This is a genomic window from Saccharomonospora sp. NPDC046836 (assembly GCF_040645195.1).
Lineage (GTDB): Bacteria > Actinomycetota > Actinomycetes > Mycobacteriales > Pseudonocardiaceae > Prauserella_A.
This window is the reverse complement of record NZ_JBEYXW010000027.1, coordinates 1-54634: the sequence shown is the minus strand read 5'-3', so window position 1 is coordinate 54634 and position 54634 is coordinate 1. Positions and strand designations below refer to the sequence as shown.

60 protein-coding genes are annotated in these 54634 nt (G+C 69.2%); 42 read left to right on the top strand and 18 right to left on the bottom strand.

Annotated features, from left to right (window positions below):
• Positions 1-12: 12 nt before the first annotated feature.
• A complete protein-coding gene (locus ABZ863_RS25875) occupies positions 13-1176 on the bottom strand; it encodes a hypothetical protein (RefSeq protein ID WP_358540546.1) in 1164 nt (387 codons plus the stop codon).
• Between the two features lie 245 nt (positions 1177-1421).
• Between ABZ863_RS25875 and ABZ863_RS25870 the strand changes: the two genes are divergently transcribed.
• Positions 1422-1838, top strand: coding sequence for a DUF3151 domain-containing protein (locus tag ABZ863_RS25870; RefSeq protein WP_358540452.1), 417 nt, complete (start codon positions 1422-1424; stop codon positions 1836-1838).
• Here ABZ863_RS25870 and ABZ863_RS25865 read toward each other — a convergent pair.
• The gene (locus ABZ863_RS25865; protein ID WP_358540449.1) at positions 1828-2481 is read right to left on the bottom strand and encodes a hypothetical protein; all 654 of its coding nucleotides are present in this window, start codon (positions 2479-2481) and stop codon (positions 1828-1830) included. The two genes, ABZ863_RS25870 and ABZ863_RS25865, sit on opposite strands and share 11 nt — an antisense overlap.
• 79 nt (positions 2482-2560) lie before the next feature.
• On the opposite strand from ABZ863_RS25865, the gene ABZ863_RS25860 reads away from it, so the two are divergent.
• The 8 genes from ABZ863_RS25860 (at position 2561) to ABZ863_RS25825 (ending at position 8847) form a co-directional block, all read left to right on the top strand.
• Entirely contained in the window at positions 2561-3847 is a 1287-nt protein-coding gene (locus ABZ863_RS25860; RefSeq protein ID WP_358540446.1) for an adenylosuccinate synthase, read from the top strand.
• A gap of 68 nt (positions 3848-3915) precedes the next feature.
• Positions 3916-4395: a hypothetical protein gene (locus ABZ863_RS25855; RefSeq protein ID WP_358540443.1), complete on the top strand. Its 480-nt coding sequence runs from the start codon at positions 3916-3918 to the stop codon at positions 4393-4395.
• Positions 4392-4643 carry a hypothetical protein gene (locus ABZ863_RS25850; RefSeq protein ID WP_358540440.1) on the top strand — a complete coding sequence of 84 codons (252 nt, stop codon included), beginning with the start codon at positions 4392-4394 and terminating at the stop codon, positions 4641-4643. The genes ABZ863_RS25855 and ABZ863_RS25850 overlap by 4 nt, the downstream gene beginning before the upstream one ends.
• 183 nt (positions 4644-4826) lie before the next feature.
• The gene (locus ABZ863_RS25845; protein WP_358540437.1) at positions 4827-5456 is read left to right on the top strand and encodes a hypothetical protein; all 630 of its coding nucleotides are present in this window, start codon (positions 4827-4829) and stop codon (positions 5454-5456) included.
• A 137-nt stretch (positions 5457-5593) separates the two neighbouring features.
• A complete protein-coding gene (locus tag ABZ863_RS25840; protein WP_358540434.1) occupies positions 5594-6865 on the top strand; it encodes a hypothetical protein in 1272 nt (423 codons plus the stop codon).
• A 24-nt stretch (positions 6866-6889) separates the two neighbouring features.
• Positions 6890-7393 (top strand): hypothetical protein, encoded by a 504-nt coding sequence (locus ABZ863_RS25835; RefSeq protein ID WP_358540431.1) that lies wholly within the window; start codon positions 6890-6892, stop codon positions 7391-7393.
• Positions 7394-7480: 87 nt separating this feature from the next.
• A complete protein-coding gene (locus ABZ863_RS25830) occupies positions 7481-7855 on the top strand; it encodes a MerR family transcriptional regulator (protein ID WP_358540428.1) in 375 nt (124 codons plus the stop codon).
• Between the two features lie 26 nt (positions 7856-7881).
• The gene (locus ABZ863_RS25825; protein WP_358540425.1) at positions 7882-8847 is read left to right on the top strand and encodes an aldo/keto reductase; all 966 of its coding nucleotides are present in this window, start codon (positions 7882-7884) and stop codon (positions 8845-8847) included.
• A 55-nt stretch (positions 8848-8902) separates the two neighbouring features.
• Here ABZ863_RS25825 and ABZ863_RS25820 read toward each other — a convergent pair whose 3' ends face one another.
• Positions 8903-10039 carry a glycerophosphodiester phosphodiesterase gene (locus ABZ863_RS25820; RefSeq protein WP_358540422.1) on the bottom strand — a complete coding sequence of 379 codons (1137 nt, stop codon included), beginning with the start codon at positions 10037-10039 and terminating at the stop codon, positions 8903-8905.
• 144 nt (positions 10040-10183) lie between these two features.
• Here ABZ863_RS25820 and purD point away from each other — a divergent pair, with 144 nt between their 5' ends.
• From purD to ABZ863_RS25760, 12 genes are all read left to right on the top strand, one after another.
• A complete protein-coding gene (gene purD, locus ABZ863_RS25815; RefSeq protein WP_358540419.1) occupies positions 10184-11446 on the top strand; it encodes a phosphoribosylamine--glycine ligase in 1263 nt (420 codons plus the stop codon).
• A 129-nt stretch (positions 11447-11575) separates the two neighbouring features.
• Positions 11576-11995 (top strand): hypothetical protein, encoded by a 420-nt coding sequence (locus ABZ863_RS25810; RefSeq protein WP_358540416.1) that lies wholly within the window; start codon positions 11576-11578, stop codon positions 11993-11995.
• Complete coding sequence (locus tag ABZ863_RS25805) at positions 11979-12566, top strand: DUF3558 domain-containing protein (protein WP_358540414.1); 588 nt, start codon at positions 11979-11981, stop codon at positions 12564-12566. The genes ABZ863_RS25810 and ABZ863_RS25805 overlap by 17 nt, the downstream gene beginning before the upstream one ends.
• Positions 12567-12575: 9 nt before the next feature.
• Positions 12576-14285, top strand: a complete 1710-nt coding sequence (locus ABZ863_RS25800; protein ID WP_358540411.1) for a magnesium chelatase — start codon at positions 12576-12578, stop codon at positions 14283-14285.
• Complete coding sequence (locus tag ABZ863_RS25795) at positions 14282-15052, top strand: ESX secretion-associated protein EspG (RefSeq protein WP_358540408.1); 771 nt, start codon at positions 14282-14284, stop codon at positions 15050-15052. The genes ABZ863_RS25800 and ABZ863_RS25795 overlap by 4 nt, the downstream gene beginning before the upstream one ends.
• Before the next feature lie 119 nt (positions 15053-15171).
• Positions 15172-15483: a hypothetical protein gene (locus ABZ863_RS25790; RefSeq protein ID WP_358540406.1), complete on the top strand. Its 312-nt coding sequence runs from the start codon at positions 15172-15174 to the stop codon at positions 15481-15483.
• Positions 15483-16607, top strand: a complete 1125-nt coding sequence (locus ABZ863_RS25785; protein WP_358540404.1) for a transglycosylase SLT domain-containing protein — start codon at positions 15483-15485, stop codon at positions 16605-16607. The genes ABZ863_RS25790 and ABZ863_RS25785 overlap by 1 nt, the downstream gene beginning before the upstream one ends.
• Positions 16608-16675: 68 nt before the next feature.
• The gene (locus tag ABZ863_RS25780) at positions 16676-17839 is read left to right on the top strand and encodes a hypothetical protein (protein WP_358540402.1); all 1164 of its coding nucleotides are present in this window, start codon (positions 16676-16678) and stop codon (positions 17837-17839) included.
• 45 nt (positions 17840-17884) lie between these two features.
• On the top strand, positions 17885-18205 hold the full coding sequence (locus ABZ863_RS25775) for a hypothetical protein (protein ID WP_358540400.1): 321 nt from the start codon (positions 17885-17887) through the stop codon (positions 18203-18205).
• Between the two features lie 43 nt (positions 18206-18248).
• The gene (locus ABZ863_RS25770) at positions 18249-19412 is read left to right on the top strand and encodes an aminotransferase class I/II-fold pyridoxal phosphate-dependent enzyme (protein WP_358540398.1); all 1164 of its coding nucleotides are present in this window, start codon (positions 18249-18251) and stop codon (positions 19410-19412) included.
• A 135-nt stretch (positions 19413-19547) separates the two neighbouring features.
• Entirely contained in the window at positions 19548-19733 is a 186-nt protein-coding gene (locus tag ABZ863_RS25765; protein ID WP_358540396.1) for a hypothetical protein, read from the top strand.
• 12 nt (positions 19734-19745) lie between these two features.
• Entirely contained in the window at positions 19746-20105 is a 360-nt protein-coding gene (locus ABZ863_RS25760; RefSeq protein ID WP_358540394.1) for a DoxX family protein, read from the top strand.
• Positions 20106-20220: 115 nt separating this feature from the next.
• On the opposite strand, the gene ABZ863_RS25755 is transcribed toward ABZ863_RS25760, so the two are convergent.
• Both ABZ863_RS25755 and ABZ863_RS25750 read right to left on the bottom strand, forming a co-directional pair.
• Positions 20221-20802: an HAD family phosphatase gene (locus ABZ863_RS25755; protein ID WP_358540391.1), complete on the bottom strand. Its 582-nt coding sequence runs from the start codon at positions 20800-20802 to the stop codon at positions 20221-20223.
• Complete coding sequence (locus ABZ863_RS25750; protein ID WP_358540544.1) at positions 20799-21764, bottom strand: GntG family PLP-dependent aldolase; 966 nt, start codon at positions 21762-21764, stop codon at positions 20799-20801. Before ABZ863_RS25750 ends, ABZ863_RS25755 begins: the two co-directional genes overlap by 4 nt.
• A gap of 204 nt (positions 21765-21968) precedes the next feature.
• On the opposite strand from ABZ863_RS25750, the gene ABZ863_RS25745 reads away from it, so the two are divergent.
• The 5 genes from ABZ863_RS25745 (at position 21969) to ABZ863_RS25725 (ending at position 25988) form a co-directional block, all read left to right on the top strand.
• On the top strand, positions 21969-22478 hold the full coding sequence (locus tag ABZ863_RS25745) for a SigE family RNA polymerase sigma factor (RefSeq protein WP_358540389.1): 510 nt from the start codon (positions 21969-21971) through the stop codon (positions 22476-22478).
• Positions 22471-23148 (top strand): hypothetical protein, encoded by a 678-nt coding sequence (locus ABZ863_RS25740; protein ID WP_358540387.1) that lies wholly within the window; start codon positions 22471-22473, stop codon positions 23146-23148. The genes ABZ863_RS25745 and ABZ863_RS25740 overlap by 8 nt, the downstream gene beginning before the upstream one ends.
• A gap of 25 nt (positions 23149-23173) precedes the next feature.
• Entirely contained in the window at positions 23174-23752 is a 579-nt protein-coding gene (locus ABZ863_RS25735) for a TetR family transcriptional regulator (RefSeq protein ID WP_358540385.1), read from the top strand.
• A gap of 53 nt (positions 23753-23805) precedes the next feature.
• Positions 23806-25233: an adenylosuccinate lyase gene (gene purB / locus ABZ863_RS25730; protein ID WP_358540382.1), complete on the top strand. Its 1428-nt coding sequence runs from the start codon at positions 23806-23808 to the stop codon at positions 25231-25233.
• Positions 25234-25307: 74 nt separating this feature from the next.
• A complete protein-coding gene (locus tag ABZ863_RS25725; protein ID WP_358540380.1) occupies positions 25308-25988 on the top strand; it encodes a DUF2334 domain-containing protein in 681 nt (226 codons plus the stop codon).
• Here ABZ863_RS25725 and ABZ863_RS25720 read toward each other — a convergent pair.
• The gene (locus ABZ863_RS25720; RefSeq protein WP_358540378.1) at positions 25951-26586 is read right to left on the bottom strand and encodes an MBL fold metallo-hydrolase; all 636 of its coding nucleotides are present in this window, start codon (positions 26584-26586) and stop codon (positions 25951-25953) included. The two genes, ABZ863_RS25725 and ABZ863_RS25720, sit on opposite strands and share 38 nt — an antisense overlap.
• A 62-nt stretch (positions 26587-26648) precedes the next feature.
• On the opposite strand from ABZ863_RS25720, the gene ABZ863_RS25715 reads away from it, so the two are divergent.
• The 4 genes from ABZ863_RS25715 to purQ all read left to right on the top strand — a co-directional run bounded on the left by ABZ863_RS25715 (position 26649) and on the right by purQ (position 29886).
• Positions 26649-28118, top strand: a complete 1470-nt coding sequence (locus tag ABZ863_RS25715) for an aldehyde dehydrogenase family protein (RefSeq protein WP_358540376.1) — start codon at positions 26649-26651, stop codon at positions 28116-28118.
• Between the two features lie 88 nt (positions 28119-28206).
• Positions 28207-28788, top strand: coding sequence for a hypothetical protein (locus tag ABZ863_RS25710; RefSeq protein WP_358540374.1), 582 nt, complete (start codon positions 28207-28209; stop codon positions 28786-28788).
• A 181-nt stretch (positions 28789-28969) separates the two neighbouring features.
• Entirely contained in the window at positions 28970-29209 is a 240-nt protein-coding gene (gene purS / locus ABZ863_RS25705) for a phosphoribosylformylglycinamidine synthase subunit PurS (protein ID WP_358540372.1), read from the top strand.
• Positions 29206-29886 (top strand): phosphoribosylformylglycinamidine synthase subunit PurQ, encoded by a 681-nt coding sequence (purQ, locus tag ABZ863_RS25700; protein ID WP_358540370.1) that lies wholly within the window; start codon positions 29206-29208, stop codon positions 29884-29886. The genes purS and purQ overlap by 4 nt, the downstream gene beginning before the upstream one ends.
• Before the next feature lie 22 nt (positions 29887-29908).
• Here purQ and ABZ863_RS25695 read toward each other — a convergent pair whose 3' ends face one another.
• Together ABZ863_RS25695 and ABZ863_RS25690 are read right to left on the bottom strand one after the other, a co-directional pair.
• On the bottom strand, positions 29909-31645 hold the full coding sequence (locus ABZ863_RS25695) for an ABC transporter ATP-binding protein (RefSeq protein ID WP_358540368.1): 1737 nt from the start codon (positions 31643-31645) through the stop codon (positions 29909-29911).
• A complete protein-coding gene (locus ABZ863_RS25690) occupies positions 31636-33258 on the bottom strand; it encodes an ABC transporter ATP-binding protein (RefSeq protein ID WP_358540366.1) in 1623 nt (540 codons plus the stop codon). Before ABZ863_RS25690 ends, ABZ863_RS25695 begins: the two co-directional genes overlap by 10 nt.
• 65 nt (positions 33259-33323) lie before the next feature.
• Here ABZ863_RS25690 and purL point away from each other — a divergent pair, with 65 nt between their 5' ends.
• Positions 33324-35627, top strand: coding sequence for a phosphoribosylformylglycinamidine synthase subunit PurL (gene purL, locus ABZ863_RS25685; RefSeq protein ID WP_358540364.1), 2304 nt, complete (start codon positions 33324-33326; stop codon positions 35625-35627).
• 9 nt (positions 35628-35636) lie between these two features.
• On the opposite strand, the gene ABZ863_RS25680 is transcribed toward purL, so the two are convergent.
• Positions 35637-36710, bottom strand: a complete 1074-nt coding sequence (locus ABZ863_RS25680) for a pentapeptide repeat-containing protein (RefSeq protein WP_358540363.1) — start codon at positions 36708-36710, stop codon at positions 35637-35639.
• Positions 36711-36891: 181 nt separating this feature from the next.
• The gene (locus tag ABZ863_RS25675) at positions 36892-37440 is read right to left on the bottom strand and encodes an N-acetyltransferase family protein (RefSeq protein WP_358540361.1); all 549 of its coding nucleotides are present in this window, start codon (positions 37438-37440) and stop codon (positions 36892-36894) included.
• A 13-nt stretch (positions 37441-37453) separates the two neighbouring features.
• Here ABZ863_RS25675 and ABZ863_RS25670 point away from each other — a divergent pair, with 13 nt between their 5' ends.
• Complete coding sequence (locus tag ABZ863_RS25670; protein WP_358540359.1) at positions 37454-38050, top strand: XRE family transcriptional regulator; 597 nt, start codon at positions 37454-37456, stop codon at positions 38048-38050.
• A gap of 6 nt (positions 38051-38056) precedes the next feature.
• Here the strand turns inward: ABZ863_RS25670 and ABZ863_RS25665 are convergent, their stop codons facing one another.
• The 4 genes from ABZ863_RS25665 to ABZ863_RS25650 all read right to left on the bottom strand — a co-directional run bounded on the left by ABZ863_RS25665 (position 38057) and on the right by ABZ863_RS25650 (position 41938).
• Positions 38057-39127, bottom strand: a complete 1071-nt coding sequence (locus ABZ863_RS25665) for a hypothetical protein (protein WP_358540357.1) — start codon at positions 39125-39127, stop codon at positions 38057-38059.
• A gap of 192 nt (positions 39128-39319) precedes the next feature.
• Positions 39320-40225 carry a lysozyme gene (locus tag ABZ863_RS25660; RefSeq protein ID WP_358540355.1) on the bottom strand — a complete coding sequence of 302 codons (906 nt, stop codon included), beginning with the start codon at positions 40223-40225 and terminating at the stop codon, positions 39320-39322.
• Between the two features lie 185 nt (positions 40226-40410).
• On the bottom strand, positions 40411-41184 hold the full coding sequence (locus ABZ863_RS25655; RefSeq protein WP_358540542.1) for a lysozyme: 774 nt from the start codon (positions 41182-41184) through the stop codon (positions 40411-40413).
• Between the two features lie 142 nt (positions 41185-41326).
• A complete protein-coding gene (locus tag ABZ863_RS25650) occupies positions 41327-41938 on the bottom strand; it encodes a type VII secretion system-associated protein (protein WP_358540353.1) in 612 nt (203 codons plus the stop codon).
• A gap of 57 nt (positions 41939-41995) precedes the next feature.
• Between ABZ863_RS25650 and ABZ863_RS25645 the strand changes: the two genes are divergently transcribed.
• Complete coding sequence (locus ABZ863_RS25645) at positions 41996-42376, top strand: sterol carrier family protein (RefSeq protein ID WP_358540351.1); 381 nt, start codon at positions 41996-41998, stop codon at positions 42374-42376.
• A gap of 186 nt (positions 42377-42562) precedes the next feature.
• Here ABZ863_RS25645 and ABZ863_RS25640 read toward each other — a convergent pair whose 3' ends face one another.
• Positions 42563-43396: an SAM-dependent methyltransferase gene (locus tag ABZ863_RS25640; RefSeq protein WP_358540349.1), complete on the bottom strand. Its 834-nt coding sequence runs from the start codon at positions 43394-43396 to the stop codon at positions 42563-42565.
• Positions 43397-43578: 182 nt separating this feature from the next.
• Between ABZ863_RS25640 and ABZ863_RS25635 the strand changes: the two genes are divergently transcribed.
• The 6 genes from ABZ863_RS25635 to arfB all read left to right on the top strand — a co-directional run bounded on the left by ABZ863_RS25635 (position 43579) and on the right by arfB (position 48491).
• The gene (locus tag ABZ863_RS25635) at positions 43579-44457 is read left to right on the top strand and encodes a helix-turn-helix transcriptional regulator (protein ID WP_358540346.1); all 879 of its coding nucleotides are present in this window, start codon (positions 43579-43581) and stop codon (positions 44455-44457) included.
• A 268-nt stretch (positions 44458-44725) separates the two neighbouring features.
• Positions 44726-44965 carry a DUF397 domain-containing protein gene (locus tag ABZ863_RS25630; RefSeq protein WP_358540343.1) on the top strand — a complete coding sequence of 80 codons (240 nt, stop codon included), beginning with the start codon at positions 44726-44728 and terminating at the stop codon, positions 44963-44965.
• Complete coding sequence (locus ABZ863_RS25625) at positions 44949-45329, top strand: hypothetical protein (RefSeq protein ID WP_358540340.1); 381 nt, start codon at positions 44949-44951, stop codon at positions 45327-45329. Before ABZ863_RS25630 ends, ABZ863_RS25625 begins: the two co-directional genes overlap by 17 nt.
• A gap of 92 nt (positions 45330-45421) precedes the next feature.
• On the top strand, positions 45422-46960 hold the full coding sequence (gene purF, locus ABZ863_RS25620; RefSeq protein ID WP_358540337.1) for an amidophosphoribosyltransferase: 1539 nt from the start codon (positions 45422-45424) through the stop codon (positions 46958-46960).
• 42 nt (positions 46961-47002) lie between these two features.
• A complete protein-coding gene (gene purM / locus ABZ863_RS25615; protein ID WP_358540334.1) occupies positions 47003-48073 on the top strand; it encodes a phosphoribosylformylglycinamidine cyclo-ligase in 1071 nt (356 codons plus the stop codon).
• The gene (arfB, locus tag ABZ863_RS25610) at positions 48054-48491 is read left to right on the top strand and encodes an alternative ribosome rescue aminoacyl-tRNA hydrolase ArfB (protein WP_358540331.1); all 438 of its coding nucleotides are present in this window, start codon (positions 48054-48056) and stop codon (positions 48489-48491) included. Before purM ends, arfB begins: the two co-directional genes overlap by 20 nt.
• Here the strand turns inward: arfB and ABZ863_RS25605 are convergent.
• The 3 genes from ABZ863_RS25605 to ABZ863_RS25595 all read right to left on the bottom strand — a co-directional run bounded on the left by ABZ863_RS25605 (position 48457) and on the right by ABZ863_RS25595 (position 51487).
• Complete coding sequence (locus tag ABZ863_RS25605) at positions 48457-49119, bottom strand: VanZ family protein (protein WP_358540328.1); 663 nt, start codon at positions 49117-49119, stop codon at positions 48457-48459. The genes arfB and ABZ863_RS25605 overlap by 35 nt on opposite strands.
• Before the next feature lie 101 nt (positions 49120-49220).
• Positions 49221-49904: a response regulator gene (locus ABZ863_RS25600; RefSeq protein ID WP_358540325.1), complete on the bottom strand. Its 684-nt coding sequence runs from the start codon at positions 49902-49904 to the stop codon at positions 49221-49223.
• Positions 49901-51487, bottom strand: coding sequence for a sensor histidine kinase (locus ABZ863_RS25595; RefSeq protein WP_358540322.1), 1587 nt, complete (start codon positions 51485-51487; stop codon positions 49901-49903). Before ABZ863_RS25595 ends, ABZ863_RS25600 begins: the two co-directional genes overlap by 4 nt.
• A 173-nt stretch (positions 51488-51660) precedes the next feature.
• Here ABZ863_RS25595 and ABZ863_RS25590 point away from each other — a divergent pair, with 173 nt between their 5' ends.
• The 3 genes from ABZ863_RS25590 to ABZ863_RS25580 form a co-directional block, all read left to right on the top strand.
• Positions 51661-52647 carry a tripartite tricarboxylate transporter substrate binding protein gene (locus tag ABZ863_RS25590; RefSeq protein ID WP_358540319.1) on the top strand — a complete coding sequence of 329 codons (987 nt, stop codon included), beginning with the start codon at positions 51661-51663 and terminating at the stop codon, positions 52645-52647.
• A gap of 169 nt (positions 52648-52816) precedes the next feature.
• A complete protein-coding gene (locus ABZ863_RS25585; protein ID WP_358540316.1) occupies positions 52817-53356 on the top strand; it encodes a tripartite tricarboxylate transporter TctB family protein in 540 nt (179 codons plus the stop codon).
• 3 nt (positions 53357-53359) lie between these two features.
• Positions 53360-54634, top strand: a 1275-nt coding sequence (locus ABZ863_RS25580) for a tripartite tricarboxylate transporter permease (RefSeq protein WP_358540313.1), incomplete at its 3' end; no start/stop codon positions are given.

The following is a 54634-nucleotide window of genomic DNA, read 5'->3' as shown; positions in this document are numbered from 1 at the left end:
GTCGAGGTCCCTCTACCGGCCGATGGTGCCGGTAGAGGGGGTGCGGGCGCGGCGGGCGCCCGCGAACCAGAGCGCGGCGACGCAGGCCAGCACCACCGGTGCCGTCCAGTAGGCCACCGGTGGCGCCGACTCGGTCAGTGCGTCGCCGAGCAGCCAGGGCCGTAGCTGCGCCTGCAGCCACAACGCGCCGTAGCCGAATCCGGTGACCAGTGCGGCGCCCACCGCGAACCGCAGTGGGTGCCGTGCGAAGCGGAACGCCATATCGACCGCGAGCCCGACGAACACGAGGTAGAACGGCACGGTCGAGGTCGGGAAGTCGGCGGCGAGCAGCAGCGGCCAGATCACCGCGCGGTAGAGGACGTATGCGCCCGCGACCGTCGTCGCCGTCCACGCGCGCCCAACGGTGTGCCGCGCGGCGGTCAGGATGAGCGCCATCACGCCGATGCCCCACACCGGGTAGACCCAGTCGTCGATGGGCAGCGCGAAGTGGATCACGGCTTCCCTGTCGACGCTGCGGCCGATGTCCTGTGCGGCGAACTCCAGCAGCGCCGGCTCGGCGTAGGGTTCGCCGCGCTCCCAGGAGCGCAGTTCGAGGATGCCGTACTCCTGCTGCCCGTTCGGGAAGAACGTGTTCTCCAGGAACAGGGCCCACAGTGCGGTCAGCAGCACCGCCCGCACCGGTCCCGGCGGCGCGAACTTGAGCCAGCCGTCGATGACACCGAGCAGCATCACGCCGGTGCCCAGGTACAGCAGGCCGTGCGTGGCGCTCCACGCGGTCAGGTCGAGCCCGCTGACCCGGTGGTTGATCACGTCCAGCGGTGCGGCGATGAGGAACATCACCAGGCCGGCCTGCATGAGCCGCAACGAGCGCCGGTCGCAGCCCATGCCGGTGTAGGTGTGGATCATCACCAGGACGCAGATGATGACCGTGCCCACCGTGTTGATCAGATGCGGCGGTGCCAGGTCGTCGCGCAGCCATTTGAAGTGCCATGACATGTCCCAGGACGCGCCGATGACCTTGCAGGCGAAGGCGACGAGCCAGACGCCGTAGCAGTAGCGGACAACCCACTCGGGGGTCGGCGTGCCCGGCGCCCCGCGCTGCCAGTGGAGCCGGAAGAACAGTTTGGTCTTGGCGACCGGACCCCTCGGGATGCCGGAATCCGCCACTTCCGGCATGGACGCCGCATTCGTCACGCGTGCATCATGCCCGCTGCCCTCTGTGGCGGGTAGAGCAACGAGCGGAAATCCGGTTTCACCCTTAAGGGGCACATGGTTGCCGCAGCGTCGGCGTAGTGCAGAGTGTTGGCCATGATGCCGAAACGAGTCGTTGCCGCCGTGCTGGTGGCGGCGCTGGTGTTGGGTGGCAGCGGCATTCTGGTCGCCGTCTTCCTCTGACGCGCCCGTGTTGCAGAATGTGCGGTATGACGCACGGCAATCTCCTCGAACCGGACGCCACCAAGCTGCCCGAGCGGCCTGACGCGCAGGCCGCGTTGGATGCCGGCACTGACCCGGCCGAGGTCGCCGCTGAGCACCCCGATTTCAGCGAGGCCTGGGCCGCGCTCGCCGAGCAGGCACTGGCCGGCGGGCAGGTGGTCGCCGCGTACGCCTACGCGCGCACCGGCTACCACCGTGGCCTTGACCAGCTGCGCCGCGCCGGGTGGAAGGGTTTTGGGCCGGTGCCCTGGAGCCACCGGCCCAACCAGGGCTTCCTGCGTGCACTGGCGGCGCTCGCCACTGCCGCGGGCCGAATCGGTGAGACCGACGAGTACGAGCGGTGCAAGAAGTTCCTCACCGACTCCGACCCGGCTGCCGCCGAGGCCACCGGCCTCAAGGACTAGCAGGCAGGACCAGCCGGAGGTCGCTGGTGTGCCGGTACCACGTCCAGCGCTCCACCGGCCGTGGATAGGGCACCCCGTCGGACTCCGGGACCATCGGTTCCCCGCCGAACTGGAACGCCCTGGCCGGGAAGTCCTCGCGCCGCTTCACCAGCCGGCCGCGGGTGACCGTGGCCACCAACCCGGCGGTGCCCGCCGCGGGGCGGACGGCGATCGACTGTGCCTCCCCGCGCAGTGCGGTCGTGTCGTCGCAGTAGGCGACGCCGCGCGGACCGCGCAGCACACCCTGGCCGAGGAGCACGCCGCCGCCGTCGTCCCGGATCAGCGGCACGGGGTGGGCGGTGCCGGTCAGTGCCAGTTCCAGCGCCCGCCTGCGGTCGGTCGGCAACCGCCACACCGCGGCGACGGCCGAACCGGCATCCGTCGGCACGTATCCCACGGTGGTCGCGTCGAGTTTCTCCTTGCGGACCAGGCGAAGTACCACGGCGGCCAGGTCGGCGTCGGTGCCGACCACGACCAGTTCAGCGGCCAGTAGTGGATCGACCTCAGCACGGCCGGGACGCGCCGGAAGCGTCTCCAACCGCACCCCCGCCGGTGCCGCGAACCCCTCCTCGGCACGCCCGCAAACGAGCACCACTCCCCGCACCCGAAACTCCTCGGTTAGGCTCATGCACCGGCATTTCCAGCGCCAATGTTTCCTGCCGTTCGAATACCAGGAGTGTCACATGCCGGCCATCGTGCTCATCGGCGCCCAGTGGGGCGACGAAGGCAAAGGCAAGGCCACCGACCTGCTCGGCGATCGGGTCCAGTGGGTGGTCCGCTACCAGGGCGGCAACAACGCGGGCCACACGGTCGTCCTGCCCGACGGTCAGGACTTCGCCCTGCACCTCATCCCGTCCGGCATCCTCACGCCGGGCGTCACCAACGTCATCGGCAACGGCGTCGTGGTCGACCCGGGCGTCCTGCTCGAGGAGCTCTCGGGATTGGAGAAACGCGGCGTCGACACCAGCAGGCTGCTCATCTCCGCCGATGCGCACCTGATCATGCCGTACCACGTCGCGATCGATAAGGTCACCGAGCGTTACCTCGGTGCCAAGAAGATCGGCACCACCGGCCGCGGTATCGGCCCGTGCTACCAGGACAAGATCGCCCGCGTCGGCGTCCGCGTGCAGGATCTGCTGGACGAGAAGATCCTCCGGCAGAAGGTCGAGGCAGCACTGGAGTTCAAGAACCAGGTGCTGGTGAAGGTCTACAACCGCAAGGCGCTCGACCCGGCCGAGGTCACCGACACCGTCCTCGCCCAGGGTGAGAAGTTCGCGCACCGGATCGCCGACACCCGCCTGCAGCTGAACCAGGCACTCGAGCGGGGCGAGACGGTGCTGCTGGAGGGCTCCCAGGGGACGCTGCTCGACGTCGATCACGGGACCTACCCGTTCGTGACGTCGTCCAACCCGACCTCCGGCGGGGCGAGCGCGGGCTCGGGCATCGGCCCCGGCCGCATCACGACTGTGCTCGGCATCCTCAAGGCGTACACGACGCGGGTCGGTTCCGGGCCGTTCCCGACGGAGTTGCACGACGAGGCTGGCGAGAACTTGCGCAAGGCGGGCGGCGAGTTCGGCGTCACCACCGGCCGCTCCCGGCGCACTGGCTGGTTCGATGCGGTCATCGGGCGCTATGCCGTCCGCGTCAACGGCATCACCGACTACTTCCTCACCAAGCTCGACGTGCTCTCCGGTCTGGAGAAGGTGCCGGTGTGCGTGGCGTACGAGGTCGACGGCTTCCGTACCGAGGACATGCCGATGACCCAGACCGACGTGCACCACGCGGTGCCGATCTACGAGGAGCTGCCGGGCTGGTGGGAGGACATCAGCCAGTGCCGCACCTTCGAGGAGCTGCCGGCCAACGCCCGCGCGTACGTCGAGCGGATCGAGGAACTGGTCGGCGCACGCATCTCGGCGGTCGGCGTCGGGCCGGGCCGTGAGCAGACGATCGTGCGCCACCAGTTCGCCTGATCGGGGCCGAAAGCCTTACCTACCGGCTGACGGTTGGCCACCGGAGACTTTCGAGGTAGTTTGAAAGTATGACCGCGCCAGAAATCAACTTCTCCGAGCTGGTGAACAAGCCCAAGGAGACCGTGAGCAAACTGCAGCGGTCCCAGGGGCGGTATGTTCGCGTCCGGCGCAGGGACGGGGAAGATCTGGTGCTGGCAACAGCCAGTCGCGCGGCCGCCGAGACCGAGGTCAGTTCGGTCACCACCAAGCTCTTTGTAGCTCTCATGCAGCGTGACGAGAGAGTTCGCGCGCTGGTCACGGAGGTTCTGCCGGTCGCTTTCCCGTGGGTGCGGTTCTTGCCCAAGGAAGACGTTCAGGCCTTCATCGTTGAGCTGGTGGAGGTTCTCGAGAGCGCGGAATCGCTGCAGAATCCTGCTCCTGTCGCACACGTGATCACGACCTGGCGGAATACCGCCAACGTCCACGCCGACCCCGAGTTGCTTGCGATCCTGCAGCAGGAAGGCGAAGACCTGGGGCCGGTTGCCGAGCCTGACGCGATGGGCGCATGAGCCCGAAACGGGGCGATGAAGTGGCGCCGCCCGTAGTCGGTGACGAATGGGAGATCAAGTACGCCAAGTCCGACGCGGTGCAGGGCTGGAAGGAACTCAGCAACACGGCTCGTGGCAACGCTCGGAAGGAGTGGGAGATCATGCGCTCTCGCCCAGGGCGGCAACCGACTGCACGGCATCACCAGCTCAAAGGGACGCTCTCGGCGGGTACTGGCTGGAGTACGCCGGCGCCGGGCACCCGAAGGTGACCGAGTAGCGCAGGAACGCCAGCCCGCGCCGATGTGTTCGCGCTTACGAACCGTCGCGACCAGCGGAGCTGTGCGGAGCCCTTCTAGCCCGGCGCAACACTTGCGAGGCGGGTGTGCCAGAAGCGGGCCACGCACGACATCGCTATGGGTAGCATCCGCCACATGATCGAAGGTTTGTCTGCTATGCGCAGTACGCGCCTCCTCGCCGCCCTGGTCGCGGCCTCCCTCACGCTGACGGCCTGCGCATCCGGCGAAGGCGCGTCGCAGGCCGACGACACCACGACGACAGCGGACGAAGGGCAGGCGACGCCGGCACTGGAGAAGCTGTCCGGCGACCAGCTGTGCGGCCTGCTCCCCGCCGCGGCCATCGAACAGCACCTCGGCACCACGGTGCGAGGCAGCGAGGGCGGCGAACGGGGCCGCGCCCCCGAGATGCAGTCGCCGTACTTCCTCACGCGCGAGTGCGAGTACGACACCGACGGGTTCCCGAGCCTGTCCACCGACGTGACCACCGAGTGGGACGACAACACCTCGGACGACGAGGTCCTGCGGAAGGTGTTCACCGACAGCGCGAGCGAGTCCGGCACCGAGGGCGACTACGAGCGCGTGCAGGGCCTCGGCGACGTCGCCGGCTTCGGCGGTGACGCGACACTGTCCAACGCCGACGTCGCCGCGAGGCACCTCGGCGTGGTGTTCCACGTCGGCGGCGAGCGCTTGCTGCTGACGGTCAGCACGCTGGGGAAGGCCGACCTCGCCCAGGTGCGGCCGCTGGCCGAGCAGGTGCTCAGCGGACTGGAGCAGGCCCTGAGGTAGCGGGCAGGCTACCCGACAGGCGTCCGCTTCACGCTGATTCAGCTTTTTTAGCGGATTATCCCTCGGCGTTGACGATGACCGGTTAAGTTGCGTCCTGACCGGCGAGCAACCGCCGGCACCGACGATGACCTGGGGGGATGATGGGCTACGAGGTCAACGAGGCGCAGCTGGCCGACTTCGGCTTCTACCTGAGCGCCGAGGCTGGCTACACGCTGCCGAGCATCGAGAGGCTCGCACGCGACGAGGGCATGAGCTCCGACGGGTTCAAGGGAGTGCTCGAACCGCTCGGCGACGTCGTCAAGGGCGAGGCGTCGGTCGTCGTGGGCGAGGCGTTCAGCCTCATGCAGCGCAAGCTGTGCGACCTCGGCGACGCCGTCATCGCCGCGGCGAAGACCTACGGCTACACCGAGAAGGAGACCACCTCCCTCTTCGAGCGCAACGGGCTCGGCGGCGACACCGGTGAGGAGATCACGTTCGGGTCGGGCTACGGCAACGGCGACGGCTACGACCGGCACCTGGAGGGCGGCTCGTCCTCCTTCACCTACACGGAGCTCGACCTCGCGCAGGTCGAGCGGGGTGACGCGTCGTTCGCCGACGAGGTCGACGCGGGCGCGGTGCTCACGGTGCTCGACTGGATCTGGTCCGAGTTCGGCGTCGCGGGAGGGAAGTCCTTCACCGACTCGATCCTCGAACCGCTCGCGGGCAACCCCAACAGCATCAGGGCCAACGGCGAGGCATGGGTGAGCGTCGGGGGCAACTTCGGCCTGCTGGCCTCGAACATGCTCGACAACGCGGCCAAGCTCGCCGCGGAGGCCTGGGAGGGCGAGGCGGCGGACGCCTTCCGCGAGTTCCTCTCGCAGTACTGGGAAAAGGGCGCGGTCTGGGCGGGTGAGCAGCTCGGCGAGTTCATCGCGAAGGGCTTCGAGAAGATCGCCGAGGTGTCGATCGCCATCGCGCAGCTGGCCGTCGACGCGATCAACAAGATCATCAAGGTCGCGGGCAAGATCGCGGCGAAGTTCATCCCGTATGTGGGCTGGGCCTGGACGGCGATCGAGTACCTCGCGAAGGCGGCGAGCTACCTGCCCGGTGCCGACTTCGACATCGACGCCCTGCACGACAACATCATGGAGATCATCGACCTGGCCCAGAAGGTCTTCGCGCTGTACGAGTCTCTCGAACAGGTCGTCGCCACGATGCAGGACTACTTCAACACCGCCCAGGAGCTCCTCGACACCGTCAAGGCGATCCCCGAGATCAGCAGCGTCGAGGACGCGGCGAGCACCTACACCACGATCAACGACAACCTCGCCGCGCTCGAGGAGCAGACGGGCACGCTGCAGGAGAACCTCGACGACGCCGAGGGCAAGCTCACCGAGCTGGACGAGATCGCCGCGGACGCGGGCCGCTGACGCGGCGACGAGGGGATGACGACAATGCGTTTTCAGTCCGGAGACGACTACCGGTCGACGCGGATGGTGCAGGCCGAGCGGGAGCTCGACGGCCGGATCGACTTCGCCTTCAGCAGGGCACGCATACTGCAGGAGAAAGCCGAGGAGGTCGAGCAGAAGCTGGCCAAGGACGCCCAGCCCCCGACGAACGAGGAGGTCGCGCGCTTCAAGGCCTATGTGCTCGGCCATGCGCGTACCGAGGAGTGGCAGGTGGTGGTCGAACGGATCGGCCGGGGCGAGCTGACCTGGCGCCAGATCGTCGAGAGCGTCGCCGAGGGGCGGCTGGACAGGGACGTCTCGGCCGCGATGGCGTCGCTGACCAGAGTGCCGCCCACGACCATGGAGTCACTGACGCAGAGCGGCGTGCTCCCTGATCTCGACAAGGCCGCAGCCGAGGACAAGGACGAGAAACCTGCACAGGACACGCGGCACGAGCGCCCCGCGCTGTCCGACGACGAGTGGTTCGAGGACCAGTCGTTCCTGCGCTAGTGCCACGCCGAGCCCGACGCGTTCGAGTATGCAGATGAGGCTCGCGTCGCTTGACCTGGAGTGCACTCCAGGTGCCACTCTGGGTAGGTGAGCTTCTACTCCCCGGCCCAGGTCGCCGAGAAGACCGGGTTCAGCATCGACACGCTCCGTTACTACGAGAAGATCGGGCTGCTGCACACGGTCGACCGCACGCCGGGTGGCCGTCGCCGGTTCTCCGACGCCGACCTCGGCTTCCTGCGCCTGCTGCGCTGCCTGCGCGATACGGACATGCCGATCGCCGACATGCTCCGGTTCGTCGAGTTGCTTCGCGGCGGTGAGGCGTGCCGGCAGCAACGCGTCGAGGTGCTCAAGGCACACGATCGCCGCGTCGAGGAGCAGATCGCGCAGCTGCGGGAAAACCAGCGGTTGCTCCGGCACAAGATCGAGGTGTACTCGGCACCTCAGCCTGCGGCAGCGAGCTGACCAGCCCGAGCACAAGAGGAGAAGCTGTGGAGTACCTCGAGGTACCGGGCACCGGCATGCGCCTTTCGCGGCTGGTGCTCGGCACGATGACGTTCGGTGACGCGGTGGATCGCGACACGGCGGCCACCATGCTCGAGATCGCCGCCGACGCCGGCATCACCATGTTGGACACCGCCAACGGCTACGCGGGCAGCGCGTGCGAGAGCCTGCTCGGTGAGCTGCTCGCCGGGCGGCGGGACCGGTTCCTCATCGCGAGCAAGGTCGGCATGCCGCATCCGGACGCCGACGGTGCGCCACCGCTGTCGCCCGAGGCCATCCGCCGCTGCGTCCGCGGCAGCCTCGAGCGGCTCCGTACCGACTACCTCGACGTGTACTACCTGCACCAGCCCGACCGGCGGACGCCACTGGCGGACACCGTCGGTGCACTCGCCGAGCTCGTCGAGCAGGGGATCGTGCGACAGGTCGGCGTCTCGAACTTCGCTGCCTGGCAGATCGCCGAGCTGCGCCATATCGGTGGACCGCAGCCACTGTTCTCGCAGCCGCTGTACAACCTGATCAGCCGCCGGGTCGAGGAGGAGTACCTGGAGTTCGCGCGGCACGTGGGGCTGACCAACATCGTCTACAACCCGCTCGGCGGTGGTCTGCTCACCGGCAAGCACCGGTTCGGCGAGACGCCTGCCGGTGGACGTTTCGGCGACTCGGCGCTCGGGGAGATGTACCGCAGGCGCTACTGGGATGCTCAGCTGTTCGAGGCGGTCGACGCGCTGGGCGCCGTTGCCCGCGAGGCGGGTGTGACGTTGCCCGAGCTGGCTCTGCGCTGGTTGCTCTCTCGCGCCGATGTCGGTGCCGTGCTCATCGGCTCCTCCCGCGTCGAGCACCTGAAGTCCAATGTGGATGCCGCGCTGGGTGGCGCGTTGCCGGCCGAAACAGCGCAGCGCTGCGATGAGGTGTGGCAGCGTCTGCGCGGCCCGGTCCCCGCCTACAACCGCTGAGGCGAAAAGAAGGGCACTGGTGGGCGGGCGCGCCCACCAGTGCCGGTGTTCGTCACTACGCCGTCGCCCGCTCGGCGGTGTAGGCCTTGACCGCCTCGATCGCGATGTCGGGGTGGTCGGCGAAGAGGCCGTCGATGCCGGTCGCGAGGAAGGCCTCGTACTCGGCGAAGATGTCACCCCACTGCGCCGGGTCGGCCGAGGACCTGAAGTCGGCCGGCAGGAAGTTGTTCTCGGCGCGGAACGTCCAGGGGTGCACGGTCAGACCGACGCGGTGCGCGTCCGCGACGAGCGTGGTCGGCTGCGTCAGGTAGCCGTTCGCGTCCCGCGGGATGATGCGGTCCTTCTGCGGGCCGAGACCCTTGGCATAGGACGCGATCTCCCGCAGGCCCTTCGGCGTCAGCAGGTCGCTGTAGGTGCGGGGGTCACCGGAGACCGTGAAGTCGTAGGGCTTGCCCGAGCCGTCGACCAGCTGTACGAGCGGCACCCGCACCTGCTTGCTGAGCGCCTTGAGGTTGCCCACCTCGAAGGACTGGATGTAGACCTTCGCGTTCGGGCGGTTCAGGCCATTGCGGGTGAGGGTGCGCACCAGCTCGGGCTCCAGCGGCAGACCCTGCTCGCGGAAGTAGGTCGGGTGCTTGGTCTCCGGGTAGATGCCGATCTGCCTGCCCAGCTCCTTCGAAAGGCGCTTGGCGAGGTCGATCACCTCCTGCAGGGTCGGCACCTCGAACCGGCCGTCATAGATCGTGTTGCTCGGCCGCAGCTGAGGGATGCGCTCCTTGGCCCGCAGCGTCTTGAGCTCCGCGAGGGTGAAGTCCTCGGCGAACCAGCCGGTCACCTCGACACCGTCGAGCAGCTTGGTGGTCTTGCGGTCGGCGAACTCCGGCCGGGTGGAGACGTCGGTGGTGCCGCCGATCTCCGGCTCGTGCCGGGCGACCAGCACGCCGTCGGAGGTGATGACCAGGTCGGGCTCGATGAAGTCGGCGCCCATGCGCGCGGCGAGCTCGTAGGAGGCCAGCGTGTGCTCGGGGCGGTAGCCGGAGGCCCCCCGGTGCGCCACGATCACCGGCCCGTTGTCACCACGACCCGCGTTCACCGCGGCGTCCGTGGCAGCGTGCACGGGACTCGTCACGCTGGCCATGCCGAGCACGGCGAGCGCGCTCATTGCGACCAGCACCAGTCGCTGTCGAAACATTCTGTGCCCTCTCTTGCTGACGCGTCAGGGAGCTACGACTGAGACACCCTCGCGGGCAGTGACGACACCCCAGCGACACCGCGGCGGCAGCCAGGAGACATGCCGGTGAACGGCAGGAGACCGGCGCCGCTACGCTGGTCACCTGTGCGCGTCCTGGTAATCGGCTCCGGAGCCCGTGAGCACGCCATCGTTCTTGCCGCATCCCACGACCCCGCGGTCACAGCACTCGGCTGTGCCCCCGGTAACGCGGGAATCGCGGCGCTCGCCGAGCCACTCGGCGTCGACCTCACCGACCCGTCCGCGGTCGCCGCGCTCGCCGGGAGGTGGCAGGCGGACCTTGTGGTGATCGGACCCGAGGTGCCGCTGGTCGCCGGCGCCGCCGACGCGGTCCGCAAGGCCGGCATCCCCTGCTTCGGCCCCTCCGCCGCGGCAGCGCGCATCGAGGGTTCCAAGGCGTTCGCCAAGGAGATCATGGGCGCAGCCGGGGTGCCGACCGCACGCAGCGAGGTCGTGGACAACCCCGCCCGTCTCGACGCCGCGCTCGGCCGGTTCGGCCCCACCTGGGTGGTGAAGGACGACGGGCTGGCCGCGGGCAAGGGCGTGGTGGTCAGCCCGGACCTGGCGCTGGCTCGCAAGCACGCGCTGATGCTGCTCGACGGTGGGCACCCTGTGGTGCTCGAATCGTTCCTCGACGGCCCGGAAGCGTCGCTGTTCTGCCTGGTCGACGAGCGGACCGTCGTGCCGCTGCTGCCCGCCCAGGACTTCAAGCGGGTCGGCGACGACGACACCGGCCCCAACACCGGCGGCATGGGCGCCTACGCCCCGTTGCCGTGGGCGCCCCCCGGACTGGTCGATGACGTCGTGGCCACGATCGTGCAGCCGGTCGTCGACGAGCTCGCCGCACGCGGCACGCCGTTCTCCGGCCTCCTCTACGCCGGGCTGGCCCTGACCAGCGAGGGCCCGCAGGTGATCGAGTTCAACTGCCGCTTCGGCGACCCGGAGACGCAGGCTGTGCTCGCGCTGCTGCGCACCCCCATCGCTGGGCTGCTGCACGCCACTGCCACCGGCAAGCTCGCCGAGCACCCACCGCTGGAGTGGGCCGACGGCTCGGCCGTCACCGTGGTGGTCGCCGCCGACGGCTACCCCGGCAAGCCCCGTACCGGCGACGTCATCACCGGTAGTGAGGCCGAGGGCCTCCTGCACGCGGGGACCCGGCGCCGGGACGACGGTGCCATCGTGTCGAACGGTGGCCGTGTGCTCTCCGTCGTCGGCACCGGCGAGGATCTCGCGGCGGCGCGGGCGCAGGCCTACGAGCGGGTGGGCAGGGCCCACCTGCCGGGCTCGCACCACCGCACCGACATCGCCCTGCGCGCCGTGAATGGCGAGATCGTGTTCCCCGTTCGCTGACCTGCTCCGCGAGATTCGCGGGAACCGAGATCCGGTCTCGTTCGTCGAACCGTCGCCAATAGTCCACCCGGGGTTGGTAGCCTGCGGTGGGAAATGGACCGGCTACCGAACGTAGCAGGGAGTGCGCGCATGCCAGAGACGACCGGCTCGTTCATGCCGTTCGCGACGATCTTCGACGGCGGTAGCCAGCTCACCGGGAGCGTTCCGTCAGTTCCGAACGCCCGCGACATCGAGGTGGCGCCGGACAAGATTCTCGAGGTGGCCGGCGTCATCGACGAGCAGGCAGGCGTTCTGCAGGAGAAGCTCGCTCAGCAGCTCGGTGCGCTGCGCGTCCCGACGCCGTCGGAGGACATTGTCTCGACCAACGTGGTCGAGGTCTGGAACGAGGTCATCGCCGGGCACGAGGGCTCCTACGAGCGCAAGGTCCGCGAGTACGTGCAGGGTCTGCGTGAGCTGGCCGAGCAGCTGCGTACCGCGAGCGGCACCTACGCGGTCGACGACGAGGAGAAGGCGGCGAGCTTCGGGGACCGGCGTGTCTACGAGGCTTGACGTGCTCTGCTGCGGTGCGTTCGTCACGCTGCTGCTCGCCGGGTGCACGACCAGCGAGGTCGGCGAAGCGAGCCTAGCGTCAACCGATGCCGCCTCGCCCTCGTTACCCGCGCCGCCTGAGGAGGAGCTGCCCCTCGCCGGCGTCGACCCGTGCTCGCTGTTCACCGAAGCCCAACTGGACGAGCTGAAGGTCAACAGCGAGCCCCGCGCAACGCAGGACGGCCGCGACGGTCCCACCTGCTCACTGGATGTCGACCTCACCGCGCCGTACTACAGCTACTACGTGGAGGCGATCACCACCGCCGACATGCAGGACTGGGTGGACGGTGAGCGCAGGAACACGAGCATGACCACATTGAGCGCACGAGTGGCCGGCATCCCGGCACTGGTGCACTACGCGAAGGGGTCCAGTCCGAGCGACTGCGAGGTGCTGGTCGGCGTGGCCGACGGGCAGACCCTGCGTACCCAGCTCTATCCCACCGACCCGAGCGAGTTCAGCCAGGAGCAGATGTGCGGGCTGGCCACGGAGGCGGCCACGCTCGCCGTGCAGACCCTGAAGGCCACGAGGTAAGGACCCGATATGGACAACCTCGACATCTCGGTGCTGGTCGAGCGGATCGGCGACCACCGGTTCGATGGCTACACCGACAACATGCTCGCCGACGAGATCGACCGGTTTCGGTCCGGACCGGGGATCAGCGGTATCAGCGATGCTGTCGCCGCACTCAAGGCCGTGGCCGAGTCGCTGTCGGAGACCGACGACACGCTTCGCAGGGAGCTCGGCAAGCTCGGCGTGGAGTGGAGTAGCGATGCGGGCAGGCAAGCGGGCGAGACGGTGACGCGGCAGGCGGACTTCTCCGCCGAGGCCAACGACAAGGTCAACGACTCGGCTGAGCGGATCTTCGCGCAGGGCGAGGCGTTCAACCGGACGCTGCACAAGCTGCCGGACGCGCAGAGCCTGCGGCAGGGTGCCGGCGGCTATGGCCTTTTCGACTCGGTGGCCAGTCTCCTCGGCTTCGAAACCGACAACACCCGCCGGGTCGCCGAGGCCAGGGAGGCCAGGCAGCAGGCGCTCCAGGCGCTCAACTCCTACGCGCAGAACTCCGGGGAGAACCTGGCGGGCACGCAGGAGCTGGGCTCGCCGCGTGCGGTGGTCGCCGACACGGGGCCGCGGCTACCCGGTGCCATCGACGCGGGTGGTGGTCCCGGCGACGTCACCATCGCCGCGGGCGCCGCGAACACCCCGGTACCGCCACCGGTCCCTGCGCCAGGGCCCGCCGTGGCTCCTGCCACCGGCGCCGCCGCCAACGTGCCAACGCCCGCGCTTGGTCTACCGGTCCAGCAGCCGGCCAGGCGAAGCACGGGCAGCGTGGGCGCCGCGCCGGGGACGGCTCCGCACCAGGCGACCGCGCCGAGTAGCGCGCCCACTGCCCCCACGCCGGTCACCAGTGTCGCGGGGGTCTCCAGGCAGGTACCGCAGTACCAGCAGCCCGGCACCGTCAGCGGAAGTGGCAGTGCGAGCGTGACGCCGAGCACCGGTGTGCCCGCGGTGCCTACCGGCTCTGGTGCCGCCCCGGGCACGGTGTCCCCGTCCCCGCCTCCGGCGACCGGCGGTGTCGTGACAGGCCCACGCGCGCCCGGTGCGGCAGTGCCCGGCCCCATCGGCGGGACGCCCGGTGCGCCTGGCGGAGCAGCCGTGCCCGGCTCCTCCGGCGGTGCGGGCGGTGCCAGTGGCGCACCACCGGCGGCCGGCGCGGTCGTCGGCAAGTCCGCCACACCGGGTGCGGGCGGCGGTGTGGGCGGCGCAGCCGAGCAGCAGCCGCTGGCCAAGGGCAAGTCCTTCGGCGCGGTGCCCCAGCCCAGTGTGCCGGGTGGCACCGTCAGCAGCGGCGGGTTCACCGCCGTGCCGCGTGGTGCCTCTGTCAACGACCTCGGCGCCGGTGCGGCCGCGCTCGCCGCCGGCGGCGTCGCTGGTGCCCTGAGTGGCGATGACGCTCGCCGCGGCCGGGGTGTGGGACGCAGCGCGCCGGGTGCCGCCCGTTCGCCGCACCAGCTCGCCATCGGTGACCTGCCCGAGGAGGAGGCGAAGGCCCAGCGCAACTCCGAGCGGCTCAGCCCGCGGGCCGAACGCCAGCGGGGCGGGTTCCTCGAGAAGGCCGCGCCGCAGCAGGGTGGCGAGGACGATGCCACCCACGTGCGCCGGTACGGCGTCGATGACACGGACCTGTTCACCGACCAGCGCATGGTCGCACCTGACGTGCTCGGTGACGATGCGGACGGGCGCCGGTGAGCGCAGGCGGCAGCGTGGTCCTGTCCACGCTGGAGTTCGACGTGCTCTGGGAAGCTGCGCGGTTGCCGGAGCGGCATGTCGCGATCGATGTCGCCAGCCCCGGCGCGACCCACAGTGAGCGGGCTGCCCTGGTGGACCGTGCGTGGGAGTCACTGGCGCAGCGACGGCTCGCCAGGGGGCGCAAGGCCGCCCCGGAACTGGTCGACATGCTGAACCTCTTCGTGCAGCCCAAGGTCGCCATCGACGTGTGGGTGTGGGCCGACCGGCAGATCTCCGGCCTCGCCGTCAGCACCGGCAGCCAGGCGTTGCTCGGCGTGGTCGACGGCGACGAGGTCTGGCTCATCCCGGCCAGCGACACGGCGCTGCCCCAGGCCGCCATCTCGGTGGCGGGTGAGCTCCCGCCCGGTGTCGGGCGCTCGGTGAGCGTGCCGCACGACGTCCTGGTGGAGGCGGACGCCGCGGCACGTGGTGACGCCAAGGCGCTCGTGACCGCGCTGGAGGACCGCGGCGTCGCGCTGTGGCAGGCGCAGGAGCTGGCCGGGATGCTCATGGGTGCGGTGTCGCGGGGTCAGTTCGGAGTGCAGCGGCTCGGCCGCGACGGGCAGGTCCACCGGGCGAGCCGGGTGATCGCCTTCTTCGACACCGACGCAGGGCGGTACCTCTTCCAGGTGCAGGCCGGCGGCGACGGGCAGAACTGGGCAACGGTGACGCCGGCGGACAATTCCCTGCTCGTGCAACGGGTTTGGGAGCTACTCGACGAGGTCTGAGCCGGCGTGATCGCGCGCGGACGCGCGGGCCGGGTCGTACAGTTGGCCGGAACCGCCATGGGGATCGACGCGTCGAACCGGCGGACACAGATGGGGTGTGTGAAGGGGATGACGGAGCCGTGCCCGTATACGACGCAGAGTCGATGAACATCACGGCGGGAATGGTCGACAGGATTGCCGAGGACTTCCGCACGTCGAAGGCGCAGCTGAAGGGCGTCGAGGGGGAGAGCCCGTTCGGTGACGTCGAGGACCCGGAGAACCCGGACCAGGCGTCGGGCACTCTGGGCTCCTTCACCACGGGGATGCAGAGCGAGTTCGAGACCGCGGCCGGATTGATGACGGCTGCCAGCACGGCGTTGCGTGACGCCGTGCGCGCCATGACCGAGGCCGATGCCGTCGCGGCCGACAACCTGACCGTGCGGGATCTCTGATGGCAGGCGCGGGAATCCCGGCGGAATGGTCCGATGTGGAGGCCAAGGCCGGCAAGGTCGACAAGGTCAACCCGGGTGAGATCCAGGAAGTCGCGCGGCAGTTCGACGACGCGTCACGCAACGCGGGCGACCACACCGCTGCGCTGACCAACGCGGCGGCCCCGCTGCGGGACGGCGGCGTGTGGGACGGCCCCGCTGCCGACGCGTTCTTCGACTACGTCAACCAGGTCGCGGCAGCGGGCAACAAGGTCAAGGACAAGCTCGACGAGGTCGCGCGGGAGCTGACCACGCTGCAGGAGACGCTTGCCAACCTCAAGCAGCAGATCCAGAGCACCAAGGAGGATGCGCGGCGCGCCATCGACAACCGCAACAACGAGGCGGAAGGTCAGGCGCAAGCCGCGCGCGCGGCCATGCAGGCGTTTCACAACGGCGAGCGGGACGCACCGCCGTCGCCAACAGCAGAGGAGATCATCCAGGCCGCGGGCCGGGACAACAGCCGCACTGCCGGCGACGCGGCCCGCCGGATCGACGACCTGCTCGGGCAGTCCAACGAGGCGATCCAGCGCGCTCAGCAGCTGATGAAGACCGAGGTCGATGGTGGGTTCGCCACGGTGCCGCCACCGGGCGGCTCGGGTTCGCAGATGCAGTCGACCGGCGAGATCAGCGGCGGCGGTTCCGGTTCGGGCGGGGGCGGCGGCTCCGGCGGCGGTGGTGGTGCCGGCGGGCTCGGCCCCAGTGGGGGTCCGCCGTCGAGCGGTCCGCCGCCGGGCAACGTCGAGCAGTGGATTCGCGAGGCCATCAGGATTCTGCAGGCCAACGGGATTCCGGTGACCGAAGAGAACATCGACGAGATCTGGACCATCATCGAGAAGGAGTCCGGCGGCGACCCGCACGCCATCAACCTCTGGGACTCCAACGCTGCCAAGGGCATTCCGTCGAAGGGCCTGATGCAGTGCATCGACCCGACGTTCCAGGCCCACAAGCTGCCCGGGCACGACGACATCTACAACCCGGTGGACAACATCATCGCCGGGGTTCGTTACACCTTCGACCGCTACGGCGGCTTCGAAGGGCATCCGGGGCTGAAGGCGATGGCCTCCGGCGGGGGTTACCAGGGCTACTGAGTCCAGCATGAAGATCCCCTCATCGCAGGCTCAGACCGGATTCACGGTGCCCGGCGATCGTAAGATCCATGAGCGAATCCGGATGGGTCCCGGCCGAGGCCGACCTCGCGCGACTGTGGGCAGGCGCGGCCGATGTGGCCGGCGGGACGGTGACCGGATGCCGCACCACCCAGTTCGACGTCCAGCCGGGAGCGGCCACCACGGTCGCGGCTCAGGTGGACATCGCCTGGCCGGGTGGCGAGCACACCACTGAGACCTTCGGCGCGACCACCTCGGCGCATGCCGCGGCCGCGCTGCGGATGTCCGACGGTGCCCGCGAGGTCGGTGTCTGGAGCTTCCCGCACGACCCCGCCCTGCCAGGCCTGCCCGCAGCGCTCGACCCCCACCGAATGCGGCGTCTCGTCGCCGCGCTCGGACTCGGCGACGACGACGTGCGGCTGCGGGTGCGGGTGCGGGCGTACCGGCCGTGCCGGCGCGCGGTGGTCGAGGTGCGGACACCGCGAACGAGCCTGTTCGTCAAGGCCGTCCGGCCGCACCGGGTCGAAGCCCTGCACCGCCTGCATCGCGCGGCTGGCCGGGCCAGGGTGCCGGACAGCATCGGCTGGACCGACGACGGTCTGCTCGTGCTCGCCGGGCTGCCCGGCAGGCCGCTGAGGCACCTGCTCCTCGGCGGTGGCCCAATCGGCGTCGATCCCGCGGACATCGTCGCCGCGTTGCATGCGCTGCCCCCTGAGTTCGGCGAACGCCCCGCTCGCCCCGGCTGGGGGCAGCGGGCGAGGCATTACGCCGATGTGGTGGCGGCCGTGTTGCCCGAGGCGGGGCCTGCCGCGCACGTGATCGCCGATGCGGTGATGTGCACCGGCGAGCCGGCTATTCCCGTGCACGGGGACTTCTACGACAGCCAGCTCCTCGTCCGGGACGCCGAGCTGACCGGCCTGCTCGACATCGACACCGCCGGGGCGGGCGACCGCTACGACGACCCCGCCTGTCTCCTCGGCCACCTCGCCGTGCTGGCACAGGTGCGGCCGGAGCGCTCAGCCGTCGTCGACGGCTTCGCCGCACGCTGCTTTGCCGAGTTCGCCCGGCACTGGGACCTCGGCGTGCTGCGCACTCGCGTGGCCGCGGTCGTGCTGTCACTGGCAACGGGCCCGCACCGCGTGCGGGAGCCGCAGTGGCGCACGGCGACCTGGCAGCGGCTCGAGCTCGCGCGCCGCTGGCTGACCGCTGCCTGAACACCCCTGGTTGTTCGCCAATCACCGAGAGAAAGGAAATCCGATATGACCGAGAAGAACCGGCGTCCCTGGCTGGTGGTCGCGGCGACCGGTGTCGTCGCCGGAGTGGGCGGGCTGCTCGCCGTCGCGAGTACCGCGTCGGCAGATGTGCGGCTCAACGACACCAAGGTGCCCACCCAGGTGCAGCTCGTGGACTACGCCCAGGACAACGGCCACTACACCGACGACTCACCCGAGTCTGCTGATTCGCCGGAGTCCGCTGATTCGCCCGAGTCTGCCGACTCGCCGGAGAGCCCGGCCAGCCCGCTGAGTCCGTTGAGTCCGCCCAGCCCAGCGAGCCCGGACACTCCGGACAGCCCGCGCTGACGCACCGGCCGGGACCGGGAGGGGAGCGCCTACGCTCGGGCGCATGGTCGAGTTCGCTCCCTTCTCCGGTCCGGCGCAGCGGGCCGACGTGGCTCCCTTCCACGTCATGGAGGTGCTCTCGGCGGCGCAGGCCCGCCAGCGCAGTCACGGTGACGTGATCGCACTCTGCGCGGGGCAGCCCACTGCCGGTGCACCACGCCCCGTCCTGGCGGCGGCGGAGCGAGCGTTGGCGGACGGCGACCTCGGCTACACCGTCCAGCTGGGGATTCCGGAACTGCGCGAGGCGATCGTCGGCCACTACGACCGCACCTACGGCCTGCAGGTCAGTCCACAGGACGTGATCGTCACGACCGGCTCCTCCGGCGGGTTCCTGCTGTCGTTCCTCGCCGCGTTCGACGCAGGCGACCGCGTGGCGATGGCGAGGCCCGGCTACCCGGCCTACCGCAACCTGCTCTCGGCGCTGGGCTGTGAGGTCGTCGAGTTCGCAACCGACGAGCGCACCCGGTTCCAGCCGACCACCGACCTGCTCGACGACCTCGGTCCCATCAAGGGCCTCATCGTCGCCAGCCCGAGCAACCCCACCGGCACCGTGCTGCCGCCCGGCGAGCTGGCCGCGATCGCAGGCTGGTGTTCCGCACGTGGCGTCCAGCTGATCAGCGACGAGATCTACCACGGCATCTCGTATGAGACCGAGCTCGGCTGCGCGTGGCAGACCTCCACCGAGGCGCTCGTGCTCGGTTCGTTCTCGAAGTACTTCGCGATGACCGGCTGGCGGCTCGGCTGGATGCTGGTCCCCCAGCGCCTGCACCGGGCCGTCGACGTGCTCACCGGCAACTTCAACATCTGCCCGCCTGCGCTGGCGCAGCGTGCTGCCGTCGCGGCGTTCACGCCGGAGTCCTACGCGGAGCTGGACGGCCACGTGGCGCACTACCGCGCCAACCGCGACCTGCTGCTCAAGGGGCTCGGCGAGCTGGGCCTCGACCGCGTGGCACCTGTCGACGGCGCGTTCTACGCCTATGCCGACGTCTCCGCCCACACCGAGGACAGCCTCAGCTGGTGCCAGCGGCTACTCGCCGACACGGGCGTGGCCATCACGCCCGGCATCGACTTCGATCCCGTGAACGGGGGCCGGTTCGTCCGGTTCTCCTTCGCCGGCGCCGAGCACGAGGTCACCGAGGGCGTGCGGAGGCTGGGGGCCTGGCTGTGACCCGATCCGGTGGTAGCGGGTCAGGGGGAACCCGGACATTTCCCTGAACGTTGGCCATGTTGTGGGGCATCCGGACCTGCCTCATGCCAACCTGGGTGGACAGGACGGCTTCTCGGAGTGCAGCGGAGGATGATCATGTTCTGGAAGATCGTCGGGGGTCTGCTTCTGGCTTGGCTCGCCTTCATGGTGATCGGGTCCGTGGTGGGCTTCCTGGTGCAGGCAGTCTTCTGGATTGCCGTCATCGGTGGCGTGGCGTTCCTTGGCGCGGCGGCGTACGGAGCGATCAAGGGTGGGGGCGACAAGAAGCAGATCCGCTCCTGACCCACACCGTCGATGTCGATCGTCATCGGGGTGCTGTCCCTCCTGCTGACGGCGGCATTCCTGAGTGCTGGTGGCGCACGGCTGATCGGTGCCGAGCCGCTACGCTCCTACGCCACACACCTCGAGGTGTCCCCGCGGGCCAACAAGGCCGTGGGGGCGATCGAGCTCGCGGCCGCCGCCGGGCTGATCGTCGGCTTCTGGTTCCGGCCAGCAGCGTTCGCCGCCTCGATCGGCCTGGTCGTGCTGATGGTCGGCACGGTGGTGCGGCACGTGCGGATCGGCGATCCAGCCGCCGCCGTCGCCCCCGCCGCAACTCTGGGGGTACTGGCCGTCGCCAACGCCGTTCTCCTAGGCCTCGCCGGAGCCGTATAACGACGTTTCCCCAAGGCCACCTTTTGCGAACACGGCGGCGCGCAGCGTCTCCGTCTGGGTGGCGGTGGGAGACGGGTGGGCGCATTGAACGCGACCAAGGTGGCCTTGGGGGCGCTTACAACAGTTCCGCCGCGGCTGCGGTTCCCTGCCACAGCTGGGCGCGTAGGCCCGCGGCCCTGGCGCCGTCGATGTTGACCTGCCGGTCGTCGAAGAACAGGCAGTCCGGCGGCTCCGCGCCCAGCCGGGACACGAGCAGCTCGAAGATCGCCGCATCGGGTTTGGCCAGTCCGACGTCGCCGGAGAACAGCAGCTCGCGAAAATGCCGGGTCCACGGCTGGAGCTCGGCGAACCGCGCGAACGACGCCGGCGCGTTGGACAGCAGTGCCAGCGCGGTGCCCGCCTCCGCCAACGCTGCCAGCAGCTCCGGCATCGCCGGATCGACCTCTGCCCAGCCCGCGATGTCCAGCCGCGTCAGCTCCGCCGACACGGCCTCGTCCACGGTCACGCCAACGGCGTCGCCCACCACCCGCCAGTAGGGCAGGTCGCCTGAACCCCGGTCGTAGGCGTCGCGGTGGGTCCAGTACGCGGGCTCGAAATCGGCGAGTGGCACCCCGAGCACGTCGGCCAGCCGCGGTAGCGCGGTCGTCCGCGTGGAGATCACCTCGCCGTAGTCGAAGACCACCCAGCTGCGCGTCACCGCCCACCGGCCTTGATGCGGCCCAGCGCCTCCTTGACGTCGGCTGCCGAGACATCGCGGTGCGTCACGAAGCGCACCTTGCCCGCCATCGGCAGCGTCAGGATGCCGAGGCCGCGCAGTGAGTCCAGCGTCAGCAGCACGTCCGGCACGGTGGCGAGCACGATGTTGGTCTGCGGCTCGCTCACCTCCCAGCCGAACTCGCGCAGCCCCGCCGCGAGCGCCCTGGCATTGGCGTGGTCGGTGGCGAGATCGCCGATCCGGTCCAGTGCGAGCAGCCCCGCGGCGGCGAGGATCCCGCCCTGGCGGACGCCGCCGCCGAGCATCTGGCGCATACGGCGGGCCTGCTCGACGAACTCGGCGCTGCCAGCCACGACCGAGCCCACCGGGGCACCCAGCCCCTTGCTGAAGCAGGCCGACACCGTGTCGACGCCGACGGTGAGCGCGGCCGGGGGCAGCCCCAGCCCCACTGCCGCGTTCCACAGGCGGGCGCCGTCGAGGTGCACGCGCAGGCCCACGTCCCGCGCCGCGGCGACGAGCTGTGCGTGCTCGTCCGGCTGTGTGATCGCCCCGCCTGCCGCGTTGTGGGTGTTCTCCAGGCAGAGCAGCGTCGTGCGCAGCGTGTAGTACGGGCCGCTGCGGCTACCGGCAGCTGCCCGGATGGCCTGCGGTGATGGCCTACCCGGCCCGGCGTCGTGCTCGAGGGGATCGGGCATGCCGCCGGCGAGCCACGCCGCCGAGCCGAGCTCGTTGACCAGCACGTGCGCGTTGCGCGGCGCGAGGAACCGGTCACCGCGGCGCAGGTGCACCGACAGAGCGATCAGGTTCGCCATCGTGCCGCTCGGCGTCCAGAGCGCCGCCTCCATGCCGAGCACGGCCGCCGATCTTTCCTCCAGCTGCCGGATCGTGGGGTCGACGTCGATGACGTTGTCGCCGACGTCGGCGCTCGCCATGGCCGCCCGCATCTGGTCATCGGGCCGGGTGAGCGTGTCCGAACGGAAGTCGATAGGCGAAGTTGCCGCGGAGGTCACGGTCCGATCACATCACATCGTTAGTTGCTCTCACAACAGAGCCGTCAGCGCGCGCGAGCTCATCCGGACATGCAACCGTGGAGCCCGGCTTTTCCGTCCTGACTATTCGACAACACAACCGACCGGAGAACCAACCGCGTGGACCACCGCGACGAGCAAGCGTTCGCGGAGTACTTCGCTGCGAAGCGGGACTCCGTGCGCCGGACCGCGTACCTGCTCTGCGGTGACTGGCACCGGGCCGACGATCTGGCGCAGACGGCGTTCGTCGCATTGCACCGCAAGTGGCGCAAGATCCGCGACCGTACCGCCCTCGATGCCTACGTCCGGACCACCCTGGTGCGGGCGACCATTGACGAGTCACGGCGGCCGTGGCGGCGCGAGCGGCAGTCCGACGAGCTGCCCGAACGGCCGCAGGCGGAGCCCCCGCTCGCCGACCGGGTCGCGACCAGGGAGGACCTGTTGGCGGGGCTGCGCAAGGTGCCACCGCGCCAGCGCGCGGTGCTGGTGCTGCGCTACTTCGAGGGCCTCGACGTCAGCGGTGTCGCGCAGGCCCTCGGGTGCAGCGAGGGAAACGTCAAGAGCCAGACCGCGCGTGGGCTGGCCAACCTGCGCACCGTGCTCGGCGAGGAGGTGGAGACACATGGATGAGCGTGAGCTGACTGAGCTGTTCCGGGATGCGCCGGGCGAGCCGCCCCCGCCGCGGTTCGGCCTCGCCGAGGTCACGACCGCATCCCGCAGGGCCGGCGTCCGGCGCCGGTCCCTGCTTGCCGGCGTCGCGTGCGCCGTCGTGGTGCTGGGCGGCGCAGCAGGCGCGGCGGGCGTATTGCTGAGTGGTAGTGGTGGAAGCAACGAACAGACGACCGCGGCGGCACCCGCGCACGGCGCCGCGCAACCAGGCGAGTCCCCGGAACGTCTCCCCCAGACACAGAGCTTCCCGGAGCCCGGGCCGAAGCAGGGCGGCACGGCGGACGGGGAGCGCACCCTCGGGTGCGACAAGGTCGACCGGGAGCTCGCCACTGCCCTCGCTGGCGAGCTCCCGGTCGCCGCTGCGACCACGGCCGGGCCAGGCCGCAGTTGTCCGACGGGTACGAGCACCGCGGGGTTCCAGCTGGACGGCGGCACGGTCACGGCCGTGCTCGCCCCGCGCGGCCTGGATGTGCCACTGCCAGGGCAACCGCAGGGCAGTGAGGTCGCCCAGCAGGCCACGGCGAGCGGTGGCACGATTTTCGTGATCAGCACCCCGGCGGCCGGTTCGGCGGAGGCGCCGCTTGCCGCTGAGCTCGACCGCATCGCCTCGGCGCTGGCTGCTCGGTTCTGAGTTCCAGGTGGCACACTCTCCGCACATGACGTCAGCAGCGAGCACGCCGAAAGGGGAACGCCGCCGTGCGGCGCTCATCAGCGCTGCCGCCGAGCTGCTCGTCGAGGGTGGGTTCGACGCGATCCGTCATCGCGCCGTCGCCGAGCGTGCAGGGCTGCCGCTGGCGTCGACCACCTACTACTTCGACTCGCTCGACGACCTCATCGCCGCCGCCGCGGAGCACCACGCACGTTCCGAGCTGGCGCGTGGTCACGCGCAGCTGGAGCGGCTGAGCACCGAGCACCGTGGGGTGGACAACCTCATCGAGCTGGTGCTGGACCAGCTGCTCGGCGAGGACCCGGACTACGAGGCCGTGCTGCTGCGTTACGAACGGCTGGTGGCCACCGGACGGCGGCCCTACCTCCGCCCGCTCATGCGCACCCTCGCCGGCGAGCTGCGGGAGCTGCTCACACAGATCTTCGCGCGCTCCGGGGTGGACATCGACCAGCGTCGGCTGGATCAGCTGATCGCGCTGGTCGACGGTGCCGTGGTCAACGCGTTGATCGAGGTCGATCCCGACCCGCGCGCCGCGGCCGCCCGGATGCTGCGTGACGTACTCGGCTGAGCGGGCGGCATGCGGCGCAGGCAGGACCTGGCCCGCCGGTTAGCCTGGCTGGTGTGACCGACAAGCCCAGCATTCCGAACGTTCTCGCCGCCCGGTATGCCTCGCCCGAGCTCGTGGCCCTGTGGTCGCCGGAGTACAAGGTCGAGTTGGAACGCGAGCTGTGGCTTGCGGTGCTCAAGGCACAGGCCGAACTCGGGGTCGACGTGCCCCAGAGCGTCATCGCCGACTACGAGCGGGCGATCGGGCAGGTCGACCTCCCCTCGATCGCCGCGCGTGAGCGGGTGACCCGGCACGACGTCAAGGCACGGATCGAGGAGTTCAACGCGCTGGCCGGGCACGAGCACGTGCACAAGGGCATGACGTCGCGGGACCTCACCGAGAACGTCGAGCAGCTGCAGCTGCGCCGCTCGCTCGAGCTGGTGCGGACGCGCGTGGTCGCGGTGCTGGCCCGCCTCGCGACGCTCGCCACCGAACACGCCGGCCTGGTGCTGGCAGGCCGCTCACACAACGTCGCCGCGCAGGCGACGACGCTGGGCAAGCGGTTCGCCACCGCCACCGACGAGCTGCTGGTGGCGTTCGAGCGCCTGGACGAGCTGATCGCCCGTTACCCGCTGCGCGGCATCAAGGGCCCCGTCGGCACCGCACAGGACATGCTCGACCTGCTCGGTGACCGCGCCCGGCTCGCCGAGCTGGAGTCGCGGGTGGCAGCGCATCTCGGGTTCTCGCAGGTGTTCACCAGCGTCGGGCAGGTGTACCCGCGGTCGCTGGACTTCGACGTGCTGTCGGCGCTGGTACAGGTGGCTGCCGCGCCGTCGAACCTTGCAACGACGATCCGGCTGATGGCGGGGCACGAGCTGGTGACCGAGGGGTTCCAGCCGGGCCAGGTCGGCTCGTCGGCCATGCCGCACAAGATGAACACGCGCTCGTGCGAGCGGGTCAACGGGCTCGCTGTGGTGCTGCGCGGGTACCTGTCGATGATCGGCGAGCTGGCGGGCGACCAGTGGAACGAGGGCGACGTGTCCGACTCGGTGGTCCGCCGGGTCGCACTGCCCGACGCGTTCTTCGCGCTGGACGGACTGCTGGAGACGTTCCTCACCGTGCTCGGCGAGTTCGGTGCCTTCCCCGCCGTCATCGACCGTGAGCTGGGCCGGTACCTGCCGTTCCTGGCGACCACGAAGGTGCTGATGGCAGCGGTGCGGGCCGGGGTCGGCAGGGAGACCGCCCACGAGGCGATCAAGGAGAACGCGGTGGCGGTGGCGCTCGCGATGCGCGCGGGGCAGGCCGGCAACGACCTTCTGGACCGGCTCGCCGCGGACGAGCGCCTACCGCTCGATCGTGCCGGGCTCGACGCGCTGCTGGCCGACCCGCTGTCGTTCACGGGCACGGCGGCCGGGCAGGTCGAGGCCGTGGCAGGCAGGGTCGAGCAGGTCCTCAAGCGGTTCCCGGAGGCCGCCAAGTACCAGCCGAGCCCGATCCTCTGACGTCGGTGCCGGTTTCACCCGGCTCTCATCTCGAGGCCAGCGGCCGGTAAACCGCGTCGGGCGTAATGGAGGGCGTGGCCACCTCCCTGCTGGTGTCGCTGTCCGGGGCCACCGCCCGGACGTTGCACCGCTGCGCGGACCTGACCGCCGAGCTCGACAAGCGCGGCGTGCCGTTGTCGATCCTGTTCGCCCCGAGCGCCGAGGCCGGCTCCCCGCTGGTGGCCGACTGGGTTCGCGCGCGGGTGCGCTGGGGTGACGCGGTGCTGCTGCACGGCTACGACCAGCGGGTCAGGGCCGAGTTCGCCTCGCTGCCTGCACATGAGGCGCGGTTGCGCCTCATCGCGGCCACCGCCGGGATGGAACGGTCCGGCGTGCGCACGACGGCGTTCGCTCCGCCGCGCTGGCGAGTCTCGCAGGGCACGCTCGAAGCGTTGCGGGAGCGCGGGTTCTCGCTGTGTGCGGACCTGTCGTGTGTACGTGACCTGCGCGATGGGACGGTGCTGCGTGCGCGGGTGCAGGGCTTCGGCAGCCAGTACCAGCTCACCGAGACGGTGCGTTGCTTCACGTTCGTGCTCGGTGCGGCCAGGGCCGCCCGGCGGGGCGGCCTGGTCCGGCTCGGCGTCGACACCCGCGATCTGGAGCGGCCCGGCAGGCGGCAGGCGCTGCTGGACGCGATCGATGTCGCGCTGGAGAACGACGCCACCGGCCGGACCTACCTCACAGCTGCACCGTCTCGCCTCGGGGTAACACCCTGACCTCGGTGCCGTTGGGCGCGAGGTTGGTGAACAGGCCGTAGTGCATGGCGGGCCTCGCCAGCACCGCCTCGTGGATCGGCACCGCCAGCCGTGGAGCCACGGTCCGCAGGTAGTCAACGGCTTCGCCTGCTTTGAGCCACGGTGCGGCCGTCGGCAGGCCGAGGACGTCGATCCGTTGCTGCGGAACGAAAAACGAGTCACCCGGGTGGTAGAAGGCCCCGTGGTCGATGACGAAGCCGACATTGGGGACCACCGGGACGTCGGGATGGATCGTGGCGTGCTGGCCGCCGACGACGTTCACGGCCATGCCGCCGAGGTCGAACGCATCGCCGGGCTGGACGGTGTGGGATGGCAGGCCCAGCTTCTCGACGGTGTCGGTCGTGCCGGCGTCGGTGATGAGCTGCGCACCCGGATTGGCTGCCAGCAGTGCGGGCAGCTTCTCCGTGTCGATGTGGTCGTAGTGCTGGTGCGTGATGAGGACCGCGTCCAGTTCCCGCAGTGTCTCGAACCCGCTGGAGAACGCGCCGGGATCGATGAGGATGCGGGCGGCGCCGGTCTCAACCAGCACACAAGAATGTCCGAAGTGGACGATTTGCATGGCTTGCCCTCCCGTGTAGTTGGCAGATTGCCAGCAATGGCACCGGGTCGTACGCTGGCCCTATGACCACTGTGCACGCAGTTGAGACGTTCGACTCGCTCAACCCGGCAACGGACGAGGTGATCGGCACCTATCCGGTGCACAGTGCCGATGAGGTCCAGGCCGCCGTCGACCGCGCTCGGGCGGCAGCGCGCTGGTGGGAGTCGCTGGGTTTCGCCGGGCGCGCCGAGCGACTCGCCCGCTGGCGGGGCAGCCTGGCGCGCCGGCTGCCCGAGCTGTGCGAGCTGGTCAGCAGGGAGACCGGCAAGCCCGCCGGTGACGCCCAGCTGGAGATCGTGCTGGCGATCGAGCACCTGGCCTGGGCGGGCAAGCAGGCACGCAAGGTGCTCGGCACGCAGCGCCGTGCACCGGGTCTGCTGCTGTCGAACCAGGCGGCCACCGTCGAGTACCAGCCGCTCGGCGTGATCGGGGTGATCGGGCCGTGGAACTACCCTGTCTACACGCCGCTCGGCTCGATCGCGTACGCACTCGCCGCCGGTAACGCGGTGGTGTTCAAGCCGAGCGAGTACACCCCCGGCGTCGGTACCTGGCTGGTCGATACCTTCGCCGAGGCGGTGCCGGAGTACCCGGTGCTGCAACTGGTCACCGGTTTCGGCGCCACGGGCGCCGCACTCGCCCGCTCCGGCGTCGACAAGATCGCCTTCACCGGCTCGACCGCGACGGGCAAGAAGGTCATGGCCGCCGCGGCCGAGACGCTGACCCCCGTGGTGATCGAGGCCGGGGGCAAGGACCCACTCCTCGTCGACGCCGATGCCGACCTCGATGCGGCCGCGGACGCGACGGTGTGGGGCGCGTTCTCCAACGCAGGTCAGACCTGTGCCGGTGTCGAACGGGTCTATGTGCACCAGGGCGTCTACGACGCGTTCGTGGCCAAGGTGGTGGAGCGGGCGAAGAAGGTCAGCGCAGGCGCCGACTACGGCCCCATGACGATGCCGACGCAGCTGGAGGTGGTGCGCACGCACATCCTCGACGCGCTCGCCCGCGGCGGACGCGCGCTGGTCGGTGGCAAGGACGCGGTGGGCGATCGCTACGTGCAGCCGACCGTGCTCGTCGACGTGCCGGAGGACTCCGCGGCCGTGCGCGAGGAGACGTTCGGCCCGACCGTCACCATTGCCAAGGTCGCGGATATGGACGAGGCGATCGAGAAGGCCAACGACTCCGTCTACGGGCTGGGCTCGACGGTCTTCGCCAAGCGGCGCGGGCTCGAGCTGGCGCGGCGGCTGCGCACCGGGCAGACGGCGATCAATGCGCCGCTGTCGTTCGCGGGTATCGCCTCGTTGCCGTTCGGTGGCCGTGGCGACTCGGGTTTCGGCCGGATCCACGGGCCCGAGGGGTTGCGGGAGTTCGCCCGGCCGAAGGCGATCGCCCGCCAGCGGTTCACCGTGCCGCTGCGGCTGACGACCTTCCCACGTTCTCCGCGGACCGACGCGCTCGTCGGCAAGCTCATCGCCACGCTGCACGGCCGCCGCTAGCGGGCGGCACTTTCCCCGAACCGCTCCCCGCCAGGTCGACCGCGTGCTATGAACGACCCGGTCGTTTCCTGACGCGAGGGGGAACCGGATGAGCCAGCCGGGTCAGGGTTGGTACCAGCAGCAACCGCCGTACCCGCAGCAGCCCTACGGATACGGGTACGGGCCACCGCCCGGGTACGGCTACCCGCACAAGCCGAGCACCGCGATGGCCTATGTGGCGGCCGGCCTTTTCGTACCGGTGATCGCCTTCACCTACATCGTCGTGGCGATCTCCTGGGACGGAACGCCCGAAAGTGAAGGGGATCTCCACGCGCTGGTCTCCGTTCTCGGTGTCGCCTTCTCCGACGACATCACCGGCAATGTCGACTTCGCGATCACCCTCAGCATGATCTTCGCGTCCGTGACCACGCTCTTCGCCGTGCTGCTGGCCTGCCGGCTGCGTGCTGTGCGCTGGGTTCTCGTGTACCTCGCGGCCAACGCCGTCCTCTACTACCTCTACGCGATCACGGACCTGCTTTCCAACGAGGCCGGGGACTACGTCCTGCTGCCGATCGTCGCGCTGTTGCTCTGGGTGGTTCCGCTCGTGGTCGCCACGCTGCCCGCGACGGGGCGGGCGATCCGGAGTGCCAGGCCCGCCGGGCCGCCCGTCGCCCACGGCCATTGGCAATGAGTCACCGTTGGGCCGAAGCGGCGAATCGGTCGGGGTGACGCAACGTGTGGGAATAGCGGTACGTCCTACGCATGTACTACCCACTGAAGAGTGGCACGGGGCCGAGGGGTGTCGGGGGCCTCTCGGCCCCTGAGTTACGCTCTGTGGGCATCGACCTGCGGAAATCTAGGAGCACCCTGTCGTGGCCCGAGTAGTCGTCGACGTCATGCCCAAACCCGAGATCCTCGACCCCCAAGGTCAGGCTGTCGCCGGGGCACTCCCGCGCCTGGGCTTTCACGGGGTGACCGAGGTGCGTCAGGGCAAGCACTTCGAGCTGGAAGTCGACGACTCCGTCGACGACGAGACCCTCGCCAAGATCGCGGAGGGCCTGCTGGCGAATCCGGTCATCGAGGACTGGACCATTCGGAGGATCGAGGCGTGAGCCCCCGCATCGGCGTCATCACCTTCCCCGGCACCCTGGACGATGTCGACGCCGCCCGCGCCGTCGGCTACGCCGATGCCGAGCCCGTCGCACTGTGGCATGCCGATGCCGATCTCAAGGGCGTCGACGCGGTCATCGTGCCCGGCGGATTCTCCTACGGTGACTACCTGCGCTGTGGTGCGATCGCCCGGTTCGCCCCGGTGATGAGCTCAGTGGTCGAGGCGGCAGGCAAGGGCATGCCCGTGCTGGGCATCTGCAACGGTTTCCAGATCCTCTGTGAGGCAGGGCTGCTGCCGGGTGCGCTGGTACGCAACGAGAAGCTGCACTTCGTCTGCCGGGACCAGTGGCTGCGGGTGGAGAACAACACCACCGCGTGGAGTACCCGCTACGACGCGGGCGCGGAGGTGCTGATCCCGCTGAAGTCGGGCGAGGGTGGTTACATGGCCGACCAGGCAACGCTCGACCGGCTCGGAGGTGACGGCCGGGTGGTTTTCCGTTACGTGGGCGGCAATCCCAACGGCTCCCGCAACGACATCGCCGGCATCTGCAGTGAGAACGGCCGCGTCGTCGGGCTCATGCCGCATCCCGAGCACGCGATCGACGCGTTGACCGGTCCGTCCGACGACGGTCTCGGCGTTTTCTACTCCGCACTCGACGCACTCGTCCCCAGCGCCTGACCCGCCAGAGGTTGGGTGCTTTTCAGCCTCCGTGTGCGGCTTGGACGAGGCGGGCGTAGGGACCGTCCGCGGCGAGTAGCTCCGCATGGCTGCCGAGTTCGGTGATCCGCCCGTCCTCGACGACGGCGACCCGGTCGGCCGCGGCCGCGGTGTGCAGCCGGTGGGCGATCGCGATCACCGTGCGCCCGGCCAGCACCCGCGCCAATGTCCGTTCCAGCTCACGCGCCGACGAGGTGTCCAGCAGCGACGTCGCCTCGTCGAGCACGAGCGTGTGCGGATCGGCGAGCACCACCCGTGCCAGCGCGAGCTGCTGCGCCACCGCCGCGGGTACCGCATGCGCACCCGTGCCGAGCCCGGTGTTCAAGCCGTCCGGCAACCCCCGAGCCCACTCCAGCGCACCCGCAGCGCCGAGCGCATCGAGCAGCTGCCCGTCAGTCCAGTCACCATTGCCGGGCAGCACCAGGTTCTCGCGCAGCGTCCCACTGAACACGTGCTGCTCCTGCGTCAACAGCAGCACCTCGCCACGCAGCACGTCGTCCGGCAACGCCGAGACCTCCGCGCCACCGATCGCGACCGAGCCGCTCGTCGGTGCGGCGACCCCGGCCAGCAACCGGCCCAGCGTCGACTTGCCCGCACCGGAGGGCCCCACGACCGCAAGCCGTTCACCGCGCGAAATGCGCAGGTCGATGCCGTGCAGCACCTCCCGCCCCGCCGGGTAGGCGAAACGCACTTCGCGCAACTCGATGTCGCGGCCTGTCGGCGAGCCGCCCGTCTGAGGCCGCGGAGTGCTCCGCACACCCAGCACGCGCCGCGCCGCCGTCACCGACACCGTCAGGTCCTGCACCCACCAGAGCAGCTCGTCCAGCGGAGCCGCGAGAGCCTGGGCATACAACAACATCGTGGTGATCGTGCCGAGCTCCACCAGGTCGTGCGTGTACGCCCAGCCGCCGAGCAGCAGGATGGCGGCGATCGGCAACGCGTGGGATAGCTCGAGGCACGGGATCCACCTGGTCTCAAGCACGCGTAACCGGCGTTCGCGGCCGAGTGCCTTCTGCAGGGCGGACTCACCGAGGGTTATCCGCCTGCCGATGAGGCCGAGTGCCTCGGCTGTCCGCGCGCCCTCCGCCGTCTCGTGGGTACCGGACTGCACGGCCGACCAGGCGTCGAGCATCCGCTCGTTCTCCGGTGGTGCGGCGCGCCAGTACCACCGCGTCGGCCACAGCAGCACCGGCACGGCCACCAGCAGCCCGAGCGCGAGCAGCGGCGAGGTGATCACCATCGCGACGACGGTGAGTAGCACGGTGATCGTCGCGATCGTGATCTCCGGCACCGCGTTGCGGGTCGCGTGGTCGACGCGCTCGAGGTCCGAGGTAGCCCTGCTGAGCAGGTCACCGGTGCCGGCTGCCTCGACCGTGCCCAGTGGCAGCCGCAGCGCCTCGCCGACCAGGTCCTCGCGTGTCCGCGCGAGCACGCGCTCGCCGAGCACGCCTGCGCGTACCCGCGCGACTCGCTTCAGCACGGCCTGCACCAGCAGGATGCCGACGAAGATCAGCGCGAGCAGGTCAACGCCGAACGTCGTGGCGCCGCTCGCCACCTGGTTCACCAGGTGCCCGAGGATCTGCGGTCCGGCGAGGCCGGCGACCGCCGCGAGCCCGAACAGCCCGAGTACCCACGCGAAGTCCCGGCGGTTGGCTCGCAGGGTGGTCAGCGCCCATTGGCGTGCGTCGGCTCGGGTGGCCAGCGGAAGCTTCAGCTGCACAGTGTCACGACCTCGTCCGCGACCGCGGCCCACAGGGGGCTCTGACTGAACACGACCGTCGTCCTGCCCCGGCGCAGGGTCGCGACCCGCTCGGTGATCCGGGCCTCGGTGTGGGCGTCGACGGCCGAGGTCGGCTCGTCGAGGAGCAGCACATCGGCATCGGTGGCCAGCGACCGCGCGAGGCTCAGCCGTTGCCGCTGCCCACCCGAGATCTCCCGGCCACGCTCACCGAGCCGCTCGGCGAGGCCGTCAGGCAACGCATCGAGGATGTCGTGCGCGTCGGCCGCCCACAGCGCCGTCTCGACCGGCACTTCGCTCGGCCGCGCCGGAGCCACCTCGGCGCCGAGGACGCCGGAGAACCACAGGTCCTGGTTGTGCGCATACACCACCCTGGCGCGTAGCTCGGCCAGCGCGACCCGGTTCACGGGGATGCCGGAGAGCAACACAGGTTGAGTGCTGTCGGTGAAGCGCGCCAGGCGTGAGGCGAGCGCCTCACCTGCCGGACCGGCGTCGATGACCGTGAGCTTGCCCGCCACAGCGGTGAACCCGGTTTCGGCGTCGTGGGGTTCCAGCGGTCCATCGGGCAGCGTCACCGGCGCTGCCGGCTCGGCGAGCAGCGGGCGCAGGTTGAGGATCCGGCACGCCCTGCGCGCGCCGACGAACGCCGCCGTCCACACCCCCGCGGCCTCCGTGGCCGTGCTGACCGGAATCACCAGGAATGCCGAGGCGCCGTAGAAGGCGACGAGCTCGCCGACCGTGATGGTGCCGGACATGGCCAGGCGTGCGCCGAGCCAGGTGATGACCACCGTGACCAGACCGGGCAGCAGTACCTCGGCGCCCACGAGCCACGATTCGCTGCGCGCCACGGCCACGCCGGTGCTGCGCACCCGCTGGCTCGCCGCGCGGAACCGGTCGAGGAACTGCCGTTCTCCACCGATGCCACGCAGGATGCGGAGTCCGGACACGATGTCGGCGCCCAGTGCGTTCACCGCCGCGCGCTGCTCGCGTTGCGCGTCGATCTTGCGCTGCAACGGCGCGATCAGCGGACCGATTCCGGCGACGGCCAGTGGCACGCCGATCAGGGCGACCGTGCCCAGCAGTGGCGAGTAGCCGAGCAGCACGACGCCGACCGTGAGGAACGCCACGATCGAGCCAACGACCCTGCCGAGGACCTCGTAGGCGTTGCCGATCTTGTTGATGTCGGCCGAGGTGATCGCGAGCACCTCGCCGGTCGTCGTCTGCTGGCGCAACGCCGCGCCGAGACGGGCGGAGTGCGCCGTCACCAGGCGTTGTGTTGCCGACGCTCCGTGCAGCCACATGCCGAAGGCGAGGAAACTCAGCGTGCTCCCGCACACCGCCTGCGCAAGGCCGATACCGACGATCACGCCCACGAGTGCGAGCAGCGCCGAGGTGTCAGTGCCCGCGATGCCCGCGTCGATGGCCTGGCCGACGGCCAGCGGCAGCAGCGCCCCGGGGACGAGCCACAGTGCGCCGAAAACTGTGGCGCCGGTGGCCAGCCATGGGCGGCTGCGCAGTACGGCGCGGAGGAACCCGGCCGGCGTCGGATGCTCAGGGAGCCGTACCGCCGGGGCCGGATAGAGCTTTTCGGGCACGTCGCCCAACGTTACGAATGACCTGCGGCGATGGCGACCGATTTTCCCCGGCTACCCTGGTGTCCGTGGCACACCCTGACGTCGAAACGCCGGTCATCGACACCACCGCACACGCCGCGGAGACACCTGACCTTCCGCAGCCCTACCTCGAACTCGGCCTCGCCGATGACGAGTACGCGCGAATCCGCGAGATCCTCGGTCGCAGGCCGACCGATGCCGAGCTCGCCATGTACTCGGTGATGTGGAGCGAGCACTGCTCGTACAAGTCGTCCAAGAGGCACCTCGCTTACTTCGGCGAGACCACGACCCAGGAGATGCAGGCGAAGATGCTCGCCGGCATCGGGGAGAACGCCGGTGTGGTCGACGTCGGCGATGGCTGGGCGGTCACGTTCAAGGTGGAGAGCCACAACCATCCGTCCTATGTGGAGCCTTACCAGGGCGCGGCAACGGGTGTCGGCGGTATCGTCCGAGACATCCTGGCCATGGGCGCGCGCCCGCTGGCCGTCGCCGACCCGCTGCGGTTCGGCCCCGCCGACGCGCCGGACACCCGCCGGGTGCTGCCGGGTGTCGTGGCCGGTATCGCCGGCTACGGCAACTGCCTCGGCCTGCCCAACATCGGTGGCGAGGTCGTGTTCGACTCGAGCTACGCGGGTAACCCGCTGGTGAACGCACTGTGCGTGGGTGCGATGCGGGTGGAGGATCTGCATCTGGCGCACGCGTCCGGCACCGGCAACAAGATCATCCTGTTCGGTGCGCGCACCGGGCTCGACGGCATCGGCGGCGTCTCCGTGCTCGCGAGCGACTCCTTCTCCGGCGACGAGACCGCGGGCGGCCGCAAGAAGCTGCCGAGCGTGCAGGTCGGCGACCCGTTCACCGAGAAGGTCCTCATCGAGTGTTGCCTCGAGCTGTTCGCGAAGAAGCTGGTCGTCGGCATCCAGGACCTCGGCGGAGCCGGCCTGTCGTGTGCCACCTCCGAGCTGGCCGCGGCCGGTGACGGTGGCATGTACATCGATCTCGACCGGGTTCCCCTGCGTGCCAAGGGAATGACCGCCGCGGAGATCCTCTCCAGTGAGTCGCAGGAGCGGATGTGCGCCGTGGTTGCTCCGTCCGATGTGGACGCCTTCATGGCTGTGTGCCGCAAGTGGGACGTCATCGCCACCGAGATCGGTGAGGTCACCGACGGCGACCGGCTGGTGATCAGCTGGCGCGGGGAGACCGTGGTCGACGTTCCGCCGCGCACCGTCGCGCATCAGGGTCCCGTCTACGACCGCCCCTACGCAAGGCCTGCCACGCAGGACGCCGTGCAGGCGGACACCCCCGCCTCGCTGCCTCGTCCGTCCACTCCGGACGAACTGCGCGAGACGGTGCTGAAGCTGATCTCCTCGCCGAACCTGGCGTCCAAGGAATGGGTCACCCAGCAGTACGACCGCTACGTGCGGGGCAACACCGTGCTCGCACAGCCCGCCGACTCCGGGGTGATCCGGATCGACGAGTCGACCGGTCGCGGTGTCGCCGTGTCGACCGACTGCAACAGCCGGTTCGTCTACCTGGACCCCTACGCGGGCACGCAGCTGGCGCTTGCCGAGGCCTACCGCAACGTCGCGGCGGGTGGTGCGCTGCCGGTAGCGGTGACGAACTGCCTCAACTTCGGAGCGCCGACCGACCCGGGCGTGATGTGGCAGTTCGAGCGGGCCGTGCACGGGCTGGCCGACGGCTGTGCGCAGCTCGGCGTCCCGGTCACCGGTGGCAACGTCAGCTTCTACAACCAGACCGGGGACACGGCCATTCTGCCGACGCCGGTCGTCGGCGTGCTGGGCGTGATCGACGATGTGAAGCGGCGCATCCCGACCGGAATCGGCGCGGAGGCAGGCGAAAGCCTGCTGCTGCTCGGCGAGACCCACGACGAGTTCGGCGGGTCGGCGTGGGCCCAGGTCATGCACGGCCACCTTGGTGGCCTGCCTCCCAAGGTCGACCTCGAGCGCGAGCGGTTGCTCGCCGAGATCCTGGTCGCCGGTTCGCGCGACGGAATGATCTCCGCGGCACACGACCTCTCCGACGGTGGCCTGGCACAGGCCATTGTGGAGATGGTCCTGATTGGACAGTGTGGTGCGCGGCTGGTGCTCGACCAGGATTCCGACCCGTTCGTGCAGTTGTTCTCCGAGTCGGCCGGTCGCGTGCTGGTCGCCGTGCCGCGCTCGGAGGAGCTGCGGTTCACCGAGATGTGCAGCGCGCGGGGCCTGCCGTGGCGCAAGACCGGTGTGGCCGACCCGGAGTCCGGCGCGCTGGAGATCCAGGACGTGACGACCTTCGGCCTCGACGAGCTGCGTTCCGCGTGGGAAGGCACGCTTCCCGCGCTGTTCGAGGCCTAGGACGTCAGTCTAGGTCGTTGCCCTGGCGAGGCGTCCCGTTTCGTCGCGCTGCTCCACGACGGAGCAACCCGGCGGCAGCGCCACGGCATGCGGCCTGTCGACCACGGCACCGTCCACTGTGTACCACGGCGGGTCCGCCTTCCAGCAGAGGTCCAGCTCCGCTGCGAAGCGGGTCCGCCGTAGGTCGAGCCCCGTGCCGAACGAGGTCTGACCGAACACGGCCTCGCCGCCGAACACCGCGTCCTTGAAACTCGCCTCGCCCTGGAACGTGGTGCCGGCGAAGTCGGCGACGGAGTTGAACGTGGTCCCGCTGAACCACGCGCGCTCGTGGAACGTCGCCTGCTGGCAGCGGAAGCGTCCGGAGAGCCGGCCCGTTCCCGTGCTGGCGGCCGTGAACCACACGGGGCCGGTGAACTCACAGTCGCTGAGGTTGGTGCTGCTGTGCAGGTAGGCGTAGCGCAGGATCACGCTGCCGAGCTTGCGGCCGGACAGGTCGAGGTACTCGAGCGCGGCGCCGGTCAGATCGAGGTCGTAGCTCGGGGCGTCGGCCTTCCCAGCATCGGGCAGCAGATCAAAGATGAGGCGCTGTGCGGTGAGCCGGACCTGTAGCTCGCGCTCGGCCTCCTCGTCTGTGGGCCGGTTCTTGGCTTCGAAGCGAGGATGGGTGAACGGTCGGCGCAGGTAGGCACAGAGCACGTCGAGCACCGTCTGCGCATAGCTTGTGCGGCTGCGTGCGAGGCCGGCGAGTGCGTGCATGGCGCCCACCCGGACCTGGTCGGCGGCGTGGCCGAGTAGCTCGACCGAGCGGGCGAAGCGCTCGTCGGAGATCCGGCTGCCCTCCAGCTCATGTCGCTGGCGCTCGATGTCCTGGCGGGCTTCCTCGATCCGGCGGCGCCGGTCGTTGAGCCACAGCGCGTACAGCGCGACGACAGCACCCCCGGCGAGCCCGCCGGTGCGTAGTGCCTCGCTACTGCTTGTCCGTCCATCGGTGAGCAGCCATGCGCTGATGCTCAGCACCAGCACCACAGCGCACAGGATGGTGCCTACCAGTGGTGACTTCCAGACGATCCGCACGCGACGCATGCGGGCTATCTAAGCCGATCATGCCGCCTCCTCCGCGACTTTGCGCGCGAATGCGATCGTGTCGACAGGCCGCTCCTCACGAACCAGGGTGAGAAGGGCGCCCCGCCGCCCCGATAGCGGGTCTGCGGCAAGGCGCGCGCCTTGTGGTCGCCTTGACTGCCGCGGCTTGACACGGGTCTCCTTATGCCGTTTGCGGGGAGGGCACCAGACTCCGTTGGAGCAGCACGGTGTCCAGCCAGCGGTCGTGCTTGTAACCGACCCGCCGCAGCCTTCCTGCTTCCGTGAACCCACGGCGCCGGTGTAGCTGCAGCGACGAGGGGTCGCCGCTGTCGGCGATGACGGCGATCACCTCCTGGACGCCGGCTGCCGCGCAGCCCGCGAGGAGCGCGTCCAGTAGCGTGCCGCCGAGACCACGGCCACGTACCCCCGGCGCCAGGTAGATCGAATCCTCCACCGTGCGCCGGTACGCGGGCAGCGTCCGCCACGGCGAGCAGTACGTGTAACCGGCGACCCGGCCGTCCTGTTCGGCGACCAGGAACGGCAACCCGGCCCCGATGACAGCGGCGAGCCGCTGTTGCCACTCGCCGATGGTCAGCGGTTCGAATGCGAACGTGGCGACACTGTGCTGCACGTAGTGCGCGAAGATCTCCGCGATCTCCGGCAGGTCGGCCGTCGTCGCCGCACGAAGCTGCTCGCTCGAAGCCGTTTTCTCTATAGGGGAAACATCCACTACGATAGCGTAAATGGACCTCGTGGTACTCGGCCAGCGTATTCAAGGGATCCGCCGCGACCGCGGCATGACGTTGCAGGACCTCGCCGAGGCATCGGCTGTCAGCGTGAGCATGCTGTCGGCGGTCGAGCGGGGTGACAAGGCGCCCACCGTGGTGGTACTCGACCGGATCGCGGTCGGGCTCGGCGTTCCCCTGCCGGCGCTGGTCGCCGAGCCGGATGCAGGCCGGGTGATCGTGCGCAGGGCCGCCGAGCAGGACGTCGTGGACGAGCCGGGCGGCTGGCAACGCACGATCCTCACCCCAGTAGTACCGGGGGTGAACTTCGAACTGATCTCCTCGACGCTGCCGCCGGGGTGCGAGCCGGGTACCTACCCGGCTTACGCCCCTGGCTCACACGAGTACATCGTCGTCGAGTCCGGAACGGTGGAGCTGACCATCGACGGCGACCAGACCATCGTGCTGGACGCGGGTGACTCGATCTATCTGGCCGCCGATGTCACGCTCACCTACGCCAACCGGTCCGACAGGCCATGCACCTACTACGTCGCGGCTCTCATCATGCGTCCCCGCTACGCAGGCGCACGCCTGCCGGTGCCCGGTCGGTCCTAGATGGTCCTAGATGACCGTGAAGGCGGTGATGCAGAACTCGCCGCCCATCATCGCGGCCGCGACACCGCCGTAGGCCTCCTCGCCGTTCAGGGTGCCGGTGACCGAGGCCGCGTACTGGCCCGCCGTCTCCATCGCGCTGTCGGGGGTGAGGCTCGCCGAGCCGCTCGTCGCCTCGTTGACGCTGTCCTCGCTCAGGCTCTGCGCGCCGTTGCACATCAGGCCGAACGCGGCGGAGGAGTCGCCCGCGTTCAGCGCGTCGACGAACTCCGCGATGATGCTGTCGGCCTCACTCGCACTGCCGGGGCTGCCGCTCGAGTCGGCACTGTCGGTCGAGTCGGCACCGTCGGTGGGGTAGGTGTCCGTCGAGGAACCCGGGTCGCTCCCCAGTGAGACGCTCTGCCAGCACCACTCGCCGCCGTCCTTGGCGAGCTCGCTGCTGGCGGACATCGGCTCCCCGGCCACGCTGATCGTCGCGGTCGCCGTCGCCGTGTCACCGTTCTCCGTGACATCGCCGAGCTCGGCGCGCTCGACCTGGCTGGCGTAGCCGATGACCTCGTCGATGTCGGACTCCCCGCTGGGGCACTTCAACGCCTGCAGTGCCGAGGAGTCCTGGTTGTTGAACCCGTCGATGATCTGCTGGGCCAGCGCTGTGGCCCCGCCGGTCCCTGTCTCGGTGCTCTGGTCGGCGTTCTGCTCGGTGCCGCTCGCGTTGTTGTCGTTGTCGTCGGCGAGCAGGAACCCGGGGGCAACGAATGCGGTGATCACGAATGCGATGACGACAACGGCCGCGGCCGAAAGGCCGATCCAGAGCCCGGTCTTCTTCTTCGGGGGCTGAGGGCCGTAGCCACCGCCCTGGGGGTAGCCGTACTGCTGCTGGTACTGACCGTCCTGCTGCGGGAACGCGCCGGACTGCTGGTAACCACCCTGCTGGTACTGGCCGCCATCTTGCTGTGGAAACCCGCCGGACTGCGGGTAACCACCCTGCTGTGGATAGCCACCCTGCTGCTGGTAGCCGCCTTGACCGTACGGGTTGGGCTGCTGGCCATAGGGCTGCCCAGGTTGAGGTGGATACGTCATCGTCAAACCTTCCGTCAGTCGCGGCGCTCCCCGGTGGCGCACTCGGGTAGTGGGACGCCGTCGAAGAAGGTGTGGTTCCCCCAGCCACTGCGTCGACCAGCCCGCATTGTGCCTGGTGAAAAGATCATCCGCAGCACGAGGCTCCCTCTCCGGTCGCGCTGGAGAGGGAGCCTCGCGTTTGTTCGATGTGGATCAGCCGCCGGCCAGGGCCTGGAGCCGGGTGTGGGCCCCGTTGAAGCGGTTCTGGTCGATCGGCTTGGAGGTGTGCTGCCAGAACGTGTGGAAGCTCCAGCCGTGCGGCAGTGCGCCGATGGACGTGTTGTACCTCGCTATCCACAGCGGCACGGTGTTGCCGAAGCTCTGCGCCCTACCCACGCACCTGTTCCACCAGCTGGTCGAGGTGTAGATGACCGGCCAGCGACCGGTGCGCTCGAAGTAGGTGTCGTGGAAGTCGCGGATCCACGCCGCCATGGATCGCTGGCTCTTGCCATAGCAGGCCGCGCCGTAGGGGTTGTACTCCATGTCCAGCGCACCGGGCAGCGTCTTGCCGTCATCCGACCAGCCGCCGCCGTTGTTCACGAAGTAGTTGGCCTGCGCCGCACCGGACGAGCGATTCGGCAGCGCGAAGTGGTACGCACCGCGGATCATGCCCACCCGGTACGAGCCGTTGTACTGCTGGCTGAAGTACGGGTTCTTGAAGCCGGTCCCCTCGGTCGCCTTGACGTAGGCGAACCGCTTGCCCTGGCGCCACCAGTGCCCCCAGTCCACGTTGCGCTGGTGGCCACTCACGTCGATACCCGCGAGTGTGGGCTTCGCCTGGAGGACAGCGGCGTTGAACCTCAGCAGCGGCTGCTCCCCCGTGTCATTGGTCTGTGCGGTCGAGTCATCTCCCTCGACTTTCGCGATCTGCGAGCCCATCGCGTGGTCGTACCTCTGGACGTACTCGTCGACCGACATGCTGTTGATGTACCGGGCGGCACCACCGTCCTCCTTGGTGGCGGCGCCGGCCGGGGTCAGCGCGCTGAGCAGGAGCGCGCCGGTGGAGCCGACGACGGCGGCGGTAACAACCCGCCGCCAGATTCTTCGTGCGGTGGACATTCGGCATATCCCTTCACGATCAACATTTGCCCTCGCTCCGAACGGTGTAACAGGGAACCGTTCGGGTTTCGATTGTTATCGGTAAGTCGACTGCTTGTCACTAGTTGGCATGAATTATCCGCTACAGTGGTCAATTCCGGGGGTGAAAAATACCTGGTAGGCGCCGGTGTGAATCACTTTCTGGCTCACCCTTCGGCCAATGCCGCGAGCCGGTCGGGACTGCCGTTGAAGTAATTCTGATCACCGGGTAGTCGGCCGGAATCCGAGAACTGCCAGATGGTTTGCGTTGGCCATCCGGCAGGCAACTCGCCGATCTGAGTCGCGTACCGCGCGAGCCACAGCGGGTTGGTATCGCCGAATTCGGCACTGTTGCCAGTGCATTTCTTCCACCAGCTGGTGGAGGTGTAGATGACCGGATCACGGCCGGTCTGTGCGGCATAAGTCGCCGAGAAATCCTTGATCCAGGCGACCATTGCAGCTGGTCCCTTGCCGTAACAGGTGTCGCCGTAGGGGTTGTACTCCACGTCCAGCGCACCGGGAAGGGTGCGCCCATCCGGGCTCCACCCGCCGCCGTTGCGCAGGAAGTAGCGTGCCTGCTCGGCACCGCCGGAGATGTCGGGACGAGCGAAATGGTATGCACCGCGGATCATGCCGGCGGCGTAGGAACCGTTGTACTGCTGTGTGAAGTGGTCGCTCTTGAAGCCGGTGCCCTCGGTCGCCTTGATGTAGACGAACTTCGCGCCCGCCTTCGTTGCATCTGCCCAGTCGACATCGCCCTGCCAGCCGCTGACGTCGTGGCCGAGTACGCCTGCCGCGGTGGTGTAGGCCTCTGGCAGAAGGCTGCTGTCGACACCTTCGTGCAGTGCGATCTGCGAGCCCGCGTGGCGCTCGGCGGCGCCCCGGTAGTCGGCGGCCGCGGCCTGGCCACCGCCATAGGTGAGCGAACCGGTGGTAACCACCGCGACCGCGAAACACGCGACGATGCTGCGACACTTCACCTGACTGACACCCCTTCGCCCGTCCGCCTTGTCCGTTTACCCTGCCTGGACCAGGCCATTTCGGCGACCGGGTGTCACCCCATAGAGTTCCCCCGCAGCGGGGTTACCCCTCCTGCGTGAGCGCGTGTTCCAGATGTTCGGCCGGTACGACCGCGGTCACGATGTCGTGCGGGTTGAGCACGAGCGGTTGCCCGCCGAGCAGTTCGACGATGTCCCTGCCGAGCACGGCGCGGGCATGCGGCCACTCGGCCGGTACCAGTGACTTCGTGGTGTAGGCAGGCACCATCACGCGGCCGTCGGTGTTGTGGAAGCCGATGACGGTGCGTTGCACCGGCGAGATGGCGTAGACGAACAGGGTCGAGTCGAGGATCACCGAGGGCAGGTCCTCGGCAGGACGGTGCCGGGTCCGGACCAGTTGCAGCAGCCGCTCGAGGTCGTTGGCGGGCTCCGGGTAGCCCAGTGCCTTCGGCGAAGGGCGGTATCGATCGTTGGGATGGAAGTCCTCGACCACGTCGCCGTTGGCGTTCACCGGGTACGCCCCGACAACGGCCCAGGACGGCACGCGGCCGTTGGGATCGAACGCCTCGTCGATCACGTAAAGCCAGCTGTTCGGGTTGGCCCTGGCGTTGGCCCGCATCTCCTTGGTGATCTTGGGTTTCCTGTTCACCGCGGGTTCGTCGGGTACCAGCCGGTCTGCCTCATCCCGCTGCGCCATGTGCAACCCCGCGTTCCTGCCGTGCCTTCGTCTCATTCATCACTCTACTGTTGGACCATGCCCACATCGCGTTCGGTCGACCCCGCTGAGTTACGATCCGCCGTCGCTGCGGTAGCGGAGTGGCTGACCGGATCTGCGCCGGAGCCGGCCCGCCCGCAACTGGCGAGTGCGGTCAGGCTGAGCCTGCGCACGCTGGCGCAGGTCGCGCCGGGGCGCAGTGTCGAGGTACGGGTGCCGCCGTTCGCCGCCGTGCAGTGTGTGGAGGGTCCCCGGCACACCAGAGGCACCCCGCCCAACGTCATCGAGACCGACCCGCGCACCTGGCTGGAACTCGCCACCGGGCGTCTACAGTGGAGTGATGCCGTCGCTGAGGGGCGGATCAGTGCGTCGGGGGTGCGTGCCGACCTCTCGCACTGGTTGCCGATTGTGCGTCTCTAGGAACGCGTCTGAGGACTATCGCGTACCGGCTGCGCGGTGCCCAGATGGCGCCTCGCCGCGTTGTCGTCAGTCACCATGACTCCGTCATGGCTCCCTCCTCCGCCTTGCTGATCCTGGGCGCGGGTGTCCCGCAGGACACCTGCATCTGGATCACCGCTCGCACGGAGGACAATCCTCAGACGCGCTCTAGGGCTTGCGGCCGATGCCGCCGGCAATGCAGTGCTGGACCTGGTTCAGCGGTTTGATCTGCGGGCCGTCCGGCCACCAGTCGGCGCAGCGGACCACGCCGGGCCTGATCAGTTCCAGCCCGTCGAAGAGCTCCTCGATCTCGGGCAGCGTGCGGAAGGTGCCGGAGCCCATCGGGCTGTGCCGGAACATCTCCTCCATCTTCCTGGCGACGGAGCTGTGCTCGTTCTCCGGATCGAGGAAGTGGCTGATCGCGACGAAGGAGCCCGACGGCAGCGCGTCGATGTACTCACGCATGATCTTGGCCGGGTTCTCGGCAGGGCCTTCGTAGTGGTGCAGCGTGCCCAGCTGCAGCAGCACGAGCGGCTCGTTGAAGTCGATGTGCTTACGGACGGTCTCGTTGCCGAGGATGTCCTGCGGCTTGAAGATGTCCTCGGCCACGAAGTGGGTGTTGTCGTTCTCCTCGAGCAGCGCGCGCCCGTGCGCGAGCACCACCGGGTCGTTGTCGACGTAGACGACCCTGGCGTCAGGCAGGGCGCGCTGCACGACCTGGTGCGTGTTCTCGGCGGTCGGCAGCCCCGATCCGAGGTCGAGGTACTGCGTGATACCGGTCTGCAGCGCGAAGAAGCGGCACGCGCGAATCAGGAAGCCGCGGTTCTCCAGTGCGAGGTCCTGCGCTTCCGGGGCGGCCTTCTGCACACCGCGGAACACCTCGCGGTCGATCTCGTAGTTGTCCTTGCCGCCGAGGAACGCGTCGTAGACGCGGGCAATGCTCGCGCGGGTCGGGTCGACGCCGACCGGAACGCGTTCGGACTTGGGCGCGGGGCCGGTCATGGGAAACCTCACAACGCACGTCTGGAGTGTCGCGGACCATACGTAGGGTAGGAGCTCGTGCGGTAACGGTAAACGGCGGTACCGCGACATGAGCCCTGCGTACTTTGTGTGACCGCCTTGTTCCCTCCGGTACGATGGCTGGTCTTGGGCAAATCGGCGACGAGAGGGTTGGAATCCGGGTCATGGCTCCGGTCGAGGCGTCTGCGGGCGACCAGGCGAGCGGCCCCACCGCACGCCGGATGATCCTCGGCGCTCAGCTGCGCCGCTTGCGCGAAGGCGCCGGCATCAGCAGGGCCGACGCCGGCTACCACATCCGCGCCTCGGAATCCAAGATCAGCAGGCTCGAGCTCGGTCGCGTCGGCTTCAAGGAGCGCGACGTCGAGGACCTGCTCACCATGTACGGGGTCGGTGACCTCGAAGACCGGGTCAGCTTCCTCGCACTCGTCAAGCAGTCGAACCAGCCCGGCTGGTGGCAGAAGTTCAACGAGTTCATGCCGAAGTGGTTCGACGACTTCGTCGGGCTGGAGGAAGCCGCCTCCCGGATCCAGACCTACGAGCTGCAGTTCGTGCCCGGCCTGCTGCAGACCGAGGACTACGCCCGCGCGATCGTCACCCACGGCCTGCCGGAGAACGCGAGCGCGGCAGAGGAAGGCAGGGTGGCCCTGCGGATGCGGCGCCAGCGGCTGCTGTTCCGGCCGAACGCGCCGCGGCTGTGGGCGGTCGTCGACGAGTCGGTGCTGCACCGGCCCATCGGCGGGCGTGCCGCGCACCGCGCGCAGCTGGACCAACTGCTGGAGCTCACCACCATGCCGCACATCACTGTGCAGGTGGTGCCTTACGGGCGCAGCGGATACGCGGCCGAAGGCGCGTTCACGCTACTGCGTTTCGCCGAGGCGGAGCTGCCGAACATCTGCTACATCGAGCACATCGCGGGCGGTCTGTATCTCGACCGGCCGGACGAGATCGAGCTGATCGGCCGCTCGCTCGACCGGCTCGCGGTCGACGCCGAGACCCCGGAGCGCTCCCGGCAGCTGGTCATGAAGATCCGCGCAGAGACGTAGGCTGCCCGCCTACTTTCGTATTCACCCCAAAGTGTCCACTCCCGTGAAGGTCTTGCGGGTCGGGTAACGAGTGTTCCGATATCGCGCCTGCTCAGGGGTCGGGTACCGGGTCCGCTGACGAGCCGACTACCGGTGACCAGGCCTGTTGGTCCGCGAACTCGCATCTGCACGTGCATTCACACCTGCACTGGCACGTGCTACGGTGCCTGCACACGTCAATGCACGTGCAGATGCATCCTCCAAGGTGTAAGTCGGGAAGGTGAGGATCATGTCGGAGGCGACCCGAAACGGGATCTCTTCGCAACTGCTGAGCGATGCGGCTTGGCGAAAGAGCAGCTACAGCGGCGCCACCGGCAACTGTGTCGAGGTGGCGAGACTCAACGACGGGCAGATCGCGATGCGCAACTCCCGTGATCCCCGCGGGCCCGCGCTGGTCTACACAAGGGCTGAGATCCAGGCGTTCCTCGCGGGTGCCAAGGACGGCGATTTCGATGACATGGTCGCGTGAACCCGTGCCGGTCGAGGACGTGCTGGGCCGCCTGATCGAGCGCGGCTACCGCTTCGTCCACCCGCGCGATGCCGAGGGTGAGATCGTCGCCGTGGTCGGTGTCCGGGCCCACGGCACCGTCATCGACGTCGTCCGGCTCGATGCCGAGGACGACGTCACCGCGATGCGGGTGCCCGGCGAGGAGCCGAACGTCGTCGAACCCGAGCGCATCCTGTGGCAGTCCTCCGGCGCCATGCACACCGTGGTCGACGAGCTGCTGGGCCTGGCAGACGACGCGTACGGCGAACAGGTCGGGAACCGTACCGGCGGCTCGTGGGTCCGCAGCGGCAACGGCCGCGCGAAGTGGCTCATGGCCACTGCTTGACCCACGGCGTTTGAGCGGTACATCACGAGTCGGGCCGCCTGCGGGACACATACACTGAAGGCGGCCCGTTCTCGTAATTAGGGAGCCTTTCGGTGCACACCGACCAGTCGTCCACTGGGGCAGCCGCCACCGAGCAGATCGAAAACGAACCACGTGAGGAATGCGGTGTCTTCGGCGTCTGGGCGCCTGGCGAGGACGTCGCGAAGCTGACCTACTACGGACTGTATGCCTTGCAGCACCGTGGTCAGGAGGCCGCTGGGATCTCGGTCTCCGACGGCAACCAGATCGTGGTGTTCAAGGATCTCGGCCTGGTCAGCCAGGTCTTCGACGAGCAGACCCTGTCCTCGCTGCAGGGGCACATCGCGGTCGGGCACTGCCGTTACTCCACCACCGGCGCCGGTAGCTGGGAGAACGCGCAGCCCGTGTTCCGCACCACCGCGGCAGGCACCGGGCTCGCGCTGGGACACAACGGCAATCTCGTCAACACCCATGAGCTCCATGAGCGCGCCCGCGCGCTCGGTGTGGTGGGCAAGAACGGTGCCACCACCGACTCCGATCTCATCTGTGGCCTGCTGGCGGCGGCTGCTGCCGACAAGGGCATCGAGGCCGCCGCGATCGACCTGCTGCCCACGATCCGTGGCGCCTTCTGCCTTACCTTCGCCGACGAGGACACGCTCTATGCCGCGCGGGACCCGCACGGCGTGCGGCCACTGGTGCTGGGCAGGCTCGAACGCGGCTGGGTGGTCGCCAGCGAGACCGCCGCGCTCGACATCGTCGGCGCCTCGTTCGTCCGCGAGGTCGAGCCCGGCGAGCTGATCGCGATCGACGCCGAGGGTCTGCGCTCGTCGCGCTTCGCCAACCCAGAACCCAAGGGCTGCATCTTCGAGTACGTCTACCTCGCCAGGCCGGACACCACGATCGCGGGCCGCAGTGTGCACGCGACCCGCGTGGAGATCGGCCGCAGGCTGGCCGAGGAGCACCCCGCCGACGCCGACCTGGTGATCCCGGTTCCCGAGTCCGGTACGCCTGCCGCCATCGGTTACGCACAGGCGTCGGGTATCCCCTACGGCTCCGGGCTGGTCAAGAACGGCTACGTCGGACGTACCTTCATCCAGCCGTCGCAGACCATCCGCCAGCTCGGCATCCGGCTCAAGCTGAACCCGCTGCGCGAGGTTATCCGCGGCAAGCGGCTGGTCGTGGTCGACGACTCGATCGTGCGCGGCAACACGCAGCGGGCGCTGGTCCGGATGCTGCGCGAGTCCGGCGCGCTCGAGGTACACGTGCGCATCGCGTCGCCGCCGGTGCGCTGGCCGTGCTTCTACGGCATCGACTTCGCCTCGCGAGCCGAACTCGTGGCCAACGGTGCCGACCTCGACGGCATCCGCCGTTCCATCGGTGCGGATTCGCTCGGCTACGTCTCGCTCGACAGCCTCGTCGCAGCGTCGGAGCAGCCGCGTTCGCGGCTCTGCGCGGCGTGTTTCGACGGTGAGTACCCGATCCCGTTGCCCGACGACGCACTCATCGGCAAGCATTTGCTGGAAACCCTCGCGGGCGGCAACGGAGCGACGACGGCATCCCTTCCTGTCACCTCGGCGGGGTACGGTGCCGAGGATGCCGTTCGGCGTCCTTGACCGTTTGTCGAGCCTTTCGAGTTTGAGGATGGAGTCCGCTTCGTGAGCGAGTCCACGAGCGCTACGTACGCCGCAGCCGGAGTCGACATCGACGCCGGTGACCACGCCGTCGAGCTGCTCAAGCCGCATGCCGCCCGCGCTACCCGGCCGGAGGTGGTCGGTGGGGTCGGCGGGTTCGCCGGGCTGTTCTCGCTGAAGCCGGGCCGCTGGAAAGAACCGCTGCTGGCCTCCTCGACCGATGGCGTCGGCACCAAGATCGCGGTCGCGCAGGCGCTGGACAAGCACGACACGGTGGGCATCGACCTCGTCGCGATGGTTGTCGACGACCTCGTGGTCACCGGCGCGGAGCCGCTGTTCCTGCAGGACTACATCGCCGTCGGCAAGGTGGTCCCCGAGAAGGTCGCGGCGATCGTCTCCGGCATCGCCGAAGGCTGCGTCCGGTCCGGCTGCGCGCTGCTCGGTGGGGAAACGGCCGAGCATCCCGGGATGATGGGCGAGCACGAGTACGACATCTCCGCGACCGGGGTCGGCATCGTCGAGGCCTCCGCCGTACTCGGTCCCGAACTGGTGCGTCCGGGCGACGTGGTGCTGGCCATGGGGTCGACCGGCCTGCACTCCAACGGCTACTCGCTGGCCCGGCACGTGCTGCTGGACATCGCGCGGATGCCGCTCGGGGGGCATGTCGAGGAGTTCGGCCGCACGCTCGGCGAAGAGCTGTTGGAGCCGACCCGGATCTACGCCAAGGACTGCCTCGCACTCGCCGCCGAAGCCGATGTGCGAACGTTCGCCCACATCACCGGCGGCGGGCTGGCCGCGAACCTGGAGCGCGTGATGCCCCGCGGGCTCACGGCCACCCTGGAACGCGGCACGTGGACACCGGCGCCGGTGTTCGCGCTCATCGCCCAGCGCGGCCGCGTCGACAGGGCCGAGATGGAGCGCACGTTCAACATGGGTGTCGGCATGGTCGCGGTCGTCTCGCCCGAGGACGTCGATCGGGCACTGGCGGTGCTCACCGCGCGGCACGTGCCCGCGTGGGTGCTCGGTGATGTGCGGCCTGCCGAGAAGCCGGACGGCCCGCGTGCTGTGCTGACCGGTGACCACCCCAGGTTCTGACCTCCGCGTCACCCGGCGGCTGGTGATTCCCGACGCCGAGCTGCGCGAACGGTTCTCCCGCTCGTCCGGTCCCGGTGGGCAGGGTGTCAACACGACATCGTCGCGGGTGGAACTGTCGTTCGACCTCGCGCACTCGCCGTCGGTGCCGGAGGATCTGCGCGCCCGGCTGCTCGCGCGGCTGGGCAAGCGACTGGTCGACGGCGTGCTCACGATCGTGGCGAGCGAGCATCGTGCCCAGCTGCGTAACCGCGAAGCGGCCAGAGCGCGGCTGCTCGCGCAGCTGCGGGAGGCCGCTGCCCCACCACCGGGGAAACGGCGCCCGACGAAGCCGACGCGCGGGTCCCAGGAACGGCGGCTCGCGCAGAAGAAGCGTCGTAGCGACCTCAAACGTGGCCGGGGTGGCCGGTTCGGCGATTAGAGTGCAATTGATCGCGAATATTTTTCCGTTCTTCATTCCATTCTGGACGGTCTGAGCGTGCATTTCGAGCGCTGACCCGTGGGGTCTCGCGCGTGCGCTGCGCGGGGATCCGCGGAGTTGCGGGTGTCAGCCTCCGCAGCAGCGCGATTCCGGCTGCCGCGCCGACGGTGTTCAGCAGGACATCGTCGGTGGAGGCGACCCTGCCAACACCCACCAGGTACTGCATTGACTCGATGCCGATCGAGACGAGCAGTGCGGCGATCGTCACCCGGTGGCCCGAGCGCCACCACGCCCAGCGCAGTGGCAGCAGCACCCCGAACGGCAGCAGCAGGGCGATGTTCGCGGCGACCTGCCAGAACGAGTCGTTCTCGGTCAGTGCGATGGTCAGATCCGTGCCCGGCATGAGGTTCACCCCGTCGGGGCCCGGTAACGGCATCGCCACCACACCCAGCACCAGCAGGCCCAGCAGCACGATCGTCACATCGAGTCCGGCCGTGGTCACCGCGACCCGGCTCGGCATCCGGCGGCTCCGCCGCAGCGCCAGCTGCCGCCAGGCGAGCAGCGCGAACGGCAGCGCCAGCACCCCAATTGGTATCAGTACGCCGAAACTGCGCAGCAATAATTCCACGCGATCTGCCTCCCCGACTTTTCGCGACTCCCATCACGACCTTGACATCAGGTCAGCGAATTCGCACGGGGAAGTGGACGCACTTTCCGGTGATTGCGTTGTCAATTACGCCAGTGGTACTGGCGCTCTGGCCTGCCTGTTCCGCCGTAGCGCAGGCGCACTTCCGCACGCCCCGCCGCCACGAAATGTTCCAAATAGCGGCGGGCGCTCGGCCGCGAAAGTTCTGTCACGCGTGCGCATTCGCTCGCCGAAAGACCGTCCGGATGCGCGACGAGTGCCGCACGCACCAGCTCCGCGGTCTGCGCCGTGAGGCCCTTGGGCAGGACACTCGTGCTGCGTGGCCGGGCACCGAAGACGTCGTCGACATCCTGTTGTCCTGCGGTCACCCTTGCCGAGAGCCTGGCGAGCTTCTCGTGCAGTGAGCCGACGTGCTCCAGCTGGTCACGCAGCGCGGCGTAGGAGAACGGCTTGATGAGGTAATGCAGTGCGCCACCGCGCATCGCGCCCCGGATCGTGTCCACGTCTCGTGCGGCCGTGATGACGATGACGTCAGTATCCACTGTGGACGGGTTATTGCGCAGCTCGCGCAGCACGGCGAGGCCGTCCATGTCGGGCAGGTAGATGTCCAGCAGCACGAGATCCGGCGCGAGCTCGCGGACCGCATGCAGTGCATCACCACCCGTGTGGGCGGCGCCCACCACGGTGAATCCGGGCGTTCGCTCAACGTATCCACTGTGGACCTTCGCGACCATGAAGTCGTCGTCGACCACGAGCACCCTCATCATCGAGCCACCTTCGTGCGAGCGTGATCGAAGGGCAGCACTGCCGTGAACACCGCCCCGCCTGCGTTGTGGACCTCGACCGTACCGCCACGGCGGATGCAGATCTGCCGCGTCAGCGCCAGCCCGAGCCCGCGGGGACCGCCGTGCTCGGCAGCCTTCGTGGTGAAGCCGTGGGCGAACACCTCCGTCGCGATCCCCGGGGCTACGCCGGGGCCCGAGTCACGGACGACCACCGACACGGCGGCCTCGTCCTGCCGGATGGCGACCTCGATCCAGTCGTCGCCACCGGCACCACGCAGGGCGTCGAGCGCGTTGTCCACCAGGTTGCCCACCACGGTCACCAGGTCGGCCGACAGGTGCTCGTCGACATCGTCGAGCCCGCTGTCGTCAGTGAGCCGGATGCCGACGTTCTGCTCGGCCGCGAGGCTCGCCTTGGCGATCAGCAGAGCGGCAACGGCCGTGTCGCGGATCCGCGCGCTCACCTGCTCGTGCCATTCGTCATGAGCGCGGCTCACCAGGTTCACGTACTGGCGCGCCTCGTGGTACTCGCCCAGCTCGATCAGCCCGGCGATGGTGTGCAGCCGGTTGGTGAACTCGTGCGCCTGCGCACGCAGCGTGTCGGTGGTGCGGGAGCTCGCGGCGAGTTCCTCACGCAGCGCGATCAGCTCAGTACGGTCGCGCAGAGTCACTACGGCGCCGAGCTCGCGGCCGTCGCGCGCGATCGGCATCCGGTTCATCACCAGCGCCCGGCCGGCTCGCAGCACGATCTGGTCGGCGCCGCTCGCACGGCCGGTCAGCACATCGCGCAGCCGCTCGTTGACGTCCAGCTCGTCGATCCGGGTCCCGAGGCAATCGGCAGGCAGCGCGAGCAGTTCCCGCGCGTGGTCGTTGACCAGGGTGATCCGTTGCTGCTGGTCGAGCCCGAGCACGCCTTCCTTGATGCCGTGCAGCAACGCTTCGCGGTGCTCGACCAGTCCGGTGATCTCCCGTGGCTCGAGCCCGAGTGTCTGCTGCTTGACCCGCCAGGCGAGGAACAGTGAGCCTGCGATGCCGAGCACCGTGGCGATGCCGAGCAGCAGGAGCGCGTCGGAGGGCCGGTCGGCGATGCCCTCGAAGAAGCCGGGTCGCGCCTTGCCCGCCGCGATGATGCCGAGCATCGCGCCGTCGTTGCCGATCACCGGTACGTGGGCCACAAGCGAGTCGTCGACCACGCCGACCCACGCCCTGCCCTGGGTGACCGTGCTCTCGCCCAGCGGCAGGGTCGTGCGCAGCTGGGTCGGATCCGGCGAGGTCAGCACCTGGTGGTTCGGGTCGGCGATGGTCACGAAGTCGGCGCCGGACAGGCTGCGGGCACTCTCGGCGAAGCTGGGCAGCGGGTCCCGGTTCACCGGGTCCGCGAGGCTGACCCGAACGCCCGGCGTGGCGGCGACGTTCTCCGCGACGGACAACAGCCTGCGGCCCTCGCTGTCGGCGAAGTTGTCGTTCGACTCGATCATCGAGAACACCAGTACGCAGCCGAGCAGCGCGAATACGATGGCCAGCAACCAACCGAGCAGCTGCCGCGCCAGTGATCCCTTCGCGCCCATCGCATCACTATGACACTCCGCGGGCGCCCGCCCCGCGTGACCACAAAGACCACAAGTACCGATACGCCCGTAACCGAGACTTCACACGTGGCGCGTTGCACCATGTCCGGCAGCACTACAGAGGTGGTAACAGGCTGTCCAGACGCTTGCGCAGCCTTCACAACGAGGTGGCAATGAGAAATCCGAAAGCGTGGCTGGCGGTGCTCGGTGCGGCGCTGCTGGTGCTACTGGTACCGCCGCTCGTCGGCTCCGGTAGCGACGACACGGGCACGCAGATCCGCGGCCTGCGCATCATGGTTCCCAACACTCCCGGCGGCGGCTACGACATCACAGCCCGTACCGCCGTGAAGATCATCGAGGAGGACGGCCTCAACGGCACCACCGAGGTGTTCAACCTGCCCGGTGCCGGCGGCACCGTCGGCCTCGGCAGGCTCGTCGGCGAGCGCGGCAACGGCAAGCTCGCGATGTCGATGGGCCTCGGTGTGGTCGGTTCGGTCTACACGAACTCCTCGCCGGCGTCGCTTCAGGACACCACGCCGATTGCGAAGTTGACCGAGGAAGCCGACATCATCGTGGTCGGCAAGAACTCGCCGTACCAGACGATCGACCAGTTGCTGGAGGCGTGGAAGGCCAACCCGGGCGCGCTGCCGGTGGGTGGCGGCTCGTCGCCGGGCGGCCCCGACCATCTCGCGCCGATGCTGACCGCGAAGGCCATCGGCCTGCCGCCGAGGGACGTCAACTATGTGCCCTTCGACGGCGGTGGCGAACTGATGGCGTCGGTGCTCGGCGGCAAGGTCGCCTTCGGTGTCTCCGGTATCGGTGAGACCCGCGACCAGATCGATGCCGGTGAGCTCCGTGCGCTGGCCGTGACCAGCCCTGAGCGTGTCGACGGTATTGACGCGCCCACGCTTCAGGAGGCCGGCGTCGACGTCAGCTTCACCAACTGGCGTGGCGTCGTCGCGCCGCCCGGGCTTTCCGAGGCCGACCGGGAGAAGCTGATCAACTTGTTCACCGAGCTGCACGGCACCGAGCAGTGGAAGGAGGCGCTGCGGCTCAACGGCTGGGGTGACGCCTTCCAGGTCGGTGCCGAGTTCGACGCGTTCCTTGCCGCCGAGAACGAACGGGTGGCCGGGGTGCTGAGGGAGCTGGGTCTGGCATGAGGAATGCAGTGTCAAGCCGTGGCCGTCAAGGCGCCTACAAGGCGCGCGCCTTGCCGTCAGGCCCGCTATCGGGGCGGCGGGACGCCGTTGGCGATGAGGTGACTGTGGTTCGCGAGGAGCGTCCTGTCGACACGATCACGTTGGCGCGCAAAGTCGCGGAGGGAACGGCATGAGCACACCGTCCACTGTGGAAGAGCAGGAGCAGAAGGAGCAGCCGGCCAGCTGGTGGCGAACGCATTCCGAACTCGGTCTGTGTCTGCTGCTGTTCGCTCTCGGCGTGCTCGTGCTGGCCGACGCGCTCACGATCGCCACTGATTTCACTCAGCGTGGGCCACTCGGGCCGCAGGCCGTGCCGGTCGTGGTCGGCTCCATGCTCGTGCTGGTCGCCGGGTTGCTGGCCCGCGACGTGTTACGGGGCGGGCGGGGCGAGGCGGAGGGCGGTGAGGACGTCGATCTGTCCACACCGGCCGACTGGCCGACCCTGCTCAAGCTCGCGGGCGCGTTCCTGGCCAACGCCGCCCTCATCGATCTCGTCGGGTTCCCGATCTCGTCGGCGATCATGTTCTGGGGCGCGGCCTACGCCCTTGGCAGCCGTAACCATGTGCGGGATCCGCTCATCGCGGCAGTCGTGTCCGTGGTGACCTGGCTCGCGTTCAACGAACTGCTCGGCGTTCCGCTGCCTGGCGGCCCGCTGATGGGGGTGCTGTAGCCGATGGATCTGTCGAATCTGCTTTCCGGTTTCGCGACCGCGCTCACGCCGTCGCACCTGCTGTTCGCCGCGATCGGCGTGCTGCTGGGCACGGCGGTCGGCGTGCTGCCCGGCATCGGTCCCGCGATGGCGGTGGCCCTGCTGCTGCCGGTGACCTACGGGTTGGACCCCACTGGCGCGTTCATCATGTTCGCCGGTATCTACTTCGGCGGCATGTTCGGCGGCTCCACCACGTCGATCCTGCTGAACACCCCAGGGGAAAGCGCAGCCGTCGTGGTGGCCATCGAGGGCAACAAGATGGCCAAGAGCGGCCGGGGCGCGCAGGCGCTGGCCGCCGCCGCGATCGGCCACTTCATCGGTGGCCTTTCCGGTGTCATCCTGCTCGTGCTGCTGGCGCCGCTGATTGCCGGCTTCGCGGTGAACATCGGTGCGCCCGACTACTTCGCCTTCATGGTGCTGGCCTTCGCGGCGACCGCCACGGTCCTGGGCAGCTCGCGCATTCGCGGGTTCGCCTCGCTGCTGATCGGGCTGACGATCGGTCTGATCGGGCTGGATCAGATGACGGGCCAGGCCCGGCTGACCTTCGGCTCGCTGCACCTGGCCGACGGCATCGAGGTGGTGGTCTTCGCGGTCGGCATCTTCGCCGTCGGTGAGGCGCTGTGGGTGGCCGCGCACATGCGGCACAAGCAGGACAAGCCGATCCCGGTCGGCAGGCCGTGGCTGTCCAAGGAGGATCTGCGCAGGGCATGGAAGCCGTGGCTGCGTGGTCCGCTGATCGGTTTCCCGTTCGGGGCGATCCCCGCGGGCGGCGCCGACATGACCACGTTCATGTCCTATGTGACCGAGCGCCGGTTGTCCAAGCGCAAGGACGCGTGGGGCAAGGGTGCCATCGAAGGGGTCGCCGGACCGGAGTCCACCGCGATGGCGACCGCGGGTGGCACGTTGGTGACGATGCTGACCCTCGGCCTGCCCACCACGGCGGTGGCCGCGGTGATGCTCGCGGCATTCCAGCAGTACGGCATCCAGCCGGGTCCGTTGCTGTTCGAGCGCGAATCGGGCCTGGTGTGGGCGCTGATCGCGAGCCTGTTCATCGGCCTGGTGCTGCTGCTGATCATCAACGTGCCGATGGCGCCGGTGTGGGCCAAGCTGCTGCAGATTCCGCGGCCGTACCTGTACGCGGGCATCCTGTTCTTCGCCAGCGTCGGTGCCTACGCCGCGGCCGGTGAGGTGCTGGATCTCCTGCTGCTGTTCGCGATCGGCCTGCTCGGCTTCGCCATG

What these genes read in the sequence shown, in the direction of transcription:
- ABZ863_RS25875 (WP_358540546.1), bottom strand. Translation starts at nt 1,176, where the DNA reads ATGCCGGAAGTGGCGGATTCCGGCATCCCGAGGGGTCCGGTCGCCAAG.
- ABZ863_RS25870 (WP_358540452.1), top strand. Translation starts at nt 1,422, where the DNA reads ATGACGCACGGCAATCTCCTCGAACCGGACGCCACCAAGCTGCCCGAG.
- ABZ863_RS25860 (WP_358540446.1), top strand. Translation starts at nt 2,561, where the DNA reads ATGCCGGCCATCGTGCTCATCGGCGCCCAGTGGGGCGACGAAGGCAAA.
- ABZ863_RS25855 (WP_358540443.1), top strand. Translation starts at nt 3,916, where the DNA reads ATGACCGCGCCAGAAATCAACTTCTCCGAGCTGGTGAACAAGCCCAAG.
- ABZ863_RS25850 (WP_358540440.1), top strand. Translation starts at nt 4,392, where the DNA reads ATGAGCCCGAAACGGGGCGATGAAGTGGCGCCGCCCGTAGTCGGTGAC.
- ABZ863_RS25845 (WP_358540437.1), top strand. Translation starts at nt 4,827, where the DNA reads ATGCGCAGTACGCGCCTCCTCGCCGCCCTGGTCGCGGCCTCCCTCACG.
- ABZ863_RS25840 (WP_358540434.1), top strand. Translation starts at nt 5,594, where the DNA reads ATGATGGGCTACGAGGTCAACGAGGCGCAGCTGGCCGACTTCGGCTTC.
- ABZ863_RS25835 (WP_358540431.1), top strand. Translation starts at nt 6,890, where the DNA reads ATGCGTTTTCAGTCCGGAGACGACTACCGGTCGACGCGGATGGTGCAG.
- ABZ863_RS25820 (WP_358540422.1), bottom strand. Translation starts at nt 10,039, where the DNA reads ATGTTTCGACAGCGACTGGTGCTGGTCGCAATGAGCGCGCTCGCCGTG.
- ABZ863_RS25810 (WP_358540416.1), top strand. Translation starts at nt 11,576, where the DNA reads ATGCCAGAGACGACCGGCTCGTTCATGCCGTTCGCGACGATCTTCGAC.
- ABZ863_RS25800 (WP_358540411.1), top strand. Translation starts at nt 12,576, where the DNA reads ATGGACAACCTCGACATCTCGGTGCTGGTCGAGCGGATCGGCGACCAC.
- ABZ863_RS25785 (WP_358540404.1), top strand. Translation starts at nt 15,483, where the DNA reads ATGGCAGGCGCGGGAATCCCGGCGGAATGGTCCGATGTGGAGGCCAAG.
- ABZ863_RS25780 (WP_358540402.1), top strand. Translation starts at nt 16,676, where the DNA reads ATGAGCGAATCCGGATGGGTCCCGGCCGAGGCCGACCTCGCGCGACTG.
- ABZ863_RS25775 (WP_358540400.1), top strand. Translation starts at nt 17,885, where the DNA reads ATGACCGAGAAGAACCGGCGTCCCTGGCTGGTGGTCGCGGCGACCGGT.
- ABZ863_RS25770 (WP_358540398.1), top strand. Translation starts at nt 18,249, where the DNA reads ATGGTCGAGTTCGCTCCCTTCTCCGGTCCGGCGCAGCGGGCCGACGTG.
- ABZ863_RS25765 (WP_358540396.1), top strand. Translation starts at nt 19,548, where the DNA reads ATGTTCTGGAAGATCGTCGGGGGTCTGCTTCTGGCTTGGCTCGCCTTC.
- ABZ863_RS25760 (WP_358540394.1), top strand. Translation starts at nt 19,746, where the DNA reads ATGTCGATCGTCATCGGGGTGCTGTCCCTCCTGCTGACGGCGGCATTC.
- ABZ863_RS25750 (WP_358540544.1), bottom strand. Translation starts at nt 21,764, where the DNA reads ATGCGGGCGGCCATGGCGAGCGCCGACGTCGGCGACAACGTCATCGAC.
- ABZ863_RS25740 (WP_358540387.1), top strand. Translation starts at nt 22,471, where the DNA reads ATGGATGAGCGTGAGCTGACTGAGCTGTTCCGGGATGCGCCGGGCGAG.
- ABZ863_RS25735 (WP_358540385.1), top strand. Translation starts at nt 23,174, where the DNA reads ATGACGTCAGCAGCGAGCACGCCGAAAGGGGAACGCCGCCGTGCGGCG.
- ABZ863_RS25720 (WP_358540378.1), bottom strand. Translation starts at nt 26,586, where the DNA reads ATGCAAATCGTCCACTTCGGACATTCTTGTGTGCTGGTTGAGACCGGC.
- ABZ863_RS25715 (WP_358540376.1), top strand. Translation starts at nt 26,649, where the DNA reads ATGACCACTGTGCACGCAGTTGAGACGTTCGACTCGCTCAACCCGGCA.
- ABZ863_RS25710 (WP_358540374.1), top strand. Translation starts at nt 28,207, where the DNA reads ATGAGCCAGCCGGGTCAGGGTTGGTACCAGCAGCAACCGCCGTACCCG.
- ABZ863_RS25680 (WP_358540363.1), bottom strand. Translation starts at nt 36,710, where the DNA reads ATGCGTCGCGTGCGGATCGTCTGGAAGTCACCACTGGTAGGCACCATC.
- ABZ863_RS25670 (WP_358540359.1), top strand. Translation starts at nt 37,454, where the DNA reads ATGGACCTCGTGGTACTCGGCCAGCGTATTCAAGGGATCCGCCGCGAC.
- ABZ863_RS25665 (WP_358540357.1), bottom strand. Translation starts at nt 39,127, where the DNA reads ATGACGTATCCACCTCAACCTGGGCAGCCCTATGGCCAGCAGCCCAAC.
- ABZ863_RS25660 (WP_358540355.1), bottom strand. Translation starts at nt 40,225, where the DNA reads ATGTCCACCGCACGAAGAATCTGGCGGCGGGTTGTTACCGCCGCCGTC.
- ABZ863_RS25650 (WP_358540353.1), bottom strand. Translation starts at nt 41,938, where the DNA reads ATGGCGCAGCGGGATGAGGCAGACCGGCTGGTACCCGACGAACCCGCG.
- ABZ863_RS25645 (WP_358540351.1), top strand. Translation starts at nt 41,996, where the DNA reads ATGCCCACATCGCGTTCGGTCGACCCCGCTGAGTTACGATCCGCCGTC.
- ABZ863_RS25640 (WP_358540349.1), bottom strand. Translation starts at nt 43,396, where the DNA reads ATGACCGGCCCCGCGCCCAAGTCCGAACGCGTTCCGGTCGGCGTCGAC.
- ABZ863_RS25635 (WP_358540346.1), top strand. Translation starts at nt 43,579, where the DNA reads ATGGCTCCGGTCGAGGCGTCTGCGGGCGACCAGGCGAGCGGCCCCACC.
- ABZ863_RS25630 (WP_358540343.1), top strand. Translation starts at nt 44,726, where the DNA reads ATGTCGGAGGCGACCCGAAACGGGATCTCTTCGCAACTGCTGAGCGAT.
- ABZ863_RS25625 (WP_358540340.1), top strand. Translation starts at nt 44,949, where the DNA reads ATGACATGGTCGCGTGAACCCGTGCCGGTCGAGGACGTGCTGGGCCGC.
- ABZ863_RS25600 (WP_358540325.1), bottom strand. Translation starts at nt 49,904, where the DNA reads ATGATGAGGGTGCTCGTGGTCGACGACGACTTCATGGTCGCGAAGGTC.
- ABZ863_RS25595 (WP_358540322.1), bottom strand. Translation starts at nt 51,487, where the DNA reads ATGGGCGCGAAGGGATCACTGGCGCGGCAGCTGCTCGGTTGGTTGCTG.
- ABZ863_RS25590 (WP_358540319.1), top strand. Translation starts at nt 51,661, where the DNA reads ATGAGAAATCCGAAAGCGTGGCTGGCGGTGCTCGGTGCGGCGCTGCTG.
- ABZ863_RS25585 (WP_358540316.1), top strand. Translation starts at nt 52,817, where the DNA reads ATGAGCACACCGTCCACTGTGGAAGAGCAGGAGCAGAAGGAGCAGCCG.